Raw genomic sequence first — 43,318 nt, 5'->3', positions numbered from 1 at the left:
CTATTTACTATTTATTTTGTTTGTTTAATCATTGAATTTGCAATTTCAGTTAGTTTTTCTTTTGTTATAGAATCTTTCCCATCTACTCCATCCTTATATCTAATATTGTATTGAACGGAGTTATCCTCACTTAACCAACTAATCTCGGTTTCTTCAGCTTTTTCAGAGTAGTATCCTACTATACCTTTGTTTAATTCCACTTTATCTTTGTATGCTCCGAATGAAGGTTCTTGTCCATCGACATCAAAAGTTGTCACGTGAATTCTTGGAAAACTGTTTTTAGCCTTGTACATGACATCGAAATTGGTTTTTACACCTGGTGGTAAAACACCGGCAGCTACTGTCAACACTTGAATATCATCTACTTTAAATGGGAATGTGCTGACTTGAGGCATGATAACCTTTTTACGGAATTCCTCTGGTAAACCTTGCCATGTAGATTCAACCTTAGGATACTTTTCCATCAAGTTTTGCAATGGTTCTTCTTTTGTAGACGAATTTGTTGAATTCGTTGAATTAGCCGACTCTTCTGATTCAGAATTAGAGTCTGGATTACATCCTGCAACGATAACTGCAAGCAATAGAAGTACTAGTACGTTTCTTAAGTTTTTCATATTACCTCCTGAAAGCTTATACATATTTGTAAAACAAAGTTTAACACAAAATTCATTTGTGATAAATAAAAATCTAAGCACACTGCTCCAATCGAGGTGTCATATCTATCATTTCTGAACATATATATACTATAAACGATAGTAAGGTGATCTAAACATGGACGCGATATTACGGTTATTTCCAGAGCATATAAAAGATGCTATAAAAGAAAAGGTAAAAAACCGATGGTATGAATTACAAGAAATACGTTTTAGGCTAAACCAACCGATTGAATTAATTTATGATACAAAGATTGAGTGGATTAATCAGATCAAGCCAGACAGCAAAGATGCAATATTTGTACTCAATCAGTTAAGTGAATTTTCTTTATACCGGATGGAGGATGAACTTAGGGAGGGCTATATAACAATTGAAGGTGGACACCGGGTTGGACTGGCCGGGAAAGTAAATACCTTAGGTGGAATAGTCAAGGCAATCCAACACATTACTTTTTTTAATATTCGGATAGCTAAACAAAAGCTTGATGTTGCTCTACCAATAATTCCATATCTGTATAGGAAGAAATACATGAGTACACTCTTTGTCGGGCCTCCACAAACGGGTAAAACAACGTTGATAAGAGATATCGTCCGTTTAATAGGAAGTGGATGGAAAAATATCCTCCCTACAAAGGTAGCTGTCATTGATGAAAGATCTGAAATAGGGGGTTCTATAAAGGGGATACCGCAACATAATGTAGGAATAAGGACAGACGTAATGGATGCATGCCCGAAAGCTGAAGGAATGATGATGATGATTCGTTCCATGTCCCCAGACGTACTTGTAGTAGATGAAATTGGCAGTGAAAAAGATGTACAAGCACTAATGGAAGCAACTCTCGCGGGGGTGGTGGTCATTTGTTCTGTCCACGGACAAAACCTTGAAGAAATAAAAAAACGCCCATCGCTACAACCATTGTTTGAACAAGCAGTATTTCAACGGTTTGTTTTATTAGAAAAACAGGAACAACCAGGGTTTGTAAAAGGAATATATGATCATAACGAAATGAACATATTGCAAAAAAAGAGGTGCTCAAATGATGTGGTTAGGAGCGGTTCTATTCATCGGTACCACAACGTGGATAGGATTTGAAGTTAGTAACAGGTTTCGAGAACGTCCTAAACTCATTCGTCAACTAAAAAACGCACTGCAGATTTTGGAGGCTGAAATCTTGTATAGCCAGCTATCATTAAGAGATGCATTTGCCAGCATCGCTAAGCAGTTACCAGACCCAACAAAGTCATTTTTTGAAAGTCTTGCTATATCTCTTGGAGAAGAGAAGACTGATTTATATCGCGTATGGAGTGAGCAAGTCAATGTACTTGATCAAACATCTGCAATTGGAAAAAATGAGCAGGAAATATTAAACCAGTTTGGAAGAACTCTGGGTCAACATGATTTCAGTCAACAACAGAAACATATTCAATTAGCAGTTCACCACCTGGACCGGGAATTAGAAGAAGCGCGTGATAACGAATTTAAATACAGTAAAATGGCCAAAAGTTTAGGACTATTGTGTGGTTTGTTTATCGTCCTTCTGTTGATCTAGGACGTTCGACGAATTTCGAACTGTTATCTAAAGGGGGAGCCTAAAGGGCATTGATACAACGTCCATTGGAGCTACCTAGTAAGGAAAGGGGTACATCAATGCTAACGGATGCATCCATATTATTTCAAATTGCTGGAATCGGGATTATTGTAGCCTTAATACATACCATTTTAAAGCAAATGGGAAAAGAAGAAATTGCTCAGTTTGCTACGCTGGTTGGTTTCATCATTGTTCTCGTAATGGTTGTTAACGGTTTAGCTGATTTATTTCAACAGATTAAATCCGTATTCCTTTATCAAGGATAGATAAAATGGACATATTACAAATTGTTATATTGGGTATCATATCGAGTCTGTTATTTATTATTTTAAAGGAACAACATGCTTCTATTGCTTATCTATTATTGTTATTAACCGGGATAATCATTTTGTCAGTAGTAATCAATCAAATAGGAGCAGTTCTCAATTTGATTGAATCCTTAGGAGAAAAAGCTTCTATAGATGGCATCTACATGGAGACCATACTAAAGATAATTGGGATAGCATATATTGCGGAAATAGGCGCTAATATCACGAGAGATGCAGGTTTATCATCGGTTGCATCTAAAATTGAACTCGCAGGTAAGGTATCTATTCTGCTATTAGCAGTGCCGATTATATCTGCTGTAATAGAAGCTATATTGAATTTCTTGCCAGTAAGTTAAGTAATGAACGAAGGGAGTAGTAATAGATGGATGAAATGTTCTAAATTTTACGTAATAGCAGTAGCCGTTTTCCTAACTCTGACACTTGCAAGTACAGCATCCGCATCCACGTCGACAACCACGACTACTACTACTACGTCTATTACTGATCTTCAACAGGATGTGTTGGATAAGGTTTCACTTGAAGGTGTACAACGGCATTGGAACAAATTAATCGGTGAATATGGTGGGTATTTACCAGTTCTAAAAAAAACTAGTCTTTATGATTTTATAAAGAACCATGGAAGCTTTTCCATTAAGAACACACTTTTAGGATTACTTGAGTTTTTATTTCATGAAATAATTGTTAACGGAAAACTTTTAGGGCTTTTAATGATGCTGACACTTTTCTCTGTTTTGCTGCAAACGATGCATACAGCTTTCGAAGGCAGTGTGGTCAGTAAAATAGCTTATTTTACAGTTTATCTAGTTTTATTTTTTATTGCGTTGAATAGTTTCTATTTAGTATTCTCCTATACGAAGGAAGCGATTGACGGGATGAGTAATTTTCTGTTTGCTCTTCTTCCTTTAATTATAGGATTGATGGCGACATTTGGGAGTATTATATCGGTGTCTTTTTTCCATCCGGTTATTCTATTCTTAATATTTGCCAGCGGGTTGTTAGTATCCAATTTCATCCTACCATTACTGTTCTTGTCAGCATTATTGTTAATTGTTAGCAGTTTAACCGACAGCTACAAGGTTACCCATTTAGCTAGTTTATTAAAGTCAATTAGCTTAGGAGCACTGGGAGTTTTTTTGACAATATTCTTAGGTGTTTTGTCAGTCCAAGGTGCTGCCAGTGCAATTCAAGATGGTGTTGCAATGAAAACGGCAAAATTCATTACAGGAAACTTTATTCCAATTGTGGGTAGAACATTTACTGACGCGGCAGATACTATTTTAAGTGCATCATTACTACTAAAAAATTCGGTAGGTATTGTCGGTTTAATTAGTATAGTCCTAATTGCATTATTTCCTGCACTCAAAATATTTGCAATTGCCCTAATTTATAAAATAGCTGCAGCGGTTCTACAACCAATCGGAGATGGCCCTATAATTGAAAGTCTAAATGTGATAAGTAAACACATTATGTACATTTTAGCATCATTAATTGCTGTAACACTTATGTTTTTTCTGGCTATTGTAATCCTGGTTGTTGCTGGGAATATTACGCTAATGCTCAGGTAAGGGGGCTATACATGGATGCTATCATACATTGGATCACACAAATAATCATTTTTATGCTACTAGCAACCATTGTTGAATTACTAATTCCTGCAACGTCCATGAAAAAGTATATAAAATTAGTCGTGGCGTTAATATTAATATTAATTTTTTTAAAGCCTGTTTTTTATTTGTTTCATATAGATGTTAAAGATGCTCTAATTGCCTCGTATGAAAGACTTGATAACTACCAGGTTAAAGAAAACGATATGGAAAGTTTAATAGAATTTCAAAAAAATGATATACAAGTCAAACAATCTGCATATATTGAAGAACAAGTGGCTGTCCAACTAATAGATCTTGCTAAGACCCCTTTACTAGAATCCTATCAAATGGTTATAACAGATATCGATTTTTCACTCGCATCAGCAAAACCAGTAGGGTATGAGGATTTAGAGGAAGTCATTGTTTATGTAAATCACGCAAAAGAAAGTGAGGAGGATGTAGACATTGTAGATGAGGTTACTATTAGCACGGACACTCCAAAAAGTAGTAGGGATAGCCCAGAATTAGAAAAAATAGAAAATCTTTTAATGGACATTTGGGAAGTTGAAGATAAAGAAAAAATAACTGTCATTTGGAAGGGGGGGACATCTTGAAAGATTTCATAAAAAAATTTTTTCGGAATTCTGAAGGGGAAGTAATGAAAAGTATTCCGGCTAAAAAAAAGAAATACCTAATTATTGTGGGAGTCTCTGGAATACTATTAATTCTCGCAGCAAACGTGTTTACTGATTCATCAAAAAATGTAGAGACAGCAATTGAAGTACCACCGCAACAAGAAACTACACCTGCTTTTACTGAAAAGAAATCCACTACTTCTAATGTTGATGAATTGGAAGAAAGTTATGAGAAAGAGTTGAAGGATCTACTGAACGAAATTCAGGGAGTTTCAGAGGTAGAGATAATGGTTAATTTAGATTCAACTAAGGTTAAAGTTTATCAGAAAAACCTGATTACAAGTAAACAAACAACAGACGAGTCAGATAAAAATGGTGGTACGCGTGAAATTGAAGACTACACCCAGGAGTCACAGGTGGTCATAGTAAGACAGGGTGAAAAAGAAGTCCCTCTTTTAATACAAACAAAAAAGCCAGATGTTAGAGGTGTGTTTGTAATAGCTAAAGGAGTTGAACAGGCAACTGTGAAAAAGTGGGTAGTAGAGGCTGTTTCAAAAGTGTTAGATGTACCAACACATAGAGTTTCAGTAATGTCAAAAAGTTAGGGGAGATTAATTTATGTTAAAAAAACAAACGGTATGGTTGTTAACAATGCTCAGCTTGATGATTGTTTTAAGTGTGTATTATATGACTTCTGAGGATATGGGGAACCAAGCATTTAATGAGGGTTTAACTCAATCAGATGACGTTATTAATACAGAGAACGCGGATAGTCAAGAAGATGCAACGGTAGACATTTTAAATAGTGGACAAGATGAGTTGTTCGCTACTATTCGAATGGAACTAACAGATACGCGCAGCGAAATAAAGGATCGACTAAGAGACATAGTGGTGTCTAGTACATCAACTATAGAACAAAAAGATGCTGCACTAGAAGACATGGATGTGTTGGATAAGTTAGCAGCGAAAGAGGTTGTTCTTGAAGAATCAATCTTAGCAGCTACTGAGTATAGTGATGTCTTAGTAAGATCGGACCAGTCACAGGTTCAGATCCACGTAAAGGCTGAGAATCTATCAAAAGAAGAAACAGTTAACCTGATGCAAATGGCAAGGGACGAATTTGGTGAAATACCTGTAAATGTTAATTTTCAACCTACAACAAAATAAATTGATTCCTAAAAAGTATTCATTTGACCCCAGTTGATCAACTGGGGTCACTTTTGATTAAGTTGGAATTCATTCTCTGGACAAGCTGTTTTCTGCAAGGTTGTTGATGTTTTTGACACAAAATCTATAAAATGCGATATAACTGCTTGATTGATTTCCGCTGGCACGGCTTCAGACACTAGGTAACGAGGAGGCTGAAGCGTTCACCATGGAAAGCGAGTGTTTTTCGAATCGACGGTTGATATTTCCAGAATAACGGTTGATTTCTAGGCCATAACGGTCGATTTTCTTGAATAACGTTTGATTCCTTGGCATGAGGAACCCCCCGCGGAATGTGTATTTCCGTTTTTTTCTCTACGTCGTAATTTACATCAACTGCGAGGAATAGAAAGAAATAAAACATAAGAAAAAAGTCTTTTAAAAACAGGCATTCTCTCAAGAAGAAGTTGGAATAAATTCCTTAATTATTCGCAATGAATTCGAATCATTGATATAATAAGACCTATGAAAAGCTTAAAATAAGACAATAGTAAATGGAGTTTCATAGGATACAGGCAATGGGTTGAAGTTTTAATAGGTTTTAGCGTAAAATGTTAAGAGGAGTCATTAGTACCTGTTCGTATTTTTGAATGAGAAGAAGGAGTGCCGAGCATGTTAAAAGTACAAGAGATCCGTGAAATAATCAAACTAGTTGATCAGTCTTCGATTAATGAATTCACCTATGAGTTGGATGGTGCTAAGGTTAGTATGAAAAAATCGACTGATTCTCAGACGATTCAAGCACCAAAACAAGTAGTCGAAAAAACAGAGACGCCGAAAGAGGAAATTAAGGAATCTGTTACGACTGCTAAGAGTGAAACTGATGTACAAGAGCCCGCTGTTGAGGAAACAACTAAAGAAACATTGACCAAAACAGATTTTGATTATGAAATTGTTTCACCAATGGTTGGAACATTATTCAGTGCTGAATCACCTGAGAGTGATCCATACGTAAAAACTGGAAGCATGGTTCAAAATGATACAGTTGTGTGTATTGTAGAAGCAATGAAATTATTTAATGAAATAGAAGCAGAAGTAACAGGGGAAATAGTAGAGGTATTAGTGGAAGATGGAGAATTAGTTGAATACGGTCAACCACTATTTAGAGTAAAAGCTAAATAAGGGGATGGAACATTTGATAAAAAAACTGTTGGTTGCTAACAGAGGAGAAATAGCCGTCAGAATTATCCGTGCGTGCAAAGAAATGGACATTGAAACGGTGGCTGTTTATTCAGAAGCAGATAAAGAAGCATTACACGTACAGCTAGCAGACGAAGCATATTGTATAGGACCAACTGCTAGTAAAGACAGTTACTTAAATTTTACTAATATCATCAGTCTGGCGACCCTTACCGAGGTGGATGCGATTCACCCTGGTTATGGTTTTTTAGCAGAAAATGCTGATTTTGCAGAAATCTGCAAAGCCTGCAACATAATTTTCGTTGGTCCAACTGCACAATCAATTCAAAAAATGGGAATAAAAGATGTCGCAAGAGATACAATGAAGGCAGCTAATGTACCCATTGTTCCTGGTTCTGATGGTATAATAGAAGATGTAGAAGATGGAATAAAAATTGCTGAACAAATTGGATATCCTGTCATTATTAAGGCTACTGCTGGCGGTGGTGGTAAAGGTATTCGAGTGGCAAAGAACCAAGAAGAGTTAGTAAAGGGTATTCGCGTTACACAAAAAGAAGCTGATCAGGCCTTTGGGAATCCTGGTGTTTATATGGAAAAATTCATTGAAGATTTCCGTCACGTTGAAATTCAAATTCTGGCTGATCAGCATGGGAACGTTGTTCATTTAGGTGAACGGGATTGTACGATTCAACGAAGATTGCAAAAGTTGGTTGAGGAATCACCATCACCAGCAATTACAGAAGAAATACGCCAAAAAATGGGAGCAGCATCTGTTAAAGCAGCAAAAGCTGTTGATTATGTTGGTGCAGGCACAATTGAGTATATCTTTGATCGTACAAGTAAATCTTTTTACTTTATGGAAATGAATACACGGATTCAGGTAGAGCATCCGGTGACCGAAATGGTAACGGGTATTGATTTAATTAAAGAGCAGATTAAAATTGCGAATAACGAAAAGTTATCTTTTACCCAAAAAGATATCAAGTTTGAAGGATGGGCAATTGAGTGTCGGATAAATGCAGAAAATCCTTTTAAAAACTTCATGCCTTCTCCAGGGAAAATAGAAATGTATTTACCTCCTGGTGGGTTTGGTGTTCGAATTGATTCAGCTGCGTATCCAGGATATTCTATTCCACCTTTTTATGACTCAATGATTGCAAAATTAATAACATTTGGTCCAACCCGTAAGGACGCAATTAACAGTATGAAGCGCGCATTAGATGAATTTGTAGTTGATGGGATTCATACAACAATACCTTTTCACCGGTTAATAATGGAGCATGAAGTATTTACAAATGGTGATTTTAACACGAAATTTTTGGAAGAGAATCCTATTCTTGAAAAAGATTAAATAAGGGAGTGTTACGATGAGTGAACAACCTTTGTTAAACGTAAGTGAGGATACTGGTTTAGGGACTGTAGAAATAGCCCCTGAGGTTATCGAAATCATTACTGGTATTGCAGCATCTGAAGTAGATGGTATATCTTCTATGCGTGGGAATTTTGCAACCGGTGTCGTGGAACGTTTTGGAAAAAAGGCTCATAGTAAAGGTGTAAAAGTTGAGTTAACAAAGAGTGGTGTCATGATTGATTTATACGTTGTGTTAGATTTCGGCGTATCTATCCCTCAAGTTGCGCAAAAACTACAAACCAATATACGACAGACGATAAAGAGTATGACTGCTTTAGAAACCACAGAAGTTAATGTTCACGTGGTAGGAATTCAGATGGATGGTAAAGATAGTACAGAAGAAAAAAGTGAGTAATTAAAGACGGCTAAAAGAACTCCTTTAGCCGTCTTTCTATGTCTAGCTTTCCGTCCAGTGTTCATGTTATTATTTGTATAGAGAAGACTAAAGGAGTAATGAATAATGAGACGGCATGCAGCAAGAGAAAAAGCATTTCAGTTACTATTTCAAATAGATTTAAATGAATTAAATCCAAACCAGGTATTAGCTAATCACAATGAAACTGGTGAAGCAGACTCATTTTTAGAAAAGCTTGTACAAGGTGTAGTTGAACATAAACAGCAAATAGATGAGAAAATCTCAAATCATTTGGAAAACTGGTCAATCCAACGAATTGCATCGGTGGAAAAAACAATCCTCCGCATAGCAACATATGAAATAGATTACCTCGATGAGATTCCAACGAATGTTTCAATTAATGAAGCGGTTGATTTGGCTAAAGAGTATGGAGATGAAAAATCTGGTAAGTTTGTTAATGGAGTGTTGAAAAAAATCATAGCCTGAAAGGGGAATAAATTAAGTGCCTGCTGAGATAATTAACGGGAAAGAATTAGCAAAGCAAATTAGAGAGAATATGAAGGAAGAGGTTTCTGATTTACGTGAACAAGGGTTGGTCCCACATCTGACTGTAGTTTTAGTAGGAGATGATCCTGCATCGAGATCATATGTCAATGGCAAGAAAAAAGCAAGTGCAGAAACAGGCATAACTTCTGAGATTATTGAACTACCGGAGTCAACTAGCGAGAAAGACTTATTAGACACTATTTCAGAGCTGAATGGTAACCCTGAAGTACACGGTATTCTGGTTCAGTTGCCATTGCCAAAGGCTATCTCAGAACAAAAAGTAATTGAACATATTAACCCTGAAAAAGATGTAGATGGATTTCATCCGTTAAATATAGGGAGAATGATGACTGGTAAGGATACATTTCTGCCTTGTACACCTTTTGGCATTGTCACAATGCTTAAATCCAAAAACATTAAAATTGCAGGTCAACATGTTGTGATAATTGGTAGAAGTAATATAGTTGGTAAGCCGGTTGGACAGCTTTTATTAAATGAAAACGCAACGGTTACATATTGCCATTCTAAGACAAAGGACTTAAAAGAAATCACGAAGCTAGCGGATATACTGATAGTAGCAGTTGGAAAACCAAATGTAATTGGGCCAGACTTTATAAAACAAGGAACAGCTGTTGTAGATGTTGGAGTGAATCGGTTAGAAAATGGATCTCTTACAGGGGATGTAGATTTTGAAGCTGTTAAGGAAATTGCATCTTACATCACACCTGTACCTAAAGGAGTTGGGCCTATGACAATAACTATGCTCCTTCAAAACACTATTAAGGCAGCAAAAAGGTTGAATAATCAGTGACCGACCAATATCTTACAGTTACAGCACTTACCAAATATGTGAAACGAAAATTTGACTCAGATCCACATCTTAGCACGGTACTTCTCAGGGGTGAAATTTCTAACTTTAAACTTCATAGTAGAGGACATATGTATTTAACAATAAAGGATGAACAGACAAGGATACAGGCAGTCATGTTTGCTGGTAATAATCGGTCAATTAAATTTACGCCAGAAAATGGTATGAAGGTTTTAATAACTGGTAATATTAGCGTCTTTGAACCATATGGACAATACCAACTTTACATACAAAAAATGGAACCTGATGGTATTGGTGCACTTTATCTTGCCTATGAACAATTAAAGGAAAAGTTAGCTAAACAAGGATACTTCAATCAGGAACTAAAGAAAAAATTACCTATATATCCAAAACATATTGGTGTAATTACATCACCTACGGGAGCAGCAGTTCGTGATATCATTACAACGATAAACCGTAGATACCCAATTGTGAAATTAACTGTAATACCGGTACTTGTTCAAGGCGTGAACGCTGCAAATTCGATTGTAAATGGGATTCGCCAAGCCAATAACCAAACTGATATCGATTTGTTGATTGTAGGACGTGGAGGCGGGTCAATAGAAGAATTGTGGAGCTTTAATGAAGAAACTGTAGCAATGGCTATAGTAGATTCTAAAATCCCAATTATTTCCGCAGTAGGCCATGAAACAGATACGACAATAAGTGACTTTGTGGCTGATTTACGTGCTCCTACACCAACAGGAGCTGCTGAATTAGCAGTCCCGTCCCAAATTGAACTTAACGAAAAAATAGGAAACATTACCAGGACTTTGTCAAGAATGATTGCCAATATCTACAATACATCATTGCGACAGGTTAAGGGTTTAAATCAATCCTATGCTTTTCGTTACCCCCAACAGCTTGTAAATCAAAAAGAGCAAGAGTTAGATAAACTGGTTGAACGTTTAAATAAAGCTCTTCTTTTTACGGTTAATAAAAAAACTGAATCTTTTTCCAACACTAAGAAACGATTTGTAAGTCAACACCCAAGACGTCAAATTCAAACTTTCACAAAAGAATTAGTTCATATACAAAAGCAAATGCACTATTTAATGTCCCAGGTAACTGAACAAAAATCAATACAAATTGTTAATATCATGGATAAACTTTCGTTACTTAATCCGTTAGAAGTTATGCGGCGGGGCTACGCTATCCCTTATGACCAGGCTGGAAATATTATTAAAACTGGTTCACAGACGAATAAACATGATCTTATACAAGTAAAATTAACAAATGAAATCTTACTGTGTAGAATTGAAGACATAATGGAGGATGAGAGGAATGAGTGAAGAAAAGAAAGAGCTTTCTTTTGAAGAAGCAATGGAAGATCTGGAAAAAATTGTCGAGCAATTAGAAGAAGGTGATGTTCCATTAGAGAAAGCAATAACTTTTTACCAAGATGGAATGAAGTTGTCAAAGTTATGTAATGATAAATTGGTTAATGTGCAGGAAAAAATGACAAAAATCATGAATGAACAAGGTGAATTAAAACCTTTTGATTTACAGGAGGAAGAATAACGTGCAGGCGACTTTAGATTCTTTTGTAGAGGAAAATAAACTGTTTGTTCAAGAAGAGTTCAATAAAGTGTTTAATCAATTAGACATCCCAGCAAGCTTAAAGGAATCCATGCTTTACTCACTTGAAGCTGGAGGGAAAATGCTAAGGCCAACCTTATTGATTGCAAGCTATGATGCTTATGGAAATGATAGAAAGAAAGTAATTGCTCCTGCATTAGCGTTAGAGATGATTCACACCTATTCACTTATTCACGATGATTTACCAGCAATGGATGATGACGATATAAGAAGAGGTAAACCAACCAATCACATTGCTTTTAACGAGGCAACGGCAATTTTGGCTGGGGATGGACTTTTAACCTATAGCTTTGAACTACTGGCGACAGACCCACACCTAACAGACAAGCAAAAAGTTTTTCTTATTAGTGAATTGTCGAGATCTAGTGGTCCTAAAGGGATGGTTGCTGGGCAATTATTAGATATGGAAGCAGAAAATAGAGAAATAACCCTAGAAGAACTCGAAAGAATCCATGTTCTTAAGACAGGTGAGTTAATCAAATTTGCAATAAGGTCGGGAGCATACATAGGCAATGCTACCGAAAAACAATTGGAACATTTAGATGAATTTGCTTATTATTTAGGTTTAATATTTCAAGTGCAGGACGATATTTTAGATGTAACAGGAAATCAGGACGTAATTGGTAAACCCGTTGGTAGTGATATAGATAATCAAAAGAGCACTTATCCAAAACTCTTAGGAAATAAAGGTGCAGCTCAACAAAAAGAAAAATACGTGAAACTTGCCAAAAAATCACTTTATCAAGCAAACGCGGACAACTCTTATTTAATGAAGCTTACTGATTATTTCAGTACACGAAATCACTAACATATATAGATAAATTGCGTATAATATGGTATAATAAATTTATAAATGGAATGGTGCAGTATTCTAGTCGGTCTTCCGTTCCTGAAGGCGGGCCTAAAAATCCGCCAAAGGGCATATCGATGAAGTTCCTTGTGTTGGCTTGAGGCGCCCAGCCTTGGGTCAGTGCTGGGAGTTAAGGTTTTAGGGCGATCCACAAAGGCATGTGGGCGTTGACCCTATTACCGCGGAGGCCCATCACTGTAGTGGTAACTAAGCCTAGGGACCATTATGGAATGGGGTATGAACCTGCATAGTAAGAAAGGGAAACCTTGCTTGTAGCGTAGCCTGCCTTGAGTGGTGATTGAGGGGATTAGAGTTTCGGATTGCAAGACGGTAGGCCACTGACTTGTAGTTTTCATCTCTATGAAATCTTCACTGCAAAAGAGGCTAGGGAACGCCAAAAAGACTGCCGAGGAAATCTCCTAGACTGTTCATTGACATTTAAAAGGGATTATAGTGTGGACTAAGTGGTAATCCAGTCTAACTTTTGGTGACAAAGTTAAGTTAGTTTTTAAGGGGAACCGCCCGTATGGTAACATCGGGTAACTATCTGGGAAAACCTACTGGACCTAAGCCGCAGTTTTTACCTTTTAAATGACCATTCCTTACTTACATAATAAGTTTGAGGTATAGAATGAAATCACAAATAAAACGATCTCTGAAATTTAGTTTAACCATTGCCGTTATCACTTTTGTGTTAGCGGCTATTTTTACAATTGTTTCATCTTCTATCTTGAGTGGCGTGGTTTGGATAGTTGGACTTTTAATTGTACTAGTCATAGTCATAATCGGTGTATTATTTGATATGCTTGGAATTGCTTCCACAGCTGCAAACGAACAACCATTTCATGCAATGGCAGCTGAAAAAGTTCCTGGTGCAAAAGAAGCGGTTCTAATTATTCGTAATGCAGATAAATTTGCGAGTTTCTGTAACGATGTTATCGGGGATATATCCGGAATTGTTAGTGGGACTGCTACAGCCATCGTTGTTCTGCAGATTGCTGATTTAGTTGGAGAAGGTGAAGGCTCAACATTACAAATAGTGTTGTCGGTTGTATTAACCAGTATAGTTGCAGCAATAACAGTAGGTGGAAAAGCAATAGGAAAATATTTTGCAATAAATGCATCCACTACTATCATCTTTTTTGCAGGAAAAGTAATCGCTGTAGTAGAGAATAAATTAAAAATAAATGTCTTACCTAAAAATAATAAAAAAAATAATAAAATCAAATAGAGAAGGATTTAGAGAATGGCTAAAAAGCGATTAGACATAGTGCTTGTTGAACGAAATTTAATGGAAACACGGGAAAAAGCCAAGCGGTCGATTATGGCAGGTCTTGTATTTTCAGAACAAGTTAGATTGGACAAACCTGGTGTTAAAGTGGAAGAGGATATTCCGCTAACAGTTAAAGGGAAATTAATACCTTATGTTGGCAGGGGTGGTCTAAAACTCGAGAAAGCCCTAAATGTGTTTAACATAGATTTGACTAATAAAACAATGGTTGACGTTGGATCCTCCACAGGTGGGTTTACCGATTGCGCCCTCCAAAATGGAGCGGTAAAATGCTATGCTGTTGATGTTGGGTATAATCAGTTGGACTGGAAATTGAGGAATGATGAACGTGTAGTTGTTATGGAACGAACAAATTTTAGATATGTCACCCCTGATATGCTTCAACATGGCGTTCCTAATATTGCGACTATTGATGTTTCATTTATATCTTTAAAATTAATTTTACCGGTATTGAAAAATTTGCTGGAACAAAACAGTGACATAGTAGCATTAATTAAACCGCAGTTTGAGGCAGGACGAGAACAAGTTGGAAAAAAAGGAATTGTGAGAGAAAAAGCTACACACCTACATGTTTTGGAAAAGGTCATCCGATTTGCTTTAGACGGGGGCTATCAACTGCGTGCACTGACCTATTCTCCAATCACAGGTGGCGACGGAAATATTGAATTTCTCGCTCACTTTAGTTGGCAAGATCAACAGGAAAAGTCAATTTCTCCTGATCCTTCCTTCCTAAATGCAGTTGTAGATGAAGCACATGCTAACTTTAAAGCACTCAAAAATCAATAAATGGGCTTTTTCTTAAGTTGCTAGGGGGATTGTAATCTAATGAGTAAAACACAACGGCAAATTAAAATTCGCGAAATAATCGCGGTTCAGGAAATTGAAACACAAGACGAACTGGTGGATAAGCTTAAAAATTTAGGTTTCAGTGTTACACAAAAAACAGTGTCTAGGGACATTAATGAATTGTGTTTAGTAAAAGTACCAACTCCAAGGGGGAATTATAAATATAGTCTGCCTTCTGATCATCGATTCAACCCCTCTGATAAATTAAAGCGACTGATACGCGATACATTTGTTAAAATTGACCATGCCAGTCACTTTATCGTATTAAAAACACTTCCTGGTAATGCACAAGCAGTAGGAGTACTAATTGACCATTTGGAATGGCATGAAATAATGGGTACAATTTGCGGCGATGACACGTGTATGATTATATGCAAAAATGAACAAGACTCACTATTAATTAAAGAGCGATTTTTAAATATGTTGTAAATTTATGTGGGGTGATTGGTGTTATGTTAACAGAATTATCTATTCGTGACTTCGCGATCATTGATGAACTATCCTTAACATTTAATGAAGGGCTGACTGTCCTAACTGGAGAAACAGGAGCAGGGAAATCGATTATTATCGACGCACTACAGTTATTAGCTGGAGGGCGAGGATCGGTTGAATTTGTGAGACATGATACAACGAAGGCTGAAATAGAAGGTCTCTTTTCAATCGACAATAAGGAGCATTCGATTTATAACGCGGGAAAGGAATATGGAATCGAAATTTCAGATAACATGATTGTCCTGCAGCGAACAATAACTTCTGGTGGCAAAAGTATTTGTCGTGTAAATGGTAAATTAGTCACGTTGGCAATTCTTAAGGAGTTTGGGAAAACGTTAATAGATATACATAGCCAGCATGAGACTCAAGGCTTAATGGAACCAGATAATCATATTGATTTACTTGATTTATATGATGCTGAGCAAATTAGTCGCGCAAAATTTGAATACCATAAACTATACGATAGATTACAAACACTTATAAAAAGACATAAAGAACTTAGTGAAAATGAACAGGAAATGGCTCATCGTTTAGATCTTTTAACGTTTCAACTGGATGAATTAGAACAAGCGAATTTAGAACCAAATGAAGATGAGATACTAGAAGAGGAACGAAAAAATCTGGCCAATTTCGACCGTGTGCATAAAAGTCTTCAGGATTCCTATAACGCCTTATACGGTGAACAAAAAGGTATCGAATGGCTTAGTACTGCGCTTCAGGCACTGGAAAATAACAAGCATTATGACCCGTTTATAGCAGAAAAAGCTGAAGAGCTTGCCAATCAGTTTTATATGGTTGAAGAACTGTCGTTTGATCTGCGTAATTACAGCGATACGCTGCAACATGAACCTGCACGGTTAAATGAAATTGAAACAAGGTTAAGTGAAATTAGCAGGTTAAAGAAAAAGTATGGTACAACAGTAAATGAAATAATTGAATATACAGGTAAAATTCAGGAAGAAATAGAAGAAATAACGAATAAGGATTCTCATTTGTCAAAATTACAAAATCAAATTAATGAGACGCGACAAGATACCTACTTGGAAGCAGAGCAACTACATGACATTAGAGCTAAAGCTGCAAAAGAGTTAACAAAGGAAATTCATTATGAATTAAAGGATTTGTATTTAGAGAAAGCTAAATTTTCAATTGATTTTTTAACCAAAGAGGAACTGGAATCAATTAATGACAAATCTGTTCCTCCGTTAAAGTTACATAAAAATGGAATTGATTATGTTACTTTTTTAATATCAACAAATACAGGTGAACCTCTTAAGGAATTAAGCAAGATTGCATCTGGTGGAGAGCTTTCCAGGATTATGTTAGCCTTGAAAAAAATATTCGCAAAACACCAGGGTGTAACAAGTGTCATATTTGATGAAGTGGATACCGGAGTAAGTGGGCGTGTCGCTCAGGCTATCGCAGAAAAGATCGTTCATGTATCACACCAGTCTCAAGTCCTGTGTATTACACACTTACCACAAGTTGCAGCTATGGCAGACACACATAATTTAATTGAGAAAGAAGAAAAGAAAAACAGAACGATTACTTTCGTTAAGGAACTTTCAAAAGATGAAAAAATAGATGAATTAAGTCGGATGATTACTGGGGCTAAATTAACGGATATAGCCAAAGAGCACGCAAATGAAATGCTTGAGTTGGCTGCTACTATAAAACAAAGTTTTTAATGGATAAGAGTGAGGTAAAAACCAGATGATAAGCTATCTGGTTTTTTTATTTTTCAGTAATAAATAAAATGGCGATCCAGCAACCGTAATACGTTGGTCGTCCAGCAACTAAAGCAAGGATGTTCGATTAAAACTGTGCGTACATGTCGAACGGTACGCCTGTATTTTTTTAACTTCATTTCTTTTAAAAAGTATATCCAAAAAAATCAGATTTATTTACAATTCCTCTATGCAATAATTTTATAGGTAATGATACACATGTTTACTTATTATTAACCAGTTTAAAAACACCCTTGTTCGGTCAAATTAGAAGTACAGACAAAAGATTGGGGTTAGGAACATGAGGAGAGTGGAATGATTGAAGTCTAGAAAAAACATCAGAGTATGGCTAGGGTTTTTGCTTTTCGTTGCGCTAATAATGGCGCCTTTTTATACACCAGTACAGAATTACCTTTCTATTCCCAATACTATTGTCACCTTCAACAATAATTCACCAATTGCTGTTCCAAGTTTGGGGAAATCGGTTAACATCGAATCCAATAAAGAGGAAGCAATACAGGCGATAAGTTCCAATGATTTTAAAAAGATGTCGGCAGGGAATGAACAACTTCTCTATTCAGTTGCTGGTATTCCAATTAAGAAAGTTGACGTAAATGTTTTAGAAGATTTTAAAGTGGTTCCTGGTGGTCAATCTATAGGTGTACAACTTCATACAGTAGGTGTACTTGTGGTTGGTCATCATCGAATTACCGGGACAAATAAATCGTCGCCAGGGGAAGAAGCAAACATTAAGGTCGGTGACATAATTTTAAAAATTAATGGGGATTCAATAAAGAAAATGAGTGATGTTAAACCGTACGTTGAAAAAGCAGGAAAGGCAAACGAAACATTAGATGTAACAATTAAGCGTGGAGACGACAAAATCCACACTGAATTAACACCGGTAAAGGATGAAAAAGACGATGAATTTCGTATTGGACTCTATATCAGAGATTCAGCAGCAGGGATAGGGACCATGACGTTTTATCATCCCAAATCCAAAAAGTATGGAGCTTTAGGACATGTAATATCTGATATGGATACACAAAAACCAATTGAGATTTACAATGGAGCAATAGTTAATTCTACAGTGACATCAATTGACCCGGGAACTAATGGGACCCCAGGTGAAAAACAAGCTGAATTTATGGCTGATGCAGCTAAAATAGGAACAATCACTAAAAATAGTGCATATGGTATATTTGGTGAATTAAGTGAAGGTATAGATAAGGGGAAATTTAATAAACCTATGCCAATAGCTTTATCACATGAAGTAAAAGAAGGTCCTGCAACAATTTTAACAGTAATTGAAGGTGAGAAAGTTGAAGAATTCGATGTTGAGGTTGTAAGCAGTGTCCCACAAAAATTCCCAGCAACAAAGGGCATGATCATTAAGATAACTGATAAAGAATTATTAGAAAAGACAGGTGGAATTGTTCAGGGTATGAGTGGCAGTCCAATCATTCAAAACGGTAAGGTGATTGGAGCCGTTACACATGTTTTTGTTAACGACCCAACGTCTGGATATGGTGTTCACATCGAATGGATGCTACAAGAAGCAGGTATTAATATTTATGACAAAAAGAAAAAAGCTAGTTAAACGAAAACAGTTTGCATCAGATATTTCTGGTGCAAACTGTTTTCGTTTTATTTTTCGACAAACGCAACTGTAATTTGTCATTTTTTATCATATACAATAGAATACTGAAGAAAAACTAAGGAAAATAAAGAAAAGTTTAAAAAAAATAAAGTTTTTTTCCTTTAAAGAAGGATATGCGGAATTCATGTCGAAAGTATAGCGTGGGAAATGTTTAAATTACATAAGGGAGGAAACAAAGTGGAAAAGGCAAAGAAAATATCAGTGTGTTTAGTTGATGACAATCGGGAATTGGTTCAGGTTATGGAGGAGTATTTCGATGGTCAGGATGATATAGAGGTTATTGGAACTGCAAATAACGGAAGAGACTGCTTAGAAATGCTTGAGGAATTAGAGCCAGACGTATTAATTTTAGATATAATTATGCCCCATGTTGACGGGTTAGCTGTTCTACAATCTATTCGAAGGTCAGAAAGAGCAAAATATCCAAATGTAATTATGCTAACGGCCTTTGGACAAGAAGAAGTAATGAAAAAAGCAGTTGATCTGGGTGCTGCCTATTTTATATTAAAACCTTTTGATTTAGATAACTTAGCTGATCAAATTCAGCAGGTGCAAGGCAGAAATAATAAACCGTCACAACTAAATAATAGTACCAACAGAAAAGGGAAACAAAAGAAAGATCTAGAAGCAAATATTACGAATATAATTCATGAAATTGGTGTGCCAGCACACATAAAAGGATATATGTATTTACGAGAAGCAATTACCATGGTTTACAATGACATTGAGTTGCTTGGATCAATTACAAAAGTGCTCTATCCTGATATTGCAAAAAAATTCAACACTACCGCGTCAAGAGTAGAGCGTGCAATAAGACATGCAATAGAGGTTGCATGGAGTAGAGGTAATATCGACTCCATTTCAGAGTTATTTGGCTATACAATTAGTGTCTCAAAAGCAAAACCGACAAATTCAGAGTTCATCGCAATGGTTGCTGACCGATTAAGGTTAGAACATAAAGTAAGTTAATATGAAAAAATGATGGTTCTATGTAATTATAGGACCATCATTTTAGTTAACTTTTCATATTTGTGTTTTTTGTGTCGTATTGACGTTTTCTGTCTCGATGTACAATAAAACCTCCTATAAAAGCAATACCGCCCACTAAAAAAATAAATCCAATAAAAAATTGGACTCCCACGTGAAAAAATAGAGGATATAAATCATCAAATAATGAATCACGCATCAATTTAATTCCATAAGCAGAAATAATTCCTGGAATGACAAGAAATAATACTGCAATAATTCGCATATTGAGAAACTCCTTTTAAATCATATGTTATCTTCAGTATAGCAAAGCCATTTAAAAATAGGAACAATTTTTATTTGCCAAAACCTGCAGATTATCGTACAATATATATGTGCAAAAAATTGCAAGGTGGGATCAAATGAAGCGAGTGCTTATAATTGGTGCTGGTAAAGGTGGAACTGCATTCATAAAGATTTTATCAAAAATAGATCGGATGCAAATTGTTGGAGTAATTGATTCAAACAGCCAGGCTATAGGATTAAAACTTGCAAATGAATATGGCATACATACAGGTGCAGATTGGAAAAAGTGGGTCAATGATGACATAGATATCATCATTGAAGCAACTGGAAATGAGTCTGTTTTAGAAGATATTATCGAGGCTCGCAATAGAAAGACAGTTGTAATTCCGGGTTCAGTTGCATTTATTATCGCAGAATTAATGGAAGAAAAAGAGTCGTTGTTAGAGCGGCTGAAAATGGAAATGGATAATCAAAAACTGATTCTTAATAATATTCGTGATGGAATGATAGTAGTGAACGGGCAGGGTATAGTCCAGTTTATTAATAAGAGTGCTGAGCGAATAATAGAAGTAGCCAAACAGGATTTCCTAAACAGGCCGATTCAAGAAGTTATTGAAAATTCGAGACTTCCTTTTGTTATTAGAAGTCGAAGAAAAGAAGTTAACCAGGAATTAATCCTCGAAAACAATAAAAAGATTATTACCACAAGAATACCTATCATTAATTCCGAAGATGAACTAGTCGGTGCATTCGCAGTATTCAAGGATATTACGGAAGTAGTTAATCTGGCAGAAGAAAATACAGATTTAAAAGAAATTAAAATAATGTTAGAAGCAATTATTCAATCATCTGATGAAGCAATAACTGTTGTTGACGAAAATGGAAATGGATTAATGATTAATCCTGCATATTCCAGGATTACTGGTTTAACAAAATCAGATATTATAGGCAAACCCGCAACTGTTGATATTTCAGAAGGTGAAAGTATGCATATGAAGGTTTTACATACACGACGTCCAGTTCGTGGAGTGAGAATGAAGGTTGGATCTGCGAAAAAGGATGTTCTTGTCAATGTTGCTCCTGTAATTGTTGATGGTAAAATAAAAGGTAGTGTCGGTGTTTTGCATGATGTTTCCGAGATAAAGGCCCTTACAAGTGAGTTAAAGCGGGCAAGACAAATTATTAGGAATCTGGAAGCTAAATATACGTTCGATGATATAATTGGTTCCTCACCTGAACTTAAGCTTGCACTTGAACAAGCTAAGGTCGGTGCAAAAACACCTGCTATTGTATTACTACGTGGTGAATCTGGAACTGGAAAAGAACTTTTTGCTCATGCTATTCACAATGAAAGCGATAGAAAACATAACAAGTTTATCCGTGTGAACTGTGCTGCTTTTGAAGATTCCGTTCTTGAGAGTGAATTGTTTGGTTATGTAGAAGGTGCTTTTTCCGGATCAAAGCGTGGTGGGAAAGCTGGTTTGTTTGAGGAAGCAAATATGGGGAGTATTTTTCTGGATGAGATCAGTGAATTATCTTTACCTATGCAAGCCAAATTATTAAGAGTGCTCCAGGATAATGAAATTGTGCGCGTTGGTGGGATTGAACCCATTGCTATTAATGTTCGCATTATAACAGCCACAAACGCTAATTTAGAAAAAGCTATAATGAAAAAGACTTTTCGTGAAGATTTGTATTACAGATTGAACCGTTTACCAATATTTATTCCTTCACTACATGAAAGAGTAGAGGATTTGACAGAGTTAATCCCCCATCTAATTCATAAAATAAATCAGGACTATGGAAGAAATGTGCGCAGAATTAACCTTGAAGCTATGGATTTTCTCAAGTCGTATAATTGGCCTGGAAATGTACGGGAGTTAGAAAATGTTTTGGGACGTGCTTTAATTTATATGGATATTAATGAGGAAGTTATAAAACTAAAACACATTCCTAGCCTGAATCCAGATAACGCAATTCATTCACAGGATGTCGAGCGTTTCGAGACAAATAACGGCACACTGCAGGACGCAGTTGAAAATTTTGAGGAAACATATATAAAACAGGTTTATCACGCAAACCATTATAATAAAACAAAGACAGCAAAGGAGCTTAATATTTCTATTCGGAATTTATATTATAAAATGGACAAGTATCGGATAGAAAAAACAAATATGAAAGATTTCACGTAACTTTAGTTAACGAAACAAAAAATTAAAGCGCTTCCAATAAGGTTGGAGGGAACAGATGAAAACATTAAGTGATTTAACGCGAAGTGCAAAAAATGAAACTGGAAAAATTGTATCTGTAGCTAATGCCGCAGATGAAGAAGTTCTTAAAGCAGTAAAAGAAGCGTTAACAGAAAGTTTATGCTCATTCATCCTTTTTGGAAATGAAAATGATATACGTACTATTTCTAATAGCATAGGATTAGATTTGTCATCATCTGACTTAAAGGTTGTTAATGAAGAAAATGATTCAGCGCGTGCAGCGGTTGAGGCTATTCATCAGAAGAAAGCAGATATTTTAATGAAAGGTAATATTTCATCAAAGTCTCTTTTAAAAGCTGTGCTGAATAAGGAGTATGGACTAAGGACAGGCAAAATTTTATCACATGTAGCTCTTTTTGAAATACCTAACCAGGATCGCTTATTATTCTTAACAGATTCAGGAATGAATATTGCACCAACATTAATGGAAAAAGCTGAAATAATCAATAATGCAGTGCAAATAGCAAGGGGCGTAGGAATAGATTGCCCAAAGGTAGCAGCGCTTGCAGCGGTTGAAGTAATAAATCCAAGTATGCAAGCTACTGTAGATGCGGCACTATTAACACAAATGCAAAAGCGAAATCAAATCAGAAACTGCATTGTTGATGGTCCGCTGGCATTTGATAACGCGATATCATCTCATGCTGCTGAACTAAAAGATATCCAATCAGAGGTTGCCGGGTTTGCGGATATTATAGCTGTTCCAACGATTGAAGTCGGAAACGCTTTATATAAATCATTTATGTATTTTGCTAATGCAAAAGTAGCAGCGGTTGTAAGCGGTGCAAGTGCACCAATTGTCTTAACATCACGTGCAGATTCTGCAGCAACCAAGTTACATTCACTTTCACTTGCACTAGCCTCATTAAAAAAATTCTAGGAGGAACAACAATGGAAATTTTTACTTACATGGAAAAATATGATTATGAGCAATTGGTTTTTTGTCAGGATAAAAATTCGGGGTTGAAAGCAATTATAGCAATTCATGATACCACTCTGGGTCCTGCACTTGGCGGGACTAGAATGTGGACGTATCCAACGGAAGCTGCCGCAATAGAGGATGCACTTCGTTTAGCTAAAGGAATGACTTATAAAAATGCAGCTGCAGGCTTAAACTTAGGTGGAGGTAAAACAGTAATTATTGGAGATCCTAAAAAGGATAAAAATCCTGAACTATTCCGCGCTTTTGGTAGATACATTCAAGGGTTAAATGGACGCTATATTACTGCTGAAGACGTTGGTACAACTGTAGAAGACATGGATTTAATTCACATGGAAACCGACTTTGTAACAGGGGTTTCACCTGAGTTTGGTTCTTCAGGTAATCCATCGCCTGTTACAGCTTATGGAACGTATAAAGGGATGAAAGCAGCTGCAATGGAGGCATTTGGCAGTGATTCATTAGAAGGAAAAACAATAGCTGTCCAAGGTGTTGGTAATGTTGCATATACACTTTGTGAATATTTGCATGAGGAAGGTGCCAACTTAATCGTTACTGATATAAACAAAGTAGCTGTTGATCGGGCGGTAAATGCATTTGGGGCAAAAGCAGTGGATCCAGATGACATATATGGAGTTGACTGCGATATTTATTCTCCATGCGCTCTTGGTGCAACGATAAATGATGAAACTATTCCGCAATTTAAAGCCAAAGTGATTGCAGGTTCAGCTAATAATCAACTTAAATCTACTAAACACGGGGACATTATACATGAGATGGGTATTGTCTATGCACCAGATTATGTTATCAATTCAGGCGGAGTAATCAACGTAGCTGATGAGCTAAATGGTTATAATGCAGCAAGAGCAATGAAAAATGTAGAATCCATATATGGCATCCTATTAAAAATATTTGATATTTCCAGACGTGATAATATCCCGACATATGTCGCAGCTGATCGTATGGCTGAAGAGCGGATTGCATCCGTTAGGGATTCCCGTAGCCAGTTTTTATTAAACGGACATCACACATTAAGTAGAAGATAGGTGGTTTACTGTACGCTAACGGTGCCACATGCAGAATATGTAACGGAGGTTAACAGCATTGCAACAACTCTTTCGCATTTTAGTAATAAACCCAGGGTCAACTTCAACAAAGATAGGTGTTTTTGACAATGAAACCTGTATCTTTGAAAAAACTATTCGTCACGATGCTGATGAAGTAGCAACGTACAATCGTATAATTGATCAATATGATTTCAGAAAAAATATCATTCTAAATCAATTGGATCATGAAGGTATTAACATTTCTAAATTAAGTGCTGTTTGTGGTCGTGGCGGTTTGCTAAGACCAATAGAAGGTGGAACGTATGAAGTGAACGCCGCAATGCTTAATGATTTAAGACAAGGACTTAACGGTGAACACGCATCAAATTTAGGGGGCATTATTGCAAGTGAAATTGCTAATGGCCTTAACATTCCAGCCTACATTGTGGATCCTGTAGTCGTAGATGAATTTGAGGATATAGCGCGTTATTCTGGTGTTCCTGAAATACCGAGAAAAAGTATTTTTCATGCTCTAAACCAAAAAGCAGTCGCAAGACGAGCGGCAGAAGATATTAATATGGCTTATAGCGAGGTTAATTTAATTGTTACCCACATGGGTGGGGGAATCACAGTGGGAGCACATAAAAAGGGAAAAGTAGTTGACGTGAACAATGGCTTGCATGGCGATGGACCATTTTCTCCTGAGCGCGCTGGTACTGTACCAGCTGGTGATTTGGTTGCATTGTGCTACTCAGGTCAATATTACCTGGATGAAGTGATGAAAAAATTAGTAGGCAAGGGCGGACTTATGGCGTATTTGCAAACAAGTGATGCAGTTGAAGTTGAACATAGAATCGAAAAAGGTGATCAAGAGGCAATTAATGTCTATGAAGCAATGGCATATCAGATTGCTAAGGAAATAGGTTCTATGAGTGCTGTGTTAGAAGGGAAAGTCGATGCAATTGTGCTAACTGGTGGCCTTGCTTATGGAAAAACCTTTTTAAAAATGATTTCGAAAAGAATCGATTGGATCGCTGACGTAATTGTCTATCCAGGTGAAAATGAACTACAGGCATTAACAGAAGGAACATTGAGGGTACTTCGTAAAGAAGAAGAACCTATGATTTATCCTGCTACTCAACAACAATAGGAGTGAATGATGTATGGCAAAAGAATACGATCTCGTTATCCTCGGTGGGGGAACGGGAGGATATGTAGCTGCAATAAGAGCATCTCAGCTAGGAATGCAAGTAGCAATTGTTGAAAAGGGCGACCTTGGTGGAACATGTTTACACCGTGGTTGTATACCTTCTAAGGCGTTACTTCGTAGTGCAGAAGTTTTCAGGCAAACAAAAGAAGCAAGTCAGTATGGGATAGATACTAATGATACAACTTTAAATTTCACCAAGGTACAAGAGAGAAAAGATAAGATTGTTAACACACTCCATCAAGGTGTGCAGGGACTAATGAAAAAGGGGAAAATAGATGTATTTGAAGGCTTTGGTCGTATTCTTGGACCTAGTATTTTTTCTCCTATGCCAGGTACAATTTCAATTGAATATGCAAACGGTGATGAAAACACAATGATTGTACCGAAAAATGTACTAATTGCAACTGGCTCCAGACCGAAATCTCTTCCTGGACTTGAAATCGACGGGAAATATGTAATGACTTCAGATGAAGCGCTACATATGGAAGAGTTGCCCAATTCAATCATCATTGTAGGTGGTGGAGTAATCGGAATTGAGTGGGCGTCAATGCTTGCTGACTTCGGGATAGAAGTTACTGTTATTGAGTATTTAGACCAGATTTTACCGACTGAAGACGCTGCAATTGCAAAAGAGGCTGAAAAACTTCTTAAGAAAAAAGGAATTACTTTTGTGAAAAGCGCTAAAGTTTTATCTGACACCCTATCAGTAGAGAACGGTGTTCGTGTTGAGGCTGAAATTGGTGGCGAAAACCAAACCTTCGAAGCGGAGAAAATGTTAGTTTCTGTTGGACGTGAAGCAAATACAACAAACATTGGTATCGAAAACACGGATATAGTTATTGAAAAAGGATTTATCCAAACAAATAACGTTTATCAAACGAAAGAGACACATATTTATGCAATTGGAGATGTCATTGGTGGTATGCAATTGGCTCATGTTGCTTCACATGAAGGAATTGTGGCAGTAGAACATATGGGAAATCATAACCCTCTACCAATTAAATATGAAAACATACCAACGTGCATCTATTCTAACCCAGAAGTTGCTAGTGTCGGGCTTACTGAAAAGCAGGCTAAGGAACAAGGATATGATATCAAGGTTGGCAAGTTTCCTTTCCAGGCAGTTGGTAAAGCATTGGTTCACGGTGAGTCAGATGGTTTCGTGAAAATTATTGCAGATAAAAAAACAGATGATTTATTAGGGTGTCACATGATAGGTCCACATGTTACGGATATGATTTCTGAAGCAGGTCTTGCAAAAGTTCTAGATGCAACACCTTGGGAAATCGCAGAAACCATTCACCCACATCCTACCCTTTCTGAAGTGATTGGCGAAGCGGCTCTAGCAGTGGATGGAAAACAAATACATGGTTAAAAGCTGAGACGACTGAACATCGGGTCAGGGCTTAGAAAATAAAGGAGGGACTATAAATGGCAAAGAATCGCCACCAAGCATTAGGATTAACTGATGATCAGGCATTAGAAATGTTTAAAACAATGCTTTTAGCAAGGAAAATTGACGAAAGAATGTGGTTATTGAACAGAGCAGGGAAAATTCCATTTGTTATTTCTTGTCAAGGACAGGAAGCAGCTCAAGTGGGGGCGTCTTTTGCGTTAAATCGAGAAGAGGATTATGTGGCACCATATTACCGGGATATGGGGGTAGTTCTTGCTTTTGGTATGACAGCTAGAGAATTAATGTTATCTGGTTTTGCTAAACAAGAAGATCCAAATTCCGGTGGACGTCAAATGCCAGGACATTTTGGACAAAAGAAAAACAGAATTTTAACTGGATCGTCTCCTGTGACAACTCAACTTCCGCATGCTGTGGGTGTTGGCTTAGCTGCAAAGATGGAAGGAAAGAAGATTGTTTCGTTGGTGACTCTTGGGGAAGGTTCTTCGAATCAAGGTGACTTTCATGAAGGTTTGAATTTTGCTGGTGTACATAAGCTTCCAGTAATAACAATGGTTGAAAATAATAAATATGCAATTTCAGTACCAATAGAAAGGCAAGTAGCGGCAAAAAACGTCTCAGACCGTGCAATTGGTTATGGGATGCCAGGTATAACTGTAGACGGTAATGATCCATTGGCTGTCTATGAGGCTGTTAAAGAGGCAAGAGAACGTGCAGTCAAAGGTGACGGCCCAACGTTAATTGAGGCTGTAACCTATCGTTTAACTGCGCATTCAAGTGATGACGATGACAGTCAGTATCGAGAAAGTAAAGAGGTAGAAGAGGCAAAGAAGAAAGATTCTATTATAACCTTTGCTGCCTATTTGAAAGACGCAGGGATATTAACGGATGAGGTTGAAAAAGAATTAAATGCAGAAATTGTCGATATCGTAAACGAAGCAACAGACTATGCAGAAAATGCACCATATGCGGAACCAGAGAGTGCTTTAAGATTTGTATATGAAGAGTAAGGAGGGAACTGTAAAATGCCAGTAATGTCATATATACAAGCTGTAACAACAGCATTAAGAGAAGAGATGCAACGTGACGAGAAAGTTTTTATTTTAGGAGAAGATGTTGGTAAGAAAGGTGGCGTATTTGGAGCTACCAAGGGTTTGTACGATGAATTTGGTGATGCACGTGTTCTTGACACACCACTTGCAGAATCAGCAATAGCTGGTGTAGGAATTGGCGCGGCTATGTATGGAATGCGGCCAGTAGCTGAGATGCAATTTGCTGATTTTATTATGCCGGCAGTAAATCAAATCATCTCAGAAGCAGCTAAAATTCGATATCGCTCGAATAATGATTGGAGTGCCCCGATGACTATACGTGCCCCATACGGTGGGGGAGTCCATGGCGCTTTATACCATTCACAATCAGTTGAAGCAATCTTTGCAAACCAACCAGGTTTAAAAATAGTTATGCCGTCTACACCGTACGATGTAAAGGGATTACTAAAGGCATCTATTCGTGACAACGATCCGGTTCTCTTTTTCGAGCATAAACGAGCGTACCGCCTACTTAAAGGGGAGGTCCCTGAGGATGATTATGTCCTTCCACTAGGAAAAGCAGATGTTAAACGAGAAGGTTCAGACGTAACGATAATCACCTATGGTTTAGCGGTACATTTTGCACTGCAGGCAGCTGAAAAGTTAGCTGAAGAAGGTATTGATGCACATATATTAGATTTACGTACAATTTATCCATTAGATAAAGAGGGAATTATTGAAGCTGCTAAAAAGACTGGAAAGGTACTATTGATTACTGAGGACAATAAAGAAGGAAGTATTATCGGTGAAGTCGCAGCTATTATTGCTGAAAATTGTTTGTTTGATTTGGATGCACCTGTTCAACGTCTTGCAGGTCCTGATGTTCCTGCAATGCCATACTCACCCAAAATGGAGAAGTTCTTTATGATCAATCCAGATAAAGTAGAAAAGGCAATACGTGAACTAGCAGAATTTTAATGGAATTAAAGGAGGGTCACTAAATGGCTTCTGAGAAAATAAATATGCCTCAACTAGGCGAAAGTGTTACAGAGGGAACAATCAGTGCTTGGCTTGTTAAAGTTGGAGATAAGGTAAATAAATATGATCCGATCGCAGAAGTAATGACAGACAAGGTCAATGCTGAGGTACCATCTTCTTTTACCGGTGTAATTAAAGAGCTCGTTGCACAAGAGGGCGAAACTATCGAGGTTGGAGAACTAATGTGTTATATCGAAACAGAAGGTGGATCTACGGTGTCAACCGGGGGCTCTACTACTACTGATGAAACTCCTGAACAAGTAGAAGAAATCCAAACTGATGAAGAGACAAAAGATCAATCTATGAAAAAACGGTACTCTCCAGCTGTGTTGCGAATGGCTCAAGACAATGACATTGATTTAACTCAGGTATCAGGCACCGGAAAAGGTGGAAGAATTACTAGAAAAGATATAGAAAAAATTATCACTTCTGGGGAAGTTCCAAAAGAAAGTGAAGCTAGTCTTGATACTGTTAAAGCAGAAAAGTCCGATCAGGCTGCTCCAAAACCTTCTTCTCCAGCACCAACTTCTCAGGCAGGTGATATTGAAATTCCTGTCACTGGTGTACGAAAGATGATTGCGCAAAATATGGTGCGCTCAACGACAGAAATTCCACACGCCTGGATGACTGTAGAAGTAGATGTGACAGATCTTGTAACCTACCGTAATAAAGTTAAGAATGAATTTAAACAAAATGAAGGATTTGGGTTAACGTTTTTTGCCTTTTTTGTAAAAGCTGTTGCCCAAGCTTTAAAAGAATACCCACAATTAAACAGTATGTGGGCTGGCGACAAAATCATTCAGAAAAAAGATATTCATTTGTCGATAGCTGTGGCTAAGGACCAGGAATTATTTGTCCCAGTTATTAAACACGCTGACGAGAAGAGTATTAAAGGAATTGCAAAAGATATTTCCGAATTGGCTGGAAAGGCTCGTTCTGGTAAGTTGACATCAGCTGACATGCAGGGTGGAACCTTCACAGTTAATAATACTGGTTCATTTGGTTCGATCCATTCGATGGGTGTAATCAACCATCCACAAGCAGCAATTTTGCAGGTTGAATCGATTGTTAAGCGTCCAATGATCATTAACGACATGTTTGCTGCTAGAGATATGGTGAATCTTTCACTATCTCTGGATCATCGCATTTTAGACGGTCTGGTTTGTGGTAATTTCTTAGCTCGAGTTAAAGAGATATTAGAAAACATGAACAAAGAAAACACGAACCTGTACTAGGTCAGTTAGTTTGAATTGAAATCTTGCCTTAAAATTGATAAGCTAGAGATAGTTTAGATACTACTAATTAAAAGGGGATGGATGTTCAAATGGACTTTAACCTATTTATGAACGATGTCGTTGATGTCGCACGTTCAGATATAAGAGAAGCAGGATATGAAGAGTTGTCAACAGTAGAAGACGTAGATTCTGCAATGAAACGAGAAGGCACTACGCTGGTAATGATTAACTCAGTATGTGGTTGTGCTGGTGGCGTTGCTAGACCTGCAGCAGCTAATGCAATACATTACGATAAGCGACCTGATCATCTTGTAACTGTTTTCGCAGGACAAGATAAAGAAGCTACAGAAAAAGCACGTCAATATTTCGAAGGATTCCCACCTTCATCTCCATCATTTGCATTTTTAAGAGATGGAAAAATTGTTACTATGTTAGAGCGTCATGATATTGAAGGGTTTACAGCTGTAGACGTAGTAGGTAAACTTCAAAAAGTATTTGACGAAAACTGTGAAGAAGTATAATTCAATCTAGTAATGATGAGGCTGTCTCTATTTTTTCGGGTCAGCCTCATTTTCTTAAGCTTAACTAAGCTGGCTAGTTCGGGTATAGATAATCTCCCTTTATCCAAGAGGTTTAATGCTCGTCAAACTAGATGGATTAACCACAGAGTCTGACTTAAAGAAGAAGGAGAATTTACTTTGAAAATTGGCTATCGAACTATAAAAACTGCGATCGGTACTCCGCTTGCAATTTCGATTGCTCAGGTACTAGGTTTAACCAATTTTCTTTCAGCAGGGATACTAACTTTATTGTGTATACAACCATCAAGAAAAAAATCTGTTTTAAGTGCATGGCACAGATTTTTAGCGTGTACGATTGCAATATTGTTTTCATACGTGTTCTTTGAAACAATGGGCTACAATACAGTTGTGGTAGGATTAGTTTTCGCATTATTTATTCCGATTACTGTTTATCTGAATATTTCACCTGGTATTGCAACAAGTTCTGTTATTATTTTAAACCTGTATAGCCTTGGGCAAATCTCTTTAGCATTTATTGTAGATCAATTTTTACTCATTATCGTGGGTGTTGGTACTGCACTACTATTAAATCTATATATGCCTAGTTTAGATAATAAACTTAAAAAGAAACAAGTTGAATTAGAAGATAATTTTCAGGTGATTCTAAAGGAAATTTCGCTATACATATGTGATAAAGATGTAATTTGGGATGGGAAGGAATTAACTAGAACAGAAGAAATTCTGGAAGAGGCTGACAACCTCGTATCGCTTGATCGAGAGAACCATTTGTTACGATCAAACCACCCTTATTATGATTATTTTAAGATGCGTAAAAAACAATTTGAGCTTTTGAAAAAAATGTTGCCACTAGTAAGTAAACTGCCTAAAACCGATCATTTATCCGTCACTATCTCATTATTTTTTGAAAGGTTATCTAAAGCAGTTCATCCTGGTAATACGGCTTCTATTTTCTTGGATAGGCTGAATGAATTACAGATTGAATTTGACAATGAAGAATTGCCAACAACAAGGGAAGAATTTGAAACAAGAGCTAATCTGTTTCGATTACTTCGAGAAATAGAGGATTATCTGATTATCAAAAAGAAATTTAAAGAGAGTGACGTAGTAAGTAAAAAAACAAAAGTGCAATCCGCTCGCTCTGGTAGAGGTTGACCTAATAAGTGGATAGCAGAAGATTTTAAAAAAATAATAGTTTTAATAGCTGTTTATTGCCGAATCAACAGCCTTTGAAATCTATAGTTTCCTAAACAATAATAAAACCGGGATAAGTTATCCCGGCTTTACTCGAATTATTTATTGTTAGTTTACAAAAAGTGCTAAACCAGTAGTTACTGTTGTTAATACCATAGCAAGTATCATAATGTAGATAATTACTTTTAATCTACGGTCTCGCTTAGACGGTTTTCTATGCGTATGCGTTTTAGTTTGATTGTTAGCCACAGTTAATCCTCCTTAAGAAACCATTACTAGTTATATTTTATCTTTTTTTATGTGTTTGGACAAGTGAATTTGAAGAATTAGTCTTAAAAATATACATTAATAATTATATTGGGGGCCAATACCATATGGATAATAACGAATCTAACTCTTCAGCAGAGGGAAGATGGAATAAATCAGTAGACAAAACAATTAAGCGCTTTCCCGAACGAAAGAATAGTTTCACCACATCATCAGAAATAGAAGTTGAAAGATTACATTATCCAGAAGTTAATGAAAAATATGAAGGTGAAATTGGTTTTCCAGGGGAATATCCATTTACACGTGGTATCCAGCCAACCATGTATCGCAGTAGATTTTGGACCATGCGGCAATATGCGGGATTTGGTTCTGCCGAAGAGACAAATAAACGATTCAGGTATTTGTTGGAACAAGGTCAAACAGGGTTATCCGTTGCTTTTGATTTACCAACACAAATAGGGTATGATTCTGACGACATAATGTCTGAGGGAGAGGTTGGAAAAGTAGGCGTAGCTATAGATTCCCTTCATGACATGGAGCAGTTGTTGGATAAAATTCCACTTGATCAGGTAAGTACATCGATGACAATTAATGCACCTGCATCGGTACTTTTATGTATGTATATTGCAGTTGGTGAGAAGCAGGGAGTTCCGATTGAAAAATTAACTGGGACGATTCAAAATGATATCTTAAAAGAGTATATTGCTCGCGGTACATACATTTATCCACCAAAAGCATCCATGCGCCTTATAACTAATATTTTCCAATACTGCCAGGAAAAAGAAATGAAATTTAACACGATAAGTATTTCTGGATACCATATTAGAGAAGCTGGTTCAACAGCGGTACAGGAATTGGCATTTACAATTGCAAATGGCATGGCATATGTTGATGCTGCACTAGAATCAGGTATGGATATCGATGCTTTTGCGCCAAGACTAGCCTTTTTCTTTAACGCACATAATAATTTTTTCGAAGAGATTGCAAAGTTCCGCGCTGCACGTCGAATCTGGGCTAAAATTATGAAAGAAGAATATCATGCAAAAGATCCAAAAAGCTGGAAATTGCGTTTTCACACTCAAACAGGTGGATCTACGCTTACAGCACAGCAACCAGATAATAATGTTGTTCGTGTTACATTGCAGGCCCTTGCGGCTGTAATGGGAGGAACACAAAGTTTGCATACTAATTCCCGTGATGAAGCATTGTCATTACCAACTGAAGAGTCTGCTCGGATAGCGCTTCGCACACAACAAATAATTGCAAATGAAAGTGGAGTTGCTGATACTGTTGATCCGCTGGGTGGTTCCTATTATGTAGAAGAACTAACAAACAAGATGGAAGAGGAAGTAAATAAATACTTACAGCAAATAAAAGATATAGGTGGCGCAGTACAGGCAGTTGAAGAGGGCTTTATGCAGCGTGAAATTCATCACAACGCCTATGAAACACAAAAACAAATCGAAAGAGAAGAAGAAGTAATTGTAGGTTTGAATAAATATCGGTTGGAAGAGGAAGTGAATCCTGATCTATTAAAGGTTGACGAGGCATTGGAGCAAGCACAAATTGATTCACTTGCAAAGATTCGTCAGGAACGAAATCAGGAAAGAGTAGATAAATTGCTTCACACATTGGGAGAACAAGCAAAAATTCAAGATGCAAATCTAATTCCGCATATACTTAAAGCTGTTAAAGCGTACGCGACAGTTGGGGAAATTTGTAACGTATTACGAGATGAATTTGGTGAATACACAGGAATGTAAGAAGGGGAGAGACACATGCGTAAAATTCGAGTATTAATTGCAAAGCCGGGGTTGGATGGACACGACCGGGGAGCTTTAATTATTGCACAAGCATTACGTGATCACGGAATGGAAGTTATTTATACTGGGCTTAGACAAACACCTGTACAAATTGCCCAGGCTGCGGTGCAGGAGGATGTTGATGTCATTGGACTTTCCTCCTTGTCTGGAGCGCATCGCTCATTGTTTCCTAAAGTAGTAGAAGAGCTTGTGAAACGAAATGCAAGTGATATTCCAGTTGTAGGAGGCGGTGTTATCCCTACTGAAGATATCCCATTTTTGAAGGAAAAAGGAATTGATCAAATTTTCACAAGTGGATCTTCTACTGATGTACTCGCAAACTATATTAAACAATTAGTAGACCCTGATTCGACAGTTGTTAAGAAGCCTGCAAAAATTGCCCATATCGGGATAGCTGTTCAATCAATAGATCAAGCTATGCCATTTTATTCTCATACACTAGGGCTTGAGCTTGAAGGAGTAGAAACAGTAGACTCAGAAGATGTCAAAGTAGCATTTTTAAAAATTGGAGAAACACGTTTTGAGTTGTTAGAGCCTTTATCAGTAAATTCAGCAATTCAAAAATTTATCGATAAAAAAGGTGAAGGGATTCACCATATTGCATTAGAAGTGGACAATATCAAAGCAAGACTAGAACAGTACAAAGCAGATGGTGTTAAGCTAATTAACGAACAAGCAAAGCCTGGTGCACATAATAGCGAAATTGCTTTCATTCACCCAAAAGCAGCAGGTGGCGTCTTATTTGAATTGAGTCAACCAGTAAAGGGAAGTGAGTAAGTATGGATATTTTTGATAAAATAAGTGAGTTGTACGATAAGCGGAGACAGGTTGAACTTGGCGGTGGTGATGAACGTATTGAAAAACAACATGCAAAGGGTAAAAAGACTGCAAGAGAACGCATCGACTATCTTTTGGATGATGGGTCATTTGTTGAATTAAACCCTTTTATGGAACATAGGGAATCTGGCTATGGAATGGATACATCTAGTGCAAAAGGTGAAGGTGTTGTAACAGGGTACGGTAAAATAAATGGTAAGCCAATTTATTTGTTTGCCCAGGATTTCACTGTTTACGGTGGTGCTCTGGGGGAGATGCACGGTAAAAAAATAGCGGCAGTTATGGATCTGGCTGCAAAAAATGGTGTACCTTTTATTGGTCTAAATGATTCCGGAGGCGCTAGGATTCAAGAAGGAGTATCATCACTTGATGGGTATGGTCAGGTATTTTATCGGAACTCAATTTATTCAGGCGTGATTCCTCAGATTTCGGTAATCCTTGGACCAAGTGCAGGGGGAGCTGTTTACTCACCAGCAATCACAGATTTTGTAATAATGGTTGAAAAAACATCTCAAATGTTTATAACTGGTCCAAAGGTGATTGAAACAGTCACAGGAGAAAAGATAACTTCTGAAGGGTTAGGTGGCGCAGATGTACATAATTCCAAGAGCGGAAATGCACATATAAAAGCCTCAACTGAAGAAGAAGCACTGGATGCGGTCCGTGACTTACTTGCGTATCTACCTGCGAATAATCAAGAAAAACCGGCCTTGAAAAAGTTAGAAGAAGTGGACGATAATGTTAGGGATGAGCTAACAGATATTGTTCCATTTGATTCAACACGCCCTTACGACGTTAAGCGAGTTATTGAACAAGTCGTGGACAAGGACAGTTTTTTCGAGATACATAAAGATTTTGCAAAAAATATTGTAGTTGGCTTTTCCCAAATTAATGGACAAACTGTTGGACTTGTATGTAATCAGCCAAAATATTTAGCTGGTGGACTCGATATTGATTCTAGTGATAAAGCTGCTCGATTTATCCGTTTTTGTGATTCGTTTAATATCGCGTTGATTACCTTTGAGGATGTTACCGGGTTTTTTCCAGGAGTTAAACAAGAACATGGTGGCATCATTCGTCATGGAGCCAAAATCCTTTACGCTTATTCTGAAGCGACAGTCCCTAAAATTACAGTTATAACAAGAAAAGCATTTGGTGGAGCTTATGTTGCACTAAACAGTAAATCTATTGGGGCAGACCTTGTTTATGCATGGCCAAACGCGGAAATAGCAGTTATGGGTCCTGAAGGTGCAGCCAACATTATTTTTGCTAAAGAAATCTCAGAAAGTGAAGATCCAGAGGCTACTAGGCAGAATAAAATTGATACCTATCGTGAAAAGTTTGCTAATCCATATATTGCTGCTGGTCTTGGTATGATTGATGATGTTATTGATCCACGGGAAACTCGCGTAAAACTGATTCAAGCGTTAGAAATGCTTTATAATAAGCAAGAAGAACGTCCAAAGAAAAAACACGGAAACATCCCGTTATAAAACAAGGTGTTTTATAAATTATTGTTGACAGAAAATTTATAAACTGCGACGTAGTAAATACTTTTGTCACCATTCCGGCAGAATACTTCGCTTTCCGCGGGCACGGCCTCAGTCTCCTCAGAAGCAAAGAGCGCTTCTTCCGGGGTCTTCGGACGCGTGCTGTTCTAAGCAGGAGTCTACGTTTTCTGCCTTCACTAGGTCACTAGTAGGCTGAAGCGTTCACCATGGAAAGCGAGTGTATTTCCGAAGCGACGGTTTATATTTTCGTGTAACGGTTGATTCCCGGGCTGCGACGGTTGATACTTTCGGATAACGGTTGATTCTCAGGTCACGACGGTTGATTTCGGGTCCGTGACGGTCGATTTTCTCGGATAACAGTTGATTACGTAGCACCAGGAGCCTCCCGCATCCACGGAATGTGTATTCTATAGCGTTGTATCAACTGAGAAGATAAAGAGCAACAAAATTTACGTTAAAAGCTAAATTAAACATATTCAGGAGGCAACTATGATTACAGTAAATAATGAAAGACTTGTGGAAGAATTTTTGGAGCTAGTACAAATAGATTCTGAAACAAAACATGAAGCTAATATTGCAGAGGTATTAAAAAAGAAGTTTACAGAACTGGGACTAGATGTGATAGAAGATAACAGCAAAGAAATCACTGGACATGGTGCCGGAAACTTAATCTGTACATTGAAGGGTACAAAAGAAAATGTCGACCCAATTTACTTTACCTCACATATGGATACAGTTGTTCCGGGTAAAAAAATAAAACCATTTATTGAAAGTGGTTATATTAAGTCTGATGGCACTACTATTTTAGGTGCTGATGACAAGGCTGGGCTAGCCGCAATATTTGAAATGATTCGTGTGCTAAAAGAAAACAATGTTGATCATGGAGATGTTCAATTTATTATTACTGCTGGTGAAGAGTCAGGACTAGTCGGGGCTAAGGCACTCGATCCAACTTTAATAAAAGCAAAATATGGCTATGCTATTGACAGCAATGGAAAAGTTGGCAATATTATTGTTGCTGCGCCAACACAAGCCAAACTGTTTGCAATCATGAAAGGCAAAACAGCACATGCTGGTGTTGCCCCAGAACAAGGAGTGTCAGCAATTACACTGGCTGCGAAGGCGATTGCCAAAATGCCGTTAGGCCGTATTGACGACGAGACCACTGCGAATATTGGCCGTTTTGAAGGTGGACAACAAACAAATATTGTGTGTGACTATGTGGAAATTTTAGCGGAAGCCCGCTCATTGGTACCTGAGAAAATGGAAAAACAAGTGGAAAAGATGAAGCAAGCTTTCGAATCCGCTGCAAAAGAATATGGTGGAACAGCTGAGGTTAATGTTAAGATTATGTACCCCGGATTTAAACACGTGGCTGGTGATCAGGTTGTAGAAATTGCACGAAATGCTGCTAAATCTATTGGTGTAGAAAGTGAATTATTAACCAGTGGTGGAGGTAGTGACGCAAATGTTATTGCTGGACATGGCATTCCAACTGTTAATCTAGCCGTTGGTTATGAGGATATCCATACAACAAATGAAAAGATTGCTGTAAATGATCTCATTAAGATTGCAGAATATATTACTGCAATAGTTCAAGAAACAGCTAAATAGTTGAGAAACGCAAGCCCTTGTAATAGTTTTCTATTATGAGGGTTTTTGTTTAGTATGGTATAATTGTTATAGAAACAACAGTTCGGGAAAAGGGTGTTACAAATGTCAGAATGGTATCCGAAAAAAGGGCGGGTTATTTTTCATATTGATATGAATTGTTTCTATGCTTCAGTGGAAATTGCTTATAACCCAAAGCTTAAAGGGAAGCCACTGGCGATCGCTGGAAATCCAGAAGAACGTAGAGGGATTATTGTAACGAGTAGTTACGAAGCAAGAGCAAAAGGTGTCAAAACAACTATGCCTCTATGGGAAGCGCGTAAACTTTGTCCAAATCTTATCGTGATGCGTCCAAACTTTGATCGATATCGAATGGCTTCTAAGGAAATGTTCAAAATGCTGGCAGAAATTACTCCGTATGTGCAACCAGTATCTATTGATGAAGGATATTTGGATATTTCTGAGTGTCAGGATCTTGGCACCCCCATAGAAATAGCAGAAAACCTTCAGCAAAAAATAAAAACAGAATTAGATTTACCATGTAGTATCGGAATCGCGCCTAACAAATTTTTGGCTAAAATGGCATCAGATATGAAGAAACCAATGGGAATTACTATTTTAAGAAAACGAGATTTACAAAAGAAACTATGGCCACTTCCTGTTGGCGAAATGTATGGGATAGGTGAAAAAACTGCCGATAAATTAAATAAAGTTTCTATAAATACAATTGGTGATTTAGCGAATACAGATGTTTATCAATTAAAACAGAAATTAGGAATTAATGGCGAAAGGTTAAAGAATCGAGCAAATGGAGTTGATACAAGGCCAGTTGACCCCGATGCAGTTCACGAGTTCAAGAGTATTGGCAGCTCCCAGACCCTCCCTAATGATACGACTAGTGAAGTAGAGATTCGCAAGTTAATGCACGCCCTTGCTGAGAATGTAGAACGACGGTTGAAACGGAAGAATGCTGCAGGACGCAGTATACAACTTATGATTCGGTACCATGATTTAAAAACGATTACACGAAGTAAGAAGCTGCAGGCTTATATTGAAACAAAAGAAGAGATTCTGGACGTTGCAAATAGCTTACTGCAAAAACATTGGAATTTAGATCCTATCAGGCTACTAGGTATTACTGTACAGGAAGCAGAGGAAAAACAACATATCGCCCAGCAATTGGATTTGTTCACCTATGAAAAAATAGCAGAAAAGGAAAAACTCTATTCTGTAATTGACGAGTTATCTACAAAATATGGAAAAAATCCTTTTAAAAAACTTAATAAGGAAAACTATATTGATCAACCGACAACTAGCTTTCAAAAAGACTTTTTGGATGATTACAAACAGTAAGAGGAATACGGGATAAATGTTTGCATTTATCCTTTTTTTCTTCTATAATAAAATAAAATATTCTGAACATACTATCCGGTTAGTATAGAGCGTAATTTGAATTTTAGGGGATGAAACAAATGGATTTTTCGTATTCGAACAAAGTTATTGAATTACAAAAAAGATTAAGTGAATTTATGGAAGATCATGTTTATCCTAATGAGAAAAAGTACGAGGAACAATTAAATGAGCAAGAAACTCGTTGGGATTCTGTTCCGACAATTATGGAAGAGTTAAAACACAGAGCTAAAGCAAATGGACTTTGGAATTTGTTCTTACCGGAAAGTGAAAATGGAGCAGAATTAACTAATCAGGAGTATGCTCCACTTTGTGAAATAATGGGTCGTTCCATGATTGGGCCCGAAGTTTTTAATTGTAATGCTCCTGATACTGGCAACATGGAAGTGTTGGATCGTTATGGAACACAGGAACAAAAACAGCAATGGCTGGAACCACTTCTTAATGGGGATATTCGATCTTGCTTTTCGATGACAGAACCTGATGTCGCATCAAGCGATGCAACGAATATTGAATCAAGTATTATCAAAGATGGCGATGAATATATAATCAATGGCCGAAAATGGTGGTCATCCGGTGCTGGTGATCCACGGTGTAAAATTGCAATTGTAATGGGAAAAAGTGATACGTCTGCTGCACGTCATGAACAACAATCTATGATACTTGTCCCGGTAGATACACCAGGGGTGAAAATAGAACGAATGCTTCCAGTGTTTGGCTATGATCACGCACCACATGGTCATGCTGAAATCACTTATGAAAATGTCCGAGTTCCAGCCACTAATATGATATGGGATGTAGGGAAAGGATTCGCAATTGCACAGGGGCGTCTAGGACCAGGTAGAATTCATCATTGCATGCGTTTAATTGGTACAGCAGAGCGAGCACTTGAAGATTTATGTAAGCGTGTTCAAAATCGGGAAGCGTTCGGTAAAAAGTTAGCGGCACAGGGAGTTGTCCAGGAATGGATCGCTGACTCAAGAATTGATATTGAGCAAGCAAGACTATTAACACTTAAAGCAGCATATATGATGGACACGGTTGGCAATAAAGCCGCGAAAACAGAAATTGCTATGATAAAAGTCGTTGCTCCAAGTATGGCCTTACGTGTAATTGACCGTGCAATTCAAGCATTTGGAGGAGCAGGTGTCAGCAATGATTATACCCTTGCTGCACATTGGGCAAATGCACGAACTCTACGCTTAGCCGATGGTCCTGATGAAGTCCATCGTCAACAGATAGCGAAATTAGAACTAAAAAAATATGTATAAAAGGGGACTACTAGAATGCATGTATTAGATTTATTTAAATTGGAAGGTAAAACGGCAATTGTGACTGGTGGCGGAAGGGGCCTAGGTGCACAAATTGCACTAGGTTTTGCTGAAGCGGGAGCTAATGTTGTTGTATGCTCACGTAAGCTTGAAGCATGTCAGGAAATGAGTAATAAGATAAAGAAACTAGGTGTTGATTCACTCGCCTTTGCATGCGATGTTACAAACCAGGATGATATAAGGAAAGTAGTTAATGAAACAAAAGCTCACTTTGGTTCCATTGATATTTTAGTGAATAACAGTGGTGCGACATGGGGCGCTCCTGTGGTGGACATGCCGGTTGAAGCGTGGCAGAAAGTAATGAATGTTAACGTAACTGGAACGTTTTTGATGAGTCAGGAAGTTGGAAAAGTAATGATCAATCAAAAAAGTGGCAAGATCATAAATATTTCCTCTGTTGCCGGATTTGGAGGAACAGATCCGCGTTACATGGATACAATCGGATATAACACAAGTAAAGGTGCGGTAATGACGTTCACCAAGGACCTGGCAGCCAAATGGGGACAGTACAACATCAATGTAAATGCTATTGCACCTGGCTTTTTCTCAACAAAGATGTCGAAAGGATTAATTGACAACGGGAAAGACAAGATTCTGGAAGGAACACCACTGAATCGGTTAGGAAGTGATACGGATTTAAAAGGTGCCGCATTATTCCTTGCCTCTAAGGCATCAGATTATATTAGTGGAGATATATTAGCAGTTGATGGTGGGGCAAATGCTTTATAGATTCTGAGAATTAAAATGTAAATTAGAAAAAATAATATACTAGAAGAGGTTTTCATATGAAAGATAAACTAACGGAACAAAGTATTTTATTATTTGAAAAAAAAGGTTTTAGCGAGACTTCTATTCAGGATATTGTAAATTCGTTAGGTGTAACAAAAGGTACATTCTATTATTATTTTGAGAGTAAAGAACAGTTACTTATGGATATCCACGATGATTACATTACAAATCTATTAGCAAGGCAGCATCGTATTATCGATAATGAAAATTTAAAACATAAAGAAAAATTAATGGGAATTATTCACCTGTTAATCACAGATATTGCCGAAAAAGGCCCTAGTGCACGTGTTTTCTTTAGAGAAGTTAGGAATTTAACCAGTGGAAATATAGAAAGTATCAAACAAAAGCGAAACCAATTCAGACTAAATATAGAAAAAGTTGTGTCAGAAGGAAGTATCCATGGCGAATTTCGAGAAGATTTACGCCCAGATATGCTTGCATTTGCTATCTTAGGTGTAACGAATTGGAGCTATAACTGGTATAAAACAACTGGGGATGTAGCACCTGAGGAGTTGGTGCAAATATATTCTGATATGATTCTGACAGGAATCGCAAGCTCTAAATCTGTATAGTACCCTGGTTATATCAAAATAAAGAACAGAATATAATGTAAGAATGGTCAGAAGGAGGATTAGAATGAGTGCTTCGTATAATGACACAATAGATGTTCGAAACGGTGAAGAATTGAATAATGAAACTGTACGTAGTTTTCTACAGAAGAACCTCAAGGGGATTCCTGATGGACAGTTAGAAATAAAGCAATTCGGTACAGGGCACTCCAATCTGACATATTCGCTGAAGATTGACTCATGGGAAGCTGTACTAAGGCGACCACCACTTGGTCCAGTGGCACCTAAAGCACATGATATGGAAAGGGAATTTAAAATTTTATCCAGTTTAAATCCAATCTATAAAACGGCACCCAAGCCTTATCTATTCTCAGACGATAAACGCATTGTTGGAAGCCCCTTTTTCGTCATGGAACGCAGGAAAGGAATCGTGCTAGATACTAAGATCCCTGATGAATTAACGTATGATAGAAATTTTGGGAGAAAAGTATCTGAATTGATGGTAGATAAATTAGTGGAGTTACATGCAATTGATTATACAAAAACGGGATTAGTAAATATTTCTAAACCAGATGGATTTATGACCCGTCAGGTCGGTGGCTGGATTAAAAGATATGAACGTTCTAAAACCGATGAAATTCCTAAGGTTGTGCAACTCATGAAATGGCTTGAATCCAACATTCCCGTTTCTCCACAACCAACAATTATTCATTATGATTATAAACTGAACAATGCTATGTTTTCGGATGATTTAAGTGAAATGACTGGGTTGTTTGATTGGGAAATGACAACTGTAGGAGACCCATTAGCCGATCTAGGAGCAACACTAAGCTATTGGATTCAATCAGATGACCCAGAACTGTTGAAGCGAGGACTTGGAAAACCTCCTGTTACAGTAAAGGAAGGTTTTTTTACCCGAAAAGAATTTCTGATGGACTATGAGAAGAAAAGTGGTCGTGACGTCTCCAACATCCATTTTTATCAGACCTTTGCATACTTTAAGCTTGCAGTTATTTGTCAGCAGATTTATTTTCGATATAAAAGTGGACAAACAAGTGATCCGAGATTTGCTGATTTCGATAAATTTATTACAAACTTAATTCAATATGCATTACAGACAGCCAAAGATAAATAGAACCTTTTGCTAATTATAGGAGGTATTATTCATGAAAGCAATTCAACTTGAAGAGTATGGTGG

At 37.3% G+C, this 43,318-nt stretch carries 45 protein-coding genes (1 of these 45 running past the window's edge); 42 read left to right on the top strand and 3 right to left on the bottom strand.

The features are described 5' to 3' along the window. Positions 1 to 11 precede the first annotated feature (11 nt). Complete coding sequence (locus ACOI1D_RS04285; protein ID WP_422499504.1) at positions 12 to 614, bottom strand: hypothetical protein; 603 nt, start codon at positions 612 to 614, stop codon at positions 12 to 14. A 157-nt stretch (positions 615 to 771) separates the two neighbouring features. On the opposite strand from ACOI1D_RS04285, the gene spoIIIAA reads away from it, so the two are divergent. From spoIIIAA to spo0A, 22 genes are all read left to right on the top strand, one after another. After that, positions 772 to 1,746 (top strand): stage III sporulation protein AA, encoded by a 975-nt coding sequence (spoIIIAA, locus tag ACOI1D_RS04280; protein WP_422499503.1) that lies wholly within the window; start codon positions 772 to 774, stop codon positions 1,744 to 1,746. Continuing rightward, entirely contained in the window at positions 1,691 to 2,203 is a 513-nt protein-coding gene (gene spoIIIAB, locus ACOI1D_RS04275) for a stage III sporulation protein SpoIIIAB (RefSeq protein ID WP_422499502.1), read from the top strand. Before spoIIIAA ends, spoIIIAB begins: the two co-directional genes overlap by 56 nt. A 98-nt stretch (positions 2,204 to 2,301) precedes the next feature. Next, positions 2,302 to 2,508, top strand: coding sequence for a stage III sporulation protein AC (gene spoIIIAC, locus ACOI1D_RS04270; RefSeq protein ID WP_422499500.1), 207 nt, complete (start codon positions 2,302 to 2,304; stop codon positions 2,506 to 2,508). Between the two features lie 5 nt (positions 2,509 to 2,513). After that, a complete protein-coding gene (spoIIIAD, locus tag ACOI1D_RS04265) occupies positions 2,514 to 2,906 on the top strand; it encodes a stage III sporulation protein AD (protein ID WP_422499499.1) in 393 nt (130 codons plus the stop codon). A gap of 30 nt (positions 2,907 to 2,936) precedes the next feature. After that, positions 2,937 to 4,136, top strand: a complete 1,200-nt coding sequence (gene spoIIIAE, locus ACOI1D_RS04260) for a stage III sporulation protein AE (RefSeq protein WP_422499497.1) — start codon at positions 2,937 to 2,939, stop codon at positions 4,134 to 4,136. 11 nt (positions 4,137 to 4,147) lie between these two features. Next, complete coding sequence (gene spoIIIAF, locus ACOI1D_RS04255; RefSeq protein WP_422499495.1) at positions 4,148 to 4,771, top strand: stage III sporulation protein AF; 624 nt, start codon at positions 4,148 to 4,150, stop codon at positions 4,769 to 4,771. Continuing rightward, positions 4,768 to 5,397 (top strand): stage III sporulation protein AG, encoded by a 630-nt coding sequence (gene spoIIIAG / locus ACOI1D_RS04250; protein WP_422499493.1) that lies wholly within the window; start codon positions 4,768 to 4,770, stop codon positions 5,395 to 5,397. Before spoIIIAF ends, spoIIIAG begins: the two co-directional genes overlap by 4 nt. Before the next feature lie 13 nt (positions 5,398 to 5,410). Then, the gene (locus tag ACOI1D_RS04245; protein ID WP_422499491.1) at positions 5,411 to 5,959 is read left to right on the top strand and encodes a SpoIIIAH-like family protein; all 549 of its coding nucleotides are present in this window, start codon (positions 5,411 to 5,413) and stop codon (positions 5,957 to 5,959) included. Positions 5,960 to 6,610: 651 nt separating this feature from the next. After that, positions 6,611 to 7,120, top strand: a complete 510-nt coding sequence (gene accB, locus ACOI1D_RS04240) for an acetyl-CoA carboxylase biotin carboxyl carrier protein (protein WP_422499490.1) — start codon at positions 6,611 to 6,613, stop codon at positions 7,118 to 7,120. Between the two features lie 13 nt (positions 7,121 to 7,133). Continuing rightward, positions 7,134 to 8,489, top strand: coding sequence for an acetyl-CoA carboxylase biotin carboxylase subunit (gene accC, locus ACOI1D_RS04235; RefSeq protein WP_422499488.1), 1,356 nt, complete (start codon positions 7,134 to 7,136; stop codon positions 8,487 to 8,489). Positions 8,490 to 8,505: 16 nt separating this feature from the next. Next, positions 8,506 to 8,904 carry an Asp23/Gls24 family envelope stress response protein gene (locus ACOI1D_RS04230; RefSeq protein ID WP_422499486.1) on the top strand — a complete coding sequence of 133 codons (399 nt, stop codon included), beginning with the start codon at positions 8,506 to 8,508 and terminating at the stop codon, positions 8,902 to 8,904. Between the two features lie 105 nt (positions 8,905 to 9,009). Further along, a complete protein-coding gene (nusB, locus tag ACOI1D_RS04225; RefSeq protein WP_422499484.1) occupies positions 9,010 to 9,390 on the top strand; it encodes a transcription antitermination factor NusB in 381 nt (126 codons plus the stop codon). A gap of 16 nt (positions 9,391 to 9,406) precedes the next feature. Then, complete coding sequence (gene folD, locus ACOI1D_RS04220; RefSeq protein WP_422499482.1) at positions 9,407 to 10,261, top strand: bifunctional methylenetetrahydrofolate dehydrogenase/methenyltetrahydrofolate cyclohydrolase FolD; 855 nt, start codon at positions 9,407 to 9,409, stop codon at positions 10,259 to 10,261. Continuing rightward, positions 10,258 to 11,610 (top strand): exodeoxyribonuclease VII large subunit, encoded by a 1,353-nt coding sequence (gene xseA / locus ACOI1D_RS04215; protein WP_422499480.1) that lies wholly within the window; start codon positions 10,258 to 10,260, stop codon positions 11,608 to 11,610. The genes folD and xseA overlap by 4 nt, the downstream gene beginning before the upstream one ends. Then, positions 11,603 to 11,839, top strand: a complete 237-nt coding sequence (locus tag ACOI1D_RS04210; protein ID WP_422499478.1) for an exodeoxyribonuclease VII small subunit — start codon at positions 11,603 to 11,605, stop codon at positions 11,837 to 11,839. The genes xseA and ACOI1D_RS04210 overlap by 8 nt, the downstream gene beginning before the upstream one ends. Position 11,840: 1 nt before the next feature. Next, positions 11,841 to 12,725 (top strand): polyprenyl synthetase family protein, encoded by an 885-nt coding sequence (locus ACOI1D_RS04205; protein ID WP_422499476.1) that lies wholly within the window; start codon positions 11,841 to 11,843, stop codon positions 12,723 to 12,725. A gap of 673 nt (positions 12,726 to 13,398) precedes the next feature. After that, entirely contained in the window at positions 13,399 to 13,998 is a 600-nt protein-coding gene (locus ACOI1D_RS04200) for a hypothetical protein (protein ID WP_422499474.1), read from the top strand. Between the two features lie 15 nt (positions 13,999 to 14,013). Next, positions 14,014 to 14,844 (top strand): TlyA family RNA methyltransferase, encoded by an 831-nt coding sequence (locus ACOI1D_RS04195; RefSeq protein ID WP_422499472.1) that lies wholly within the window; start codon positions 14,014 to 14,016, stop codon positions 14,842 to 14,844. Positions 14,845 to 14,883: 39 nt separating this feature from the next. After that, positions 14,884 to 15,333 (top strand): transcriptional regulator AhrC/ArgR, encoded by a 450-nt coding sequence (gene ahrC / locus ACOI1D_RS04190; protein WP_422499470.1) that lies wholly within the window; start codon positions 14,884 to 14,886, stop codon positions 15,331 to 15,333. Between the two features lie 23 nt (positions 15,334 to 15,356). After that, a complete protein-coding gene (recN, locus tag ACOI1D_RS04185; protein WP_422499468.1) occupies positions 15,357 to 17,084 on the top strand; it encodes a DNA repair protein RecN in 1,728 nt (575 codons plus the stop codon). A 358-nt stretch (positions 17,085 to 17,442) separates the two neighbouring features. Then, positions 17,443 to 18,723 carry a SpoIVB peptidase gene (gene spoIVB, locus ACOI1D_RS04180; RefSeq protein ID WP_422499466.1) on the top strand — a complete coding sequence of 427 codons (1,281 nt, stop codon included), beginning with the start codon at positions 17,443 to 17,445 and terminating at the stop codon, positions 18,721 to 18,723. A gap of 207 nt (positions 18,724 to 18,930) precedes the next feature. Further along, complete coding sequence (gene spo0A / locus ACOI1D_RS04175) at positions 18,931 to 19,752, top strand: sporulation transcription factor Spo0A (protein ID WP_422499464.1); 822 nt, start codon at positions 18,931 to 18,933, stop codon at positions 19,750 to 19,752. A 46-nt stretch (positions 19,753 to 19,798) separates the two neighbouring features. Here spo0A and ACOI1D_RS04170 read toward each other — a convergent pair whose 3' ends face one another. After that, positions 19,799 to 20,035, bottom strand: a complete 237-nt coding sequence (locus ACOI1D_RS04170; protein ID WP_422499462.1) for a DUF2627 domain-containing protein — start codon at positions 20,033 to 20,035, stop codon at positions 19,799 to 19,801. Positions 20,036 to 20,171: 136 nt separating this feature from the next. Here ACOI1D_RS04170 and ACOI1D_RS04165 point away from each other — a divergent pair, with 136 nt between their 5' ends. The 10 genes from ACOI1D_RS04165 to ACOI1D_RS04120 all read left to right on the top strand — a co-directional run bounded on the left by ACOI1D_RS04165 (position 20,172) and on the right by ACOI1D_RS04120 (position 31,933). Further along, positions 20,172 to 22,247, top strand: coding sequence for a sigma 54-interacting transcriptional regulator (locus ACOI1D_RS04165; RefSeq protein ID WP_422499460.1), 2,076 nt, complete (start codon positions 20,172 to 20,174; stop codon positions 22,245 to 22,247). 55 nt (positions 22,248 to 22,302) lie between these two features. Then, complete coding sequence (gene yqiS / locus ACOI1D_RS04160; RefSeq protein WP_422499458.1) at positions 22,303 to 23,205, top strand: phosphate butyryltransferase; 903 nt, start codon at positions 22,303 to 22,305, stop codon at positions 23,203 to 23,205. 11 nt (positions 23,206 to 23,216) lie between these two features. After that, complete coding sequence (gene bcd / locus ACOI1D_RS04155; RefSeq protein WP_422499456.1) at positions 23,217 to 24,311, top strand: branched-chain amino acid dehydrogenase; 1,095 nt, start codon at positions 23,217 to 23,219, stop codon at positions 24,309 to 24,311. A 58-nt stretch (positions 24,312 to 24,369) separates the two neighbouring features. Further along, complete coding sequence (buk, locus tag ACOI1D_RS04150; protein ID WP_422499454.1) at positions 24,370 to 25,461, top strand: butyrate kinase; 1,092 nt, start codon at positions 24,370 to 24,372, stop codon at positions 25,459 to 25,461. 13 nt (positions 25,462 to 25,474) lie between these two features. Continuing rightward, entirely contained in the window at positions 25,475 to 26,896 is a 1,422-nt protein-coding gene (gene lpdA / locus ACOI1D_RS04145; RefSeq protein WP_422499452.1) for a dihydrolipoyl dehydrogenase, read from the top strand. 56 nt (positions 26,897 to 26,952) lie between these two features. Next, positions 26,953 to 27,945: a thiamine pyrophosphate-dependent dehydrogenase E1 component subunit alpha gene (locus tag ACOI1D_RS04140; protein WP_422499450.1), complete on the top strand. Its 993-nt coding sequence runs from the start codon at positions 26,953 to 26,955 to the stop codon at positions 27,943 to 27,945. 15 nt (positions 27,946 to 27,960) lie between these two features. Beyond that, positions 27,961 to 28,944: an alpha-ketoacid dehydrogenase subunit beta gene (locus ACOI1D_RS04135; RefSeq protein WP_422499448.1), complete on the top strand. Its 984-nt coding sequence runs from the start codon at positions 27,961 to 27,963 to the stop codon at positions 28,942 to 28,944. 23 nt (positions 28,945 to 28,967) lie between these two features. After that, on the top strand, positions 28,968 to 30,239 hold the full coding sequence (locus ACOI1D_RS04130; protein ID WP_422499446.1) for a dihydrolipoamide acetyltransferase family protein: 1,272 nt from the start codon (positions 28,968 to 28,970) through the stop codon (positions 30,237 to 30,239). An 89-nt stretch (positions 30,240 to 30,328) separates the two neighbouring features. After that, positions 30,329 to 30,760 (top strand): BrxA/BrxB family bacilliredoxin, encoded by a 432-nt coding sequence (locus ACOI1D_RS04125; protein WP_422499509.1) that lies wholly within the window; start codon positions 30,329 to 30,331, stop codon positions 30,758 to 30,760. Between the two features lie 177 nt (positions 30,761 to 30,937). Next, a complete protein-coding gene (locus ACOI1D_RS04120; protein WP_422499444.1) occupies positions 30,938 to 31,933 on the top strand; it encodes an aromatic acid exporter family protein in 996 nt (331 codons plus the stop codon). 147 nt (positions 31,934 to 32,080) lie between these two features. Here ACOI1D_RS04120 and prli42 read toward each other — a convergent pair whose 3' ends face one another. Next, positions 32,081 to 32,221: a stressosome-associated protein Prli42 gene (prli42, locus tag ACOI1D_RS04115; RefSeq protein ID WP_422499442.1), complete on the bottom strand. Its 141-nt coding sequence runs from the start codon at positions 32,219 to 32,221 to the stop codon at positions 32,081 to 32,083. Positions 32,222 to 32,346: 125 nt separating this feature from the next. Between prli42 and ACOI1D_RS04110 the strand changes: the two genes are divergently transcribed. The 10 genes from ACOI1D_RS04110 to ACOI1D_RS04065 form a co-directional block, all read left to right on the top strand. Next, on the top strand, positions 32,347 to 34,002 hold the full coding sequence (locus tag ACOI1D_RS04110) for an acyl-CoA mutase large subunit family protein (protein WP_422499440.1): 1,656 nt from the start codon (positions 32,347 to 32,349) through the stop codon (positions 34,000 to 34,002). Between the two features lie 15 nt (positions 34,003 to 34,017). After that, positions 34,018 to 34,839 (top strand): methylmalonyl-CoA epimerase, encoded by an 822-nt coding sequence (mce, locus tag ACOI1D_RS04105; protein WP_422499438.1) that lies wholly within the window; start codon positions 34,018 to 34,020, stop codon positions 34,837 to 34,839. A gap of 2 nt (positions 34,840 to 34,841) precedes the next feature. After that, a complete protein-coding gene (locus tag ACOI1D_RS04100) occupies positions 34,842 to 36,392 on the top strand; it encodes an acyl-CoA carboxylase subunit beta (RefSeq protein WP_422499436.1) in 1,551 nt (516 codons plus the stop codon). A gap of 507 nt (positions 36,393 to 36,899) precedes the next feature. After that, positions 36,900 to 38,024, top strand: coding sequence for a M20/M25/M40 family metallo-hydrolase (locus ACOI1D_RS04095; RefSeq protein WP_422499434.1), 1,125 nt, complete (start codon positions 36,900 to 36,902; stop codon positions 38,022 to 38,024). 102 nt (positions 38,025 to 38,126) lie between these two features. After that, positions 38,127 to 39,374 carry a DNA polymerase IV gene (locus ACOI1D_RS04090; RefSeq protein ID WP_422499432.1) on the top strand — a complete coding sequence of 416 codons (1,248 nt, stop codon included), beginning with the start codon at positions 38,127 to 38,129 and terminating at the stop codon, positions 39,372 to 39,374. A 119-nt stretch (positions 39,375 to 39,493) separates the two neighbouring features. After that, entirely contained in the window at positions 39,494 to 40,702 is a 1,209-nt protein-coding gene (locus ACOI1D_RS04085; protein WP_422499430.1) for an acyl-CoA dehydrogenase, read from the top strand. A 15-nt stretch (positions 40,703 to 40,717) separates the two neighbouring features. Beyond that, positions 40,718 to 41,491, top strand: a complete 774-nt coding sequence (locus ACOI1D_RS04080; RefSeq protein WP_422499428.1) for an SDR family oxidoreductase — start codon at positions 40,718 to 40,720, stop codon at positions 41,489 to 41,491. A gap of 56 nt (positions 41,492 to 41,547) precedes the next feature. Next, a complete protein-coding gene (locus tag ACOI1D_RS04075; protein WP_422499427.1) occupies positions 41,548 to 42,123 on the top strand; it encodes a TetR/AcrR family transcriptional regulator in 576 nt (191 codons plus the stop codon). A gap of 64 nt (positions 42,124 to 42,187) precedes the next feature. Beyond that, positions 42,188 to 43,255, top strand: coding sequence for a phosphotransferase family protein (locus ACOI1D_RS04070; RefSeq protein WP_422499425.1), 1,068 nt, complete (start codon positions 42,188 to 42,190; stop codon positions 43,253 to 43,255). A gap of 31 nt (positions 43,256 to 43,286) precedes the next feature. Continuing rightward, positions 43,287 to 43,318, top strand: the start of a protein-coding gene (locus ACOI1D_RS04065) for a quinone oxidoreductase family protein (protein ID WP_422499423.1). The gene runs 943 nt beyond the window's last position; only the first 32 of its 975 coding nucleotides appear in the window; its start codon is at positions 43,287 to 43,289; its stop codon lies off the right edge, out of view.

The organism is Virgibacillus sp. DJP39 (assembly GCF_049310925.1).
Taxonomy (GTDB): Bacteria; Bacillota; Bacilli; order Bacillales; family Amphibacillaceae; genus Virgibacillus_F.
Note: the sequence above shows the minus strand (reverse complement) of the source record. Positions and strands in the feature narration are given on the sequence as shown.

Excerpts from the sequence above, each read along its gene's own strand:
- ACOI1D_RS04285 (WP_422499504.1), bottom strand. The coding sequence starts at position 614 with ATGAAAAACTTAAGAAACGTACTAGTACTTCTATTGCTTGCAGTTATC.
- ACOI1D_RS04200 (WP_422499474.1), top strand. The coding sequence starts at position 13,399 with ATGAAATCACAAATAAAACGATCTCTGAAATTTAGTTTAACCATTGCC.
- ACOI1D_RS04135 (WP_422499448.1), top strand. The coding sequence starts at position 27,961 with ATGCCAGTAATGTCATATATACAAGCTGTAACAACAGCATTAAGAGAA.
- ACOI1D_RS04070 (WP_422499425.1), top strand. The coding sequence starts at position 42,188 with ATGAGTGCTTCGTATAATGACACAATAGATGTTCGAAACGGTGAAGAA.
- yqiS (WP_422499458.1), top strand. The coding sequence starts at position 22,303 with ATGAAAACATTAAGTGATTTAACGCGAAGTGCAAAAAATGAAACTGGA.
- lpdA (WP_422499452.1), top strand. The coding sequence starts at position 25,475 with ATGGCAAAAGAATACGATCTCGTTATCCTCGGTGGGGGAACGGGAGGA.
- accB (WP_422499490.1), top strand. The coding sequence starts at position 6,611 with ATGTTAAAAGTACAAGAGATCCGTGAAATAATCAAACTAGTTGATCAG.
- spoIIIAD (WP_422499499.1), top strand. The coding sequence starts at position 2,514 with ATGGACATATTACAAATTGTTATATTGGGTATCATATCGAGTCTGTTA.
- nusB (WP_422499484.1), top strand. The coding sequence starts at position 9,010 with ATGAGACGGCATGCAGCAAGAGAAAAAGCATTTCAGTTACTATTTCAA.
- ACOI1D_RS04230 (WP_422499486.1), top strand. The coding sequence starts at position 8,506 with ATGAGTGAACAACCTTTGTTAAACGTAAGTGAGGATACTGGTTTAGGG.
- ACOI1D_RS04140 (WP_422499450.1), top strand. The coding sequence starts at position 26,953 with ATGGCAAAGAATCGCCACCAAGCATTAGGATTAACTGATGATCAGGCA.
- spoIIIAA (WP_422499503.1), top strand. The coding sequence starts at position 772 with ATGGACGCGATATTACGGTTATTTCCAGAGCATATAAAAGATGCTATA.
- spoIIIAB (WP_422499502.1), top strand. The coding sequence starts at position 1,691 with ATGATGTGGTTAGGAGCGGTTCTATTCATCGGTACCACAACGTGGATA.
- spoIIIAF (WP_422499495.1), top strand. The coding sequence starts at position 4,148 with ATGGATGCTATCATACATTGGATCACACAAATAATCATTTTTATGCTA.
- ACOI1D_RS04245 (WP_422499491.1), top strand. The coding sequence starts at position 5,411 with ATGTTAAAAAAACAAACGGTATGGTTGTTAACAATGCTCAGCTTGATG.
- mce (WP_422499438.1), top strand. The coding sequence starts at position 34,018 with ATGCGTAAAATTCGAGTATTAATTGCAAAGCCGGGGTTGGATGGACAC.
- ACOI1D_RS04210 (WP_422499478.1), top strand. The coding sequence starts at position 11,603 with ATGAGTGAAGAAAAGAAAGAGCTTTCTTTTGAAGAAGCAATGGAAGAT.
- bcd (WP_422499456.1), top strand. The coding sequence starts at position 23,217 with ATGGAAATTTTTACTTACATGGAAAAATATGATTATGAGCAATTGGTT.
- ACOI1D_RS04130 (WP_422499446.1), top strand. The coding sequence starts at position 28,968 with ATGGCTTCTGAGAAAATAAATATGCCTCAACTAGGCGAAAGTGTTACA.
- ACOI1D_RS04090 (WP_422499432.1), top strand. The coding sequence starts at position 38,127 with ATGTCAGAATGGTATCCGAAAAAAGGGCGGGTTATTTTTCATATTGAT.
- ACOI1D_RS04080 (WP_422499428.1), top strand. The coding sequence starts at position 40,718 with ATGCATGTATTAGATTTATTTAAATTGGAAGGTAAAACGGCAATTGTG.
- ACOI1D_RS04170 (WP_422499462.1), bottom strand. The coding sequence starts at position 20,035 with ATGCGAATTATTGCAGTATTATTTCTTGTCATTCCAGGAATTATTTCT.
- ACOI1D_RS04100 (WP_422499436.1), top strand. The coding sequence starts at position 34,842 with ATGGATATTTTTGATAAAATAAGTGAGTTGTACGATAAGCGGAGACAG.
- ACOI1D_RS04110 (WP_422499440.1), top strand. The coding sequence starts at position 32,347 with ATGGATAATAACGAATCTAACTCTTCAGCAGAGGGAAGATGGAATAAA.
- ACOI1D_RS04195 (WP_422499472.1), top strand. The coding sequence starts at position 14,014 with ATGGCTAAAAAGCGATTAGACATAGTGCTTGTTGAACGAAATTTAATG.
- ACOI1D_RS04075 (WP_422499427.1), top strand. The coding sequence starts at position 41,548 with ATGAAAGATAAACTAACGGAACAAAGTATTTTATTATTTGAAAAAAAA.
- spoIIIAC (WP_422499500.1), top strand. The coding sequence starts at position 2,302 with ATGCTAACGGATGCATCCATATTATTTCAAATTGCTGGAATCGGGATT.
- recN (WP_422499468.1), top strand. The coding sequence starts at position 15,357 with ATGTTAACAGAATTATCTATTCGTGACTTCGCGATCATTGATGAACTA.
- spoIIIAE (WP_422499497.1), top strand. The coding sequence starts at position 2,937 with ATGAAATGTTCTAAATTTTACGTAATAGCAGTAGCCGTTTTCCTAACT.
- ACOI1D_RS04085 (WP_422499430.1), top strand. The coding sequence starts at position 39,494 with ATGGATTTTTCGTATTCGAACAAAGTTATTGAATTACAAAAAAGATTA.
- ACOI1D_RS04165 (WP_422499460.1), top strand. The coding sequence starts at position 20,172 with ATGAAGCGAGTGCTTATAATTGGTGCTGGTAAAGGTGGAACTGCATTC.
- spo0A (WP_422499464.1), top strand. The coding sequence starts at position 18,931 with ATGTTTAAATTACATAAGGGAGGAAACAAAGTGGAAAAGGCAAAGAAA.
- ACOI1D_RS04125 (WP_422499509.1), top strand. The coding sequence starts at position 30,329 with ATGGACTTTAACCTATTTATGAACGATGTCGTTGATGTCGCACGTTCA.
- ACOI1D_RS04095 (WP_422499434.1), top strand. The coding sequence starts at position 36,900 with ATGATTACAGTAAATAATGAAAGACTTGTGGAAGAATTTTTGGAGCTA.
- ahrC (WP_422499470.1), top strand. The coding sequence starts at position 14,884 with ATGAGTAAAACACAACGGCAAATTAAAATTCGCGAAATAATCGCGGTT.